Annotated in this window: 48 protein-coding genes and 2 pseudogenes (1 of these 50 running past the window's edge); 19 read left to right on the top strand and 31 right to left on the bottom strand. The window is 33.3% G+C overall.

What is annotated here, in order from left to right:
- From CN925_RS12080 to CN925_RS12075, 3 genes and pseudogenes are all read right to left on the bottom strand, one after another.
- Positions 1-614 carry the 5' portion of an ABC transporter permease gene (locus CN925_RS12080; RefSeq protein ID WP_098846477.1) on the bottom strand. 178 nt of this gene lie to the left of the window's left edge, so only the first 614 of its 792 coding nucleotides appear in the window; it begins with the start codon at positions 612-614; the stop codon falls past the left edge of the window.
- Positions 607-744: pseudogene (locus CN925_RS21765) on the bottom strand (daunorubicin ABC transporter ATP-binding protein); the annotation flags it as partial. The gene CN925_RS12080 and the pseudogene CN925_RS21765, both read right to left, overlap by 8 nt.
- An 86-nt stretch (positions 745-830) precedes the next feature.
- Positions 831-1,620 (bottom strand): annotated as a pseudogene (locus CN925_RS12075) (ABC transporter ATP-binding protein); the annotation flags it as partial.
- Positions 1,621-1,892: 272 nt separating this feature from the next.
- Here CN925_RS12075 and CN925_RS12070 point away from each other — a divergent pair.
- The 3 genes from CN925_RS12070 (at position 1,893) to CN925_RS12055 (ending at position 9,732) form a co-directional block, all read left to right on the top strand.
- Positions 1,893-3,194 (top strand): glutamate-1-semialdehyde 2,1-aminomutase, encoded by a 1,302-nt coding sequence (locus CN925_RS12070; RefSeq protein ID WP_098846475.1) that lies wholly within the window; start codon positions 1,893-1,895, stop codon positions 3,192-3,194.
- Between the two features lie 92 nt (positions 3,195-3,286).
- Positions 3,287-7,678, top strand: a complete 4,392-nt coding sequence (locus CN925_RS12065) for a glutamate synthase-related protein (RefSeq protein ID WP_098846474.1) — start codon at positions 3,287-3,289, stop codon at positions 7,676-7,678.
- Positions 7,679-8,634: 956 nt separating this feature from the next.
- Entirely contained in the window at positions 8,635-9,732 is a 1,098-nt protein-coding gene (locus CN925_RS12055) for an FUSC family protein (RefSeq protein WP_098846472.1), read from the top strand.
- Positions 9,733-9,942: 210 nt separating this feature from the next.
- Here CN925_RS12055 and tnpA read toward each other — a convergent pair whose 3' ends face one another.
- The 5 genes from tnpA to CN925_RS12030 all read right to left on the bottom strand — a co-directional run bounded on the left by tnpA (position 9,943) and on the right by CN925_RS12030 (position 13,777).
- A complete protein-coding gene (gene tnpA, locus CN925_RS12050) occupies positions 9,943-10,425 on the bottom strand; it encodes an IS200/IS605 family transposase (RefSeq protein ID WP_098846471.1) in 483 nt (160 codons plus the stop codon).
- A 71-nt stretch (positions 10,426-10,496) separates the two neighbouring features.
- Complete coding sequence (locus CN925_RS12045; protein WP_098846470.1) at positions 10,497-12,257, bottom strand: ABC transporter ATP-binding protein; 1,761 nt, start codon at positions 12,255-12,257, stop codon at positions 10,497-10,499.
- A gap of 95 nt (positions 12,258-12,352) precedes the next feature.
- Entirely contained in the window at positions 12,353-12,883 is a 531-nt protein-coding gene (ntdP, locus tag CN925_RS12040; RefSeq protein WP_088014823.1) for a nucleoside tri-diphosphate phosphatase, read from the bottom strand.
- A gap of 131 nt (positions 12,884-13,014) precedes the next feature.
- Positions 13,015-13,272 (bottom strand): YgaB family protein, encoded by a 258-nt coding sequence (locus tag CN925_RS12035; protein ID WP_025671838.1) that lies wholly within the window; start codon positions 13,270-13,272, stop codon positions 13,015-13,017.
- 310 nt (positions 13,273-13,582) lie between these two features.
- Entirely contained in the window at positions 13,583-13,777 is a 195-nt protein-coding gene (locus CN925_RS12030) for a gamma-type small acid-soluble spore protein (protein ID WP_098846469.1), read from the bottom strand.
- A 132-nt stretch (positions 13,778-13,909) separates the two neighbouring features.
- Between CN925_RS12030 and CN925_RS12025 the strand changes: the two genes are divergently transcribed.
- Entirely contained in the window at positions 13,910-14,134 is a 225-nt protein-coding gene (locus tag CN925_RS12025) for a hypothetical protein (protein ID WP_098846468.1), read from the top strand.
- A gap of 46 nt (positions 14,135-14,180) precedes the next feature.
- On the opposite strand, the gene mutY is transcribed toward CN925_RS12025, so the two are convergent.
- Positions 14,181-15,278 carry an A/G-specific adenine glycosylase gene (gene mutY / locus CN925_RS12020; protein ID WP_098846467.1) on the bottom strand — a complete coding sequence of 366 codons (1,098 nt, stop codon included), beginning with the start codon at positions 15,276-15,278 and terminating at the stop codon, positions 14,181-14,183.
- An 86-nt stretch (positions 15,279-15,364) separates the two neighbouring features.
- Between mutY and CN925_RS12015 the strand changes: the two genes are divergently transcribed.
- The gene (locus CN925_RS12015) at positions 15,365-16,342 is read left to right on the top strand and encodes a metal-dependent hydrolase (protein WP_098846466.1); all 978 of its coding nucleotides are present in this window, start codon (positions 15,365-15,367) and stop codon (positions 16,340-16,342) included.
- Positions 16,343-16,382: 40 nt separating this feature from the next.
- Here the strand turns inward: CN925_RS12015 and CN925_RS12010 are convergent, their stop codons facing one another.
- Positions 16,383-16,661: a YfhJ family protein gene (locus CN925_RS12010; protein WP_088014818.1), complete on the bottom strand. Its 279-nt coding sequence runs from the start codon at positions 16,659-16,661 to the stop codon at positions 16,383-16,385.
- A 118-nt stretch (positions 16,662-16,779) separates the two neighbouring features.
- Between CN925_RS12010 and sspK the strand changes: the two genes are divergently transcribed.
- On the top strand, positions 16,780-16,935 hold the full coding sequence (gene sspK, locus CN925_RS12005) for a small acid-soluble spore protein K (protein WP_098846465.1): 156 nt from the start codon (positions 16,780-16,782) through the stop codon (positions 16,933-16,935).
- Between the two features lie 17 nt (positions 16,936-16,952).
- On the opposite strand, the gene CN925_RS12000 is transcribed toward sspK, so the two are convergent.
- On the bottom strand, positions 16,953-17,276 hold the full coding sequence (locus tag CN925_RS12000; protein WP_098846464.1) for a YfhH family protein: 324 nt from the start codon (positions 17,274-17,276) through the stop codon (positions 16,953-16,955).
- A 67-nt stretch (positions 17,277-17,343) separates the two neighbouring features.
- On the bottom strand, positions 17,344-18,159 hold the full coding sequence (recX, locus tag CN925_RS11995; RefSeq protein ID WP_098846463.1) for a recombination regulator RecX: 816 nt from the start codon (positions 18,157-18,159) through the stop codon (positions 17,344-17,346).
- Positions 18,160-18,238: 79 nt separating this feature from the next.
- On the opposite strand from recX, the gene CN925_RS11990 reads away from it, so the two are divergent.
- From CN925_RS11990 to CN925_RS11975, 4 genes are all read left to right on the top strand, one after another.
- Positions 18,239-19,135, top strand: coding sequence for a TIGR01777 family oxidoreductase (locus tag CN925_RS11990; protein WP_098846462.1), 897 nt, complete (start codon positions 18,239-18,241; stop codon positions 19,133-19,135).
- 18 nt (positions 19,136-19,153) lie between these two features.
- Positions 19,154-20,284 carry an amidohydrolase gene (locus CN925_RS11985; RefSeq protein ID WP_098846461.1) on the top strand — a complete coding sequence of 377 codons (1,131 nt, stop codon included), beginning with the start codon at positions 19,154-19,156 and terminating at the stop codon, positions 20,282-20,284.
- Positions 20,285-20,590: 306 nt separating this feature from the next.
- Complete coding sequence (locus tag CN925_RS11980; protein ID WP_098846460.1) at positions 20,591-21,151, top strand: GNAT family N-acetyltransferase; 561 nt, start codon at positions 20,591-20,593, stop codon at positions 21,149-21,151.
- A gap of 68 nt (positions 21,152-21,219) precedes the next feature.
- Entirely contained in the window at positions 21,220-21,345 is a 126-nt protein-coding gene (locus tag CN925_RS11975; RefSeq protein ID WP_069035250.1) for a YfhE family protein, read from the top strand.
- A 106-nt stretch (positions 21,346-21,451) separates the two neighbouring features.
- Here CN925_RS11975 and CN925_RS11970 read toward each other — a convergent pair whose 3' ends face one another.
- From CN925_RS11970 to pflB, 3 genes are all read right to left on the bottom strand, one after another.
- Entirely contained in the window at positions 21,452-21,631 is a 180-nt protein-coding gene (locus tag CN925_RS11970; protein WP_098846459.1) for a hypothetical protein, read from the bottom strand.
- 177 nt (positions 21,632-21,808) lie between these two features.
- A complete protein-coding gene (pflA, locus tag CN925_RS11965) occupies positions 21,809-22,558 on the bottom strand; it encodes a pyruvate formate-lyase-activating protein (RefSeq protein ID WP_098846458.1) in 750 nt (249 codons plus the stop codon).
- Between the two features lie 96 nt (positions 22,559-22,654).
- Complete coding sequence (gene pflB, locus CN925_RS11960) at positions 22,655-24,880, bottom strand: formate C-acetyltransferase (RefSeq protein ID WP_098846457.1); 2,226 nt, start codon at positions 24,878-24,880, stop codon at positions 22,655-22,657.
- A gap of 386 nt (positions 24,881-25,266) precedes the next feature.
- Here pflB and CN925_RS11955 point away from each other — a divergent pair, with 386 nt between their 5' ends.
- From CN925_RS11955 to CN925_RS11940, 4 genes are all read left to right on the top strand, one after another.
- Complete coding sequence (locus CN925_RS11955) at positions 25,267-26,160, top strand: ATP-binding protein (protein ID WP_098846456.1); 894 nt, start codon at positions 25,267-25,269, stop codon at positions 26,158-26,160.
- A 19-nt stretch (positions 26,161-26,179) separates the two neighbouring features.
- Entirely contained in the window at positions 26,180-28,057 is a 1,878-nt protein-coding gene (locus CN925_RS11950) for a vWA domain-containing protein (RefSeq protein WP_098846455.1), read from the top strand.
- Positions 28,058-28,278: 221 nt separating this feature from the next.
- On the top strand, positions 28,279-30,204 hold the full coding sequence (locus CN925_RS11945; protein WP_098846454.1) for an LTA synthase family protein: 1,926 nt from the start codon (positions 28,279-28,281) through the stop codon (positions 30,202-30,204).
- Between the two features lie 144 nt (positions 30,205-30,348).
- Positions 30,349-31,500, top strand: a complete 1,152-nt coding sequence (locus CN925_RS11940) for an AI-2E family transporter (RefSeq protein ID WP_142339224.1) — start codon at positions 30,349-30,351, stop codon at positions 31,498-31,500.
- 70 nt (positions 31,501-31,570) lie between these two features.
- On the opposite strand, the gene CN925_RS11935 is transcribed toward CN925_RS11940, so the two are convergent.
- The 7 genes from CN925_RS11935 to CN925_RS11905 form a co-directional block, all read right to left on the bottom strand.
- Positions 31,571-32,053: a methylated-DNA--[protein]-cysteine S-methyltransferase gene (locus CN925_RS11935; RefSeq protein WP_098846452.1), complete on the bottom strand. Its 483-nt coding sequence runs from the start codon at positions 32,051-32,053 to the stop codon at positions 31,571-31,573.
- Positions 32,054-32,069: 16 nt separating this feature from the next.
- Positions 32,070-32,546 (bottom strand): GNAT family N-acetyltransferase, encoded by a 477-nt coding sequence (locus tag CN925_RS11930; RefSeq protein ID WP_098846451.1) that lies wholly within the window; start codon positions 32,544-32,546, stop codon positions 32,070-32,072.
- Positions 32,547-32,556: 10 nt separating this feature from the next.
- Positions 32,557-33,048, bottom strand: a complete 492-nt coding sequence (locus CN925_RS11925) for a DinB family protein (RefSeq protein WP_098846450.1) — start codon at positions 33,046-33,048, stop codon at positions 32,557-32,559.
- A 112-nt stretch (positions 33,049-33,160) separates the two neighbouring features.
- Entirely contained in the window at positions 33,161-33,910 is a 750-nt protein-coding gene (locus CN925_RS11920; RefSeq protein ID WP_098846449.1) for a sulfite exporter TauE/SafE family protein, read from the bottom strand.
- A gap of 213 nt (positions 33,911-34,123) precedes the next feature.
- Entirely contained in the window at positions 34,124-35,077 is a 954-nt protein-coding gene (gene glsA / locus CN925_RS11915; RefSeq protein ID WP_286138334.1) for a glutaminase A, read from the bottom strand.
- A gap of 92 nt (positions 35,078-35,169) precedes the next feature.
- Positions 35,170-36,612 (bottom strand): DEAD/DEAH box helicase, encoded by a 1,443-nt coding sequence (locus CN925_RS11910; protein WP_098846448.1) that lies wholly within the window; start codon positions 36,610-36,612, stop codon positions 35,170-35,172.
- 276 nt (positions 36,613-36,888) lie between these two features.
- Entirely contained in the window at positions 36,889-41,163 is a 4,275-nt protein-coding gene (locus tag CN925_RS11905) for a S8 family serine peptidase (protein ID WP_098846447.1), read from the bottom strand.
- A gap of 219 nt (positions 41,164-41,382) precedes the next feature.
- On the opposite strand from CN925_RS11905, the gene CN925_RS11900 reads away from it, so the two are divergent.
- Entirely contained in the window at positions 41,383-41,742 is a 360-nt protein-coding gene (locus tag CN925_RS11900; protein ID WP_098846446.1) for a VOC family protein, read from the top strand.
- 107 nt (positions 41,743-41,849) lie between these two features.
- On the opposite strand, the gene CN925_RS11895 is transcribed toward CN925_RS11900, so the two are convergent.
- A complete protein-coding gene (locus tag CN925_RS11895; RefSeq protein WP_098846445.1) occupies positions 41,850-42,779 on the bottom strand; it encodes a DMT family transporter in 930 nt (309 codons plus the stop codon).
- A gap of 137 nt (positions 42,780-42,916) precedes the next feature.
- Between CN925_RS11895 and pdxR the strand changes: the two genes are divergently transcribed.
- Together pdxR and CN925_RS11885 are read left to right on the top strand one after the other, a co-directional pair.
- Positions 42,917-44,350, top strand: a complete 1,434-nt coding sequence (pdxR, locus tag CN925_RS11890) for a MocR-like pyridoxine biosynthesis transcription factor PdxR (RefSeq protein ID WP_098846444.1) — start codon at positions 42,917-42,919, stop codon at positions 44,348-44,350.
- A 33-nt stretch (positions 44,351-44,383) separates the two neighbouring features.
- A complete protein-coding gene (locus CN925_RS11885) occupies positions 44,384-45,229 on the top strand; it encodes an FtsW/RodA/SpoVE family cell cycle protein (protein ID WP_142339223.1) in 846 nt (281 codons plus the stop codon).
- 307 nt (positions 45,230-45,536) lie between these two features.
- Here CN925_RS11885 and CN925_RS11880 read toward each other — a convergent pair whose 3' ends face one another.
- Positions 45,537-46,571: a DUF3048 domain-containing protein gene (locus CN925_RS11880; protein ID WP_098846442.1), complete on the bottom strand. Its 1,035-nt coding sequence runs from the start codon at positions 46,569-46,571 to the stop codon at positions 45,537-45,539.
- A gap of 229 nt (positions 46,572-46,800) precedes the next feature.
- On the opposite strand from CN925_RS11880, the gene CN925_RS11875 reads away from it, so the two are divergent.
- Entirely contained in the window at positions 46,801-47,019 is a 219-nt protein-coding gene (locus CN925_RS11875) for a hypothetical protein (RefSeq protein ID WP_098846441.1), read from the top strand.
- A 195-nt stretch (positions 47,020-47,214) separates the two neighbouring features.
- Entirely contained in the window at positions 47,215-47,601 is a 387-nt protein-coding gene (gene gloA2, locus CN925_RS11870; RefSeq protein WP_098846440.1) for an SMU1112c/YaeR family gloxylase I-like metalloprotein, read from the top strand.
- 69 nt (positions 47,602-47,670) lie between these two features.
- Here the strand turns inward: gloA2 and CN925_RS11865 are convergent, their stop codons facing one another.
- The 7 genes from CN925_RS11865 to CN925_RS11835 all read right to left on the bottom strand — a co-directional run bounded on the left by CN925_RS11865 (position 47,671) and on the right by CN925_RS11835 (position 57,273).
- A complete protein-coding gene (locus tag CN925_RS11865; protein WP_098846439.1) occupies positions 47,671-49,887 on the bottom strand; it encodes a glycoside hydrolase family 65 protein in 2,217 nt (738 codons plus the stop codon).
- Positions 49,888-50,032: 145 nt separating this feature from the next.
- Complete coding sequence (locus CN925_RS11860) at positions 50,033-50,431, bottom strand: VOC family protein (RefSeq protein ID WP_098846438.1); 399 nt, start codon at positions 50,429-50,431, stop codon at positions 50,033-50,035.
- Between the two features lie 58 nt (positions 50,432-50,489).
- The gene (locus CN925_RS11855) at positions 50,490-51,581 is read right to left on the bottom strand and encodes a threonine aldolase family protein (RefSeq protein ID WP_286138333.1); all 1,092 of its coding nucleotides are present in this window, start codon (positions 51,579-51,581) and stop codon (positions 50,490-50,492) included.
- 91 nt (positions 51,582-51,672) lie between these two features.
- Positions 51,673-52,281 carry a methyltransferase gene (locus tag CN925_RS11850; protein ID WP_098846436.1) on the bottom strand — a complete coding sequence of 203 codons (609 nt, stop codon included), beginning with the start codon at positions 52,279-52,281 and terminating at the stop codon, positions 51,673-51,675.
- Positions 52,282-52,374: 93 nt separating this feature from the next.
- Positions 52,375-53,439, bottom strand: a complete 1,065-nt coding sequence (locus tag CN925_RS11845) for a DUF871 domain-containing protein (protein WP_098846435.1) — start codon at positions 53,437-53,439, stop codon at positions 52,375-52,377.
- 188 nt (positions 53,440-53,627) lie between these two features.
- A complete protein-coding gene (locus CN925_RS11840) occupies positions 53,628-56,006 on the bottom strand; it encodes an immune inhibitor A domain-containing protein (protein WP_098846434.1) in 2,379 nt (792 codons plus the stop codon).
- Between the two features lie 412 nt (positions 56,007-56,418).
- Positions 56,419-57,273 carry a MurR/RpiR family transcriptional regulator gene (locus CN925_RS11835; protein WP_098846433.1) on the bottom strand — a complete coding sequence of 285 codons (855 nt, stop codon included), beginning with the start codon at positions 57,271-57,273 and terminating at the stop codon, positions 56,419-56,421.
- Positions 57,274-57,671 lie beyond the last annotated feature (398 nt).

Below are 57,671 nucleotides of genomic sequence, written 5' to 3'. Positions count from 1 at the left end.
TTCATTACATCTTGTGCCCAAACCGGAAAGAATGTGATCGGAATCGTTAAACCTGAAAACAAATCAATAATGACACGTTTAGCTTGAATAAATCCCATATTATTTTGAAGGAAGAATGCCATTAACCCTGTTAATAAATTCAATTGTGTATTAATTGCAAAGCTGAAAATCGATGCAAGTAAAAATAAACCTAAAGTTTTTAAATTAAATGAAACATCCAAACGAAAAATTAAAGCAACGATTATAAAGCCTGGAATTGAAAAGAAAAAGAATCTAAAAATCCCCTCACCTAATCCTTGCATCACTTTTGTTAGTAAATAGTTATAAGGTCTAATAAGTTCGATTGCTACTTTACCTTCTACAATTTCTTCAGCAATTTCACGATCAAGATTATTAAAATAAAACGCCCTTGCCATCCAAGCAATCGCTACATAAGTAGTCATCTGGTTAACTGAAACACCTTGAATTGACCCTTGGTGACCATAAATCGCCTTCCATAAAAAGAAATAAGCGCCTATATTGATTGTATAAATAACAATCCCAGTGTAATAATTCGTACGATACGCTAACATCATTAAAAAACGGATTCGAATGATTTCCATATACTTACTCATTACTAATACCTTCTTGGTAGATATTTCGTATAATTTCTTCTGTAGAAATTTCTAACATCTTCATATCTTTAACAGGATTTGATTGAACAACTTTCGCAATAATCATAGAAATAAGCGTTTCATCATTCGGTAATGTAACACTCCAAATATTTTCGCCTTCTTCTTCCTTCCATTTAACATCTGTTCGTCCGATTAATTCATTTAATGAGGTATGATTTACAGGCTTAATAAACTGGAATTGAATTTCTTTCTCTTCTCCCCATTGACCTTTTAACTGTTCAAGTTTTCCATCATAAATGATTTTTCCTTCATCCAACATAACTACTCGTTCACAAAGTGCCTCAATATCAGAAATATCATGGGTCGTTAAAAGAATAGTAGTTCCATATTTTTGGTTTAACTCTTTTAAAAACTCGCGAATTTTTAATTTGACTAATACATCTAGACCAATTGTTGGTTCATCCAAAAATAATAAAGGAGGATTATGAATTAATGCAGCTGCTAATTCACATCTCATTCTTTGACCTAAAGATAACTTTCTTACAGGTTGGTCTAATAAAGGCTCAATATCCAATGTCTTAATGATATACCCCATATGTTCTTCATATTGTTTATCCGGTATTTGATAAACTTTTTTTAGTAATCGAAAAGATTCTTGTACAGCAATATCCCACCATAATTGAGATCTTTGACCGAATACGACGCCTATTGATTTAACAAAACGCTCTCGATCTTTTTGAGGGTGGTAACCATTAACGGTTACATCACCAGAAGTAGGTGTTAGTATTCCCGTCAACATTTTAATAGTAGTCGACTTCCCTGCACCATTCTCTCCTATATAAGCCATCATTTCTCCTTTTTTTACCGAAAAGCTTATATTATTAACGGCTGTTTTTGTTCTATAATTTCTTGTAAACAAATCTCTAAATGCACCTTTTACACCAGAGCGACTCAAGAAAGTTTTAAATTCTTTATGCAAGTTTTGAACTTCAATTATGTTTTCCATAAGACTGCCTCCATTTTTTATTCCGTCGCTTAGTGTATTTGAAATACGAACTAAGTACAATAAAAAAGTACTAGAATGTAGTTTCCAATTTTTTCGGACTATTTTATTGAAAAATCTGGATTCTACAAAATGTTCAAATTTCTTTTCAACTTGTAAAGGCTTACATTTACCACGCGCTAAAATTTCGTGCTAGAATGTAATTTAACCACATAAATAATGTAAAGATGCCGGTTAAATTCTTTCATTTTTTTATCAATAATGGGAGGTACTCCATGAATAATCAAAAGTCAATTGAAATACATAATGAAGCTTTAGAACATATCGTTGGAGGAGTTAACAGTCCTTCAAGATCGTTTAAAGCAGTTGGTGGCGGAGCTCCTGTCACAATGAAGCGTGCAAAAGGCGCATATTTTTGGGATGTTGATGGCAATCAATATATAGATTATTTAGCAGCATATGGTCCTATTATCACTGGCCATGCTCACCCACATATTACAGCTGCAATCACTAAAGCAGCAGAAAATGGTGTTCTTTACGGTACGCCTCATGAACTAGAAGTACAATTCGCCAAAATGCTAAAAGAAGCGATTCCTAGTATGGATAAAGTTAGATTTACAAATTCCGGTACTGAGTCTGTAATGACAACCATTCGTGTAGCAAGAGCATACACCGGTCGTACTAAGATCGTTAAATTTGCTGGATGCTATCACGGCCATTCAGATTTAGTACTTGTTGCTGCAGGCTCTGGACCATCTACTCTAGGTACTCCTGATTCAGCTGGTGTACCACAAAGTATCGCTAATGAAGTTATTACAGTTCCATTTAATGACATTAAAGCATATGCAGAAACAATGGAAAAATGGGGACATGAAGTAGCTGGCGTACTTGTTGAGCCAATTGTTGGGAACTTCGGAATCGTTGAACCAAAAGAAGGATTCCTAGAAGCTGTTAATGAAATTACGCACAATCATGGTGCATTAGTCATTTATGATGAAGTAATTACTGCCTTCAGATTTATGTATGGAGGTGCACAAAACCTATTAGGAATTGAACCTGACTTAACAGCTCTTGGAAAGATTATCGGCGGCGGATTACCGATTGGAGCTTATGGCGGTAAAAAAGAAATTATGGAAACAGTTGCCCCGCTTGGTCCTGCATATCAAGCTGGTACGATGGCCGGTAACCCAGCATCAATCGCAGCTGGTATTGCATGTCTTGAAGTATTACAACAAGAAGGTGTCTACGAAGAATTGGATCGTCTAGGTGCTATTCTTGAAAAAGGTATTCAAGAAAAAGCAGATGAGCACAACATCCATATAAAAATTAACCGCTTAAAAGGTGCTTTAACAGTTTATTTCAATGTTGACGAAGTAACGAATTATGAAGAAGCAAAAGAAGCAGATGGAGAAGTTTTCGGTAGATTTTTCAAACTTCTTTTAGAAGAAGGAATTAATCTAGCACCATCAAAATATGAAGCTTGGTTCTTAACTACAGCTCACACTGAACAAGATGTTCAAAAAACAATTAACGCTGTTGGGAATGCGTTCTTAAAATTATCTACGATTAAACTATGATATATCTGAGGTCACTACAACTTGAAGTGACCTCTATTCATACATAGTTAATTCTGAATAATCAATTTTTTACATTTTTAGGAGGTAGTTAAATGAAATTTCAACCAAAAACAGAATGGTCACCAAGTTTATTTAGAGATTATTACAATCACGAACACGATGCATGTGGGATCGTTGCTTTTATCAATCGTTCGATCACTCCAACAAGAGATACGGTCGATATGGCTGCCGAAAGTTTACGAAAAATGAATCACCGAGCAGGATTTACAAACGGTGAAGGTGATGGTGTAGGCATTCAGACCGACATCCCTACTCTACTTTGGCAAGAAAAACTTACATCAGTAGGAATTAGTCCAGAAGTCGTTTCACACCCTTCATTTACAGTCGGACATTTCTTTTTAGATGAAAAATCAGAATTACAAACTTTGCTTCAAATTTTTGAAGAGAATGGTTTTGAAACTTTATATCATAGTTTTGACCAAACTTGTACATTAGCACTTGGACCGATCGCTAGAGAAGTAGAACCCGAATTCTTACAAGTTGCATTACTTCCAATTAAAAATCGTCAAAACACAAGCCTTTTTGAATTAACAAATATTATTACAAACAAAACTAACACAACTGTCGTATCGCTTAGTCAATCAACTTGCGTTTATAAAGTAATGGGAACAATCGACACGTTATTGTCATACTATTCAGATTTGCAAGACCCTAATTTTCAATCATCAGTAGTAGTTGGACATAACCGATACTCAACAAATACTTCTTCATCGTTTTCAAGAGTTCAGCCATTTAGCATACTTGCACATAATGGAGAAATTAATACAATCGAACAATTAAGAATTGAAGCAAAACAAATTGGCGCAAATATTTTGCATGGAAATAGTGATTCACAAGATGTAAACATAACACTCGAGACGCTAATTCATAAATATAACTACTCTTTGAAAGAAGCAATGGAACTTTTATTCCCGCCTGTACCTGCAGAATATGAATCAGATCCAGAAGTAAACTCCATTTACAATACAATTCGAAGTACATTCGGTCCATATTGTCAAGGTCCAGCGGGTATACTTACAAGAGAAGGAAATGAATTTGTTGCTAGTGTCGACGCTTTAGGTTTACGCCCTGTCTGGTTACTTGAAACAAATGATTATTATGTATTTTCTTCTGAGCAAGGCATCCTTTCTCCAGAATTATTTATAACTGAGCCACATGCCCTTTCACCTGGAGAAAAAGTTGGTATTAATTTATTAAAAGATCGTGCTCAACTATTAACACACCGTGAGTTAACGCATTTCGTTACAAGTAAACTAAACGAAAAATTAACAATGAATCTAGCAAATCAAGAAGCAAATTTAGCTGATTACGTTGAACACTCACCTCCTTCAATTCATCCGTTTGAATATGGAGCATTTGGATGGCAAAAGGAGCAAATTCAATTAGTTGAACAAATGGCAGAAAAAGGCGCAGAACCTATTCGTTCATTAGGGCATGACGCACCACTAGCATGTTTAGATGAAACTCGAAAAAATCTTTCTGACTTTATGAAAGAAACAGTTGCAGTCGTAACGAACCCTGCAATCGATCGTGATCGTGAAACAGAGCATTTCTCTATTTCTATACTATTAGGAAAAAGACCATCCATTGCAAAGAAAGAATCAGGAATTGTTCTACAACTCCCTTCTCCAATAGTAGGTGATGGTTTTGTAGGAAATACACTAAAAGCTAATCGTCAACAAATTTCATATGAAGAAATTCTAAATTTATATCAATTAGAAAATAAACTTTATACCATTCAAAGTACATTTTCTAATTTGCCATTAGAAGAAACATTGTCTCAATATAAATACGAAGCAGTAGAAGCTGTAAAAAATGGTGCAGAATGTATTGTTATAACGGATGAAGAAGCTCATAAGAATAATCAATACTGGATTGATCCAGCTCTTATTGCAGCAATAATCCATAATGGACTTGTGAATGCTAAGTTAAGAAGAAACTGTTCGATTGTCTTAAAGACAGCTGCAGTCCGTAATCTTCACGATTTAATGGTGATGAAAGGTTTAGGCGCAGATGCAATTAATCCTCATTTCCTTTTTGGAACAATTTCCGAATTGGAATCACCAGAGAAAATAGTCAAACTATATGATGTATTAAATAAAGGAATCGAAAAAGTTATTTCAACAATCGGTATGCATGAACTACGAGGTTATGCAAAAATGTTCAGTAGCATTGGTTTACAAGAAGATATCGCTTCGTCATTAGGCGTAATAAATTTCTTCGGTGATCAAACAGTTTCCGGATATAATTTATTAGAGGCTGATTCGAAAAAACGTTCTGAAGATTACAACGCAAATAACGCAGCAATGCCAAAGTCTTTCCACGTATTCCCTCGAATTTGGAAAGCTATAGGAGAAACAGCACAATCGGGTAGTTATGAAACATACCGTCAAAAATTAAATCAAATTGAAGAAGAGCGACCAACTGCAGTACGTCATGCGCTTTCTTTAGTTGAGAGTAGTGACCCAGTTGATTCAAGTCAGGTTTCATTAGAAATAGGAACTCACTCACTACCGTTTATTATCAGTTCAATGTCCTTTGGATCTCAAAATGAAGTTGCTTTTAGAGCATACGCTGAAGGCGCTAATCGATTAAACATGATCAGCTTAAATGGTGAAGGCGGAGAAATCCAAGATATGATTGGAAAATATCCAAATACTCGTGGACAGCAAATTGCTTCAGGGCGATTCGGAGTTAATGCTAATTTACTTCACTCATCTAACTTAATTGAAATTAAGATAGGTCAAGGTGCAAAACCTGGTGAAGGTGGTCATTTACCTGCTTCAAAGGTTACACAAAAAATTGCAGAAACGAGAAATGCAACACTTGGTTCTGATTTAATTTCACCTTCAAATAATCATGATATTTATTCAATTGAGGATTTAGCTCAAATGATTAGCGAAATTAAAGCTGTTAATCCTAAAGCAAAAGTAGCTGTAAAAGTCCCAGTTGTTCCAAACATTGGCACAATTGCTGTCGGTATTGCAAAAGCGGGTGCAAACTTTATTAATATCAGTGGCTTTGATGGAGGGACTGGTGCTGCCCGTGTTCATGCCATTCAAAATGTAGGTTTACCAGTTGAAATAGGTGTTCGTGCAGCACACAATGCACTACTAGAATCTGGTTTACGAAATTCTGTCGAGATTTGGGCAGATGGCGGAATGAAAAGCGTAAATGATGTAGTAAAAATGATGATTATAGGTGCAAACCGAATCGGCTTTGGAACTTTATCTATGATTGCAATCGGTTGTACGACTTGTCGTGGTTGTCATTTAGATACATGCCACGTTGGTATTGCAACACAAATCGAATCAGAAATCGAAGCAATGCGCCACGGTTTAAGAAAATTCACACCTAGACAACTTGAAACAGCTGTAACAAATTTAGTACAATTCTTCACTGCATTCAAAAATGAATTACAAGTGGTTGTTAGTTCACTAGGGGTAAAAAATGCACAAGATCTTGTCGGTAAAACTGAATTCCTAAAACAAACAAGATTTTTAGATACGCTAAGTTTAACAAATTTATTATCTACTAATAAAATTGAGACTAAAGAATATATTCTCTCGAATGGAGAATCTGCTAAAGTACTTCAAAGTAATGACGTTGGAGTTTATGCAAAGGTTGATAATGAATATCGTCATGCCGGTAGCTTATTAATCCATGATCTAGTAGTTAAAAGACAAACACAAGGTGTAACATCCCCTGTCGAGATTAGCTTTGAGGATCAATCTATTCCTGGTAACGGTTTAGGAACCTATACAGTGGAAGATTATTCTGTATTCGTCCAAGGCGGAGCTCAGGATGGTGTCGCGAAAACTGCCTTTGGTGGAACGATTTTTATTAGTAAAGCTTTAGGTGCTAACGGTCAATACTTTGGTGGTTCAGTCGGAAAATGCTTTGCATATGGAGCACAAAAAGGACAATTCTTTATCCAAGGTAATGCAGACTCACGAGCAGGCATTCGATTATCAGGAGCCGATGTAGTAATTGGAGGCCGTAATCAATCTAGTCAACCTATTTCACAGAAAACTCGCCTTGGTGCAAAAGCAAATATAAACGGCTTTGCTTTTGAATATATGACTGGTGGTCGTGCAGTTGTTCTAGGAGATCCAGGTCCATGGATGTGTGCAGGTATGACAGGCGGAGTGATTTACGTGCGAAGCTCACCTGAATTAGGTCTTACTAAGGAAGCTTACCAAAATCGAATTGCAAAAGGTGCAAGTGTGAGTATTGTACCGGTTGATGAAACAGGAAAAAACGATCTAAATGAATTGTTAGAGAAATATATTTCACTTCTAACTCAACATAATCAACATGAAGAAGCTGTATTTGTTCAAAGTTTATTAGACAATATTGAACAAAACTTCTTGCAAATTAAACCTAAAAAAGAACAAGCTGATCCATCTGTTTCAACTGAATGATTTAAAAAAAGAGGCAGTCAAAAAAAGTAGATTTCAGCCTTGAAATTTAAAAAACAAAACGCAAGAATGTTGATTTAACAGCATTCTTGCATTTTTAATTTGTCGGTTTTTTAATCAAACAGGGCTTTTGAGACAGCCTCTTTTTCAGAGTGTTGAAATATATTGTATTCAATATTGAAAAATTAGAATACCATATGAATTTCAAGGAAAAATAGTATTTTTATTGTTTTTATGTCATCTTATTTAATTGAAATATAAATGTTTAAATTAACTCAAAAGTTAAAATATTTTCTCTTTGACAATCAATATTTTAAAGATGTGTAAGTATTATTATTATTATTATTAGTTTCATTTTGATCTTGATGAATAATGTGAAATTCATTCGTTTAATTGACTATTCTATTGTTTTTAAGATTATTCTTTTTCATAAAGAAAATGATTGGAACGAAAGGGTGCCGGGCTCCTATGGGAGATGCGGGAAGGCTGAGACCCCACAGGCGCACGTCGAGGAGGCTAAAGAATCTCGCCCCATGGAAAGCGAGCAACCTGTAGTGGAAATCACTGAGACACAACTTACTTATCAAAATTTAATTGACAATTTTTTTTCAACAGCGTGAAAAAGAAGCGAAAAATTTCGCTTCTTTTTTCATGGTTCTACCACCGTATCGATTGATAAAGCCTTTTCATTTCTAAGTTCGAAATCTTTAAATTTAACTAATAATTTAATCTTTTTTCTCGTTCAAATAATAAACAAAATTTCTTAAAAAATTGTATTGATAATACGAGTAGTTCATTGTATAGTTACATGATGTTACACGAGAAAAAATAAAAGTTACTTTTATTGAAGCAATTTTTAAAAAATCTCGATGTAATAAATAGTAGTTTAGTAGTAATATAGTTAAACGTTCATATTTCATTACAAGCTTTAAGCTAGACAAACAAAAAGGAGTAATACAATGAGATTAGGAGCGCGTGTTCTAAAAACTGGTATAGCTATTACGCTCGCCATTTATAGCGCGATGTTTTTTGATTTAACAACAGCTTCAATTGCAGGTATCTCTGCTATTTCAGCATTAAAATCATCAGTAAACCAATCATATAAATCGTTAATTGAACAACTTCAAGCTAACTTGATTGGTGCGATACTGGCAATTATTGCAGTGATTACTCTAGGAAATAATCCAGTAATTATAGGATTTACATGTATTCTCGTGATTATCATTACATTAAAACTAAAACTCGAAAATACAATTGCTACAACATTAGTTACTGTAGTCGTTATTATGGAAGTAAGTACAAGTACAGAACACTTTGCCATTTTTACATTCGATCGTATTATGGCAGTAACGATTGGGGTTTTAGCCGCTTCATTTGTAAATATTTTCTTAATGCCTCCAAATTATGAAAAAAAATTATCTCGTGGCATGATTTCGATTACTGAACAAACAAATAAATTAATGATGATGGCTCTACACAAAACTGTCAGTCATAATGGATTAAAAGATGAAATTTATCAATTAAAAGATATGATGAGAAATATTACAAAAATATATCGTTTATACAGAGAAGATCGTATCATTCTTGTTGGGCGTAAGAAAAAAGAGCATGAAAAATCTCGTAAAATCGTATTGTTTAGACAAATGCTTGTCACAGCCGATAACGCATTTGATACGTTAAAAGCTTTAAACCGATTAGAATATGAAATTAATGCATCTCCGAAAGAGTTCCAAGATTTAGTAAAAAATGAACTAACATGCTTAATGCAATTTCACGAACATGCTTTAATGAAATTAATCGGTAAAGTAAACTTAGATCATAATGCTCCATTTCATAGAGAAGAAAACATATTAAAAGATAAATTAACAAAGGCATTCTTGGACCACCATGATCTTAATGACGAAGAAAAACAAAAAACATGGTTCCATTTATTCCGAGTCGTTTCTGCCATTTTAGAATATAGTGAAAATGTTCAGCATTTAAATACACTCGTTGATAGCCATCAAACTTATCATAAAGAATACCAAGTTCAAGTTGAACAGGTTGAAACAATGTAAAAGCCTCCACATTATGGAGGCTTTTTATTTTTAAATTGAAAAACGGAAAATTCACTAAGTAAGCATCTTCTTCAAAAAACATAACCACCCGTGATAACGGGTGGTTTGCTCTGCGGCTGAAAGCCTTTGTTACTGACCAAACCCTAAAGGGCTATTGAACGGTTCGCCTGATGTACTACTATTACTGGCCAGACCTCAAAGGCCTTCTGCTTACTTTCTTTTCTTTTTCTGTATCTCTTCACCAGTAAATGGATCTATGTATTCCATCATGCTTAACTGTTCCGCCACTACATCATCTTGTAGTTGATTTCGTATATATTCTTCTATCACCTTCTTGTTTCTTCCAACTGTATCTACATAATATCCCGTGCACCAAAATTTTCGATTTCCGTATCGATATTTCAAATTCGCGTGACGATCAAAAATCATTAAACTACTCTTTCCCTTTAAATATCCTACAAATGCTGACACACTGATCTTTGGTGGGATGCTAACTAACATATGAATGTGATCCTTACACGCTGTCGCTTCAATAATCTCTACACCTTTTCTTTCACATAAAGTTCGAAGTATTTCTCCTATGTCTTTCTTTATTTTCCCGTAAATGACTTGCCTTCTATATTTCGGGGCGAATACGATGTGATACTTACAATTCCATGTTGTATGTGCTAAACTATTACTGTCTTTTGACATAAAAATTCCTCCGTATGCTGCNNTTCGTTTCCACAATAAAAAAGCACAAAGAATTTCTTTGTGCCTATCTTCTATACCGAACTCGAACTAGTTTCTAAATTTTGAATTTCAAACAAATGATAGTAAGCTTCTTTTTTAGCCATTAATTCCTCATGAGAACCAATTTCGACAATATGACCTTGATCAATATAAACGATTTTATCTACATGTGTAATGGTAGATAATCTATGTGCAATAAATATTGTTGTACGGTTCTTTGCTAGTTCATGAATTGCGTCTTGGATATATTTTTCATTTTCTAAATCAAGAGCTGAAGTAGCTTCATCAAATATTAGAATAGAAGGATTTCTTAAAAATACACGAGCAATTGCCACACGTTGTTTTTGACCTCCAGAAAGTTTTACTCCTCTTTCCCCAACAAGCGTGTCATATCCATCTGGTAGACTCATGATAAATTCATGTGCATTGGCTGCTTTGGCGGCTGCAATAATTTCTTCTTCACTAGCATTCGGATTCCCATAATGAATATTCGCTTTAACGGTATCACTAAATAGAAAATTGTCTTGTAAAACGATACCGATTTTTTCCCGCATACTTTTTAAATCATAATCCCTTATGTCGACACCATCAATTTTAATGGATCCTTTTGTTACGTCATAAAAACGTGGTATTAAACTAACTAACGAAGACTTTCCACCACCACTCGATCCAACCAGTGCAATCTTTTGACCAGGTTCAATTTGAAAAGTTACATCTTGTATAACCTCTTCATCAGCGGCATTATATTGAAAAGAAACGTGATTAAAGTGTATTTGCCCATCTAATTTCTTTGCATAAGTTGGATTATCCCGATTAACAATGTCATACTTTTCATCCATTAGTTCAAAGACACGATCCATTGATGCAAACGATTGTGTTAATGATGTTGAAGAATTAGCTAATCTTCTAAGTGGATCATATAAACGATCAATATATCCAACAAATGCTACCATCTCACCAAGTGTTAATTGACCATGAATGACTTGATATGCAGAAAATCCGATAATTAATAATGGTCCAATATCAGTTAATGTATTAATAATTGTAAATGTACTCGCATTCCAGCTTGTATGCTTAAGGGCACGATCTAAAAACTCACCATTTTTTTCTTTAAATAGCCCACTTTCATAATCTTCCAATGCAAAACTTCGTGTTACTTGCATCCCCTGAATTCTTTCAGTTAAAAAGCCCTGTAAAACAGCTAAAGCTTGAGATCTTTGACGTGTCAAAAACCGAAGTCGACCGAAAAAGTACTTTACTGCTATTGTGTAAAATGGCAAAACAATTAATGATACAAGCGTTAACTTTACATCCATTGATAACATGATTGTAACTGTAATTAAGATTGTAATTAAATCTAACCAAACATTCATTAGCCCAGTAATAACAAAGTCTTTAGTCGATTCAACGTCATTTATAACTCGTGAAATAACTTCACCTGTCTTTGCATTAGCATAATACCTTAAGCTTAATTTTTGTAAATGTTTAAATAAATGATCCCTAATGTCAAATAAAATTCGACTACCGATATATTGAGCATAGTACTGTCTGAAATACTCTATTGGTGGTCTTACAATCACAAAAATTCCAAATGCAATTAGCATGATGTAGATAAGATGTGAGCTTTTAGTTGCAATTGGTAAAGATGAATTAATGATGTTATCAACTACATATTTTAATAAAAACGGTAATATCAATGGGATACCAAATTTAACGATTCCGATTGCAATCGTTAAAAATATATGAAATCGATATGGTTTAACAAATTTTAAATAACGTTTAATACTTCCCATATTTTCATCCTTTCAGATCATTCAAAAAGAAACTGTTGAGCAATCTTTTTGAGATGATTGATTCTCAAAAAACTAAGTCCGCTCAACAGTTTCTATTAATCACGATACATTAAGAATCGTTCATACCAATTATCAATAAAATCGGTAGCAAACGGCCCTTTTCTTTGATGAATTAATTCCTTTAAATAACCTAAGTTCTTTTTTAAAATCGGGTCAATAATAGGAGGATAATTCATTATTTGTCGATGATTCTCATATTCATCTTCATCTAACAGCACGTAAGTCATATCTGGAAAAACTTTAATATCTAGATCATAGTCAATATACTTAATGGCACCATCTTCAAAGACGAATGGTGAGCTAATATTACAGTAATAATAAACTCCATCTTCTCTAATCATTCCGATGACATTAAACCAATAATCCATATCAAAGTAACAAATTGCTGGCTCTCGCGTAACCCATGTTCTACCGTCCGATTCAGTTACAAGCGTGCGATCATTTGCGCCAATTACTAACTGCTGCGTCCCTTTTAAAATGGTTGTCTCTTCCCATATACGATGAATATGTCCATTATGTTTGTAACTATGTATTTGTATTTTTTCTCCTGGTTTGGGAACGTTCATTGTTTCTCCCTTCTTTCTAGTGTGGACGCATTTCAACACTTTATTTATACTTTACACTTCTATTATAACTAGTTCTTATCCATTTTTAAACAAAAGGGCGTTTAATTTGGTAAAATGCCCCATTGTTTTTTTTATTTTAATGCAATTTTCCTCTCATCTGAGAAAGATTTAATTATTTGCTGTGTTTGGATTAAAAAGGTGTCTTGGATAGCTTTTAATTCAGATCTCATTATATGTATTTCATCTTGGATAGAAGATAATTTTGACAAATCCTCTAATTCAAATAGTTGGTTTTCAATTTCTTGACATCGTTCAATTTCTTCTTGAATTTTTATTAACTGATCCATTGTTTCAAGCTGACGACTTACCAATTCATCGAATACTTGCATACCATTCACCATCCTTATTTCATTATTACACTATTTCTTGAAAACTAACATAATCCCTTTGACTACATTTGACGATATTTGACTATTGAGAAGAAATTAATCATTCTATGTGGATTTAAAGTGTTGGACATAAATTATTCGTAGGTAAAAGAGCACCCTTCATATAAGGGTGCTCTTTTTGAACGTTCTTTATAACAACTAGACTGCATGATCTCTCATCAGACAGGAAGATGAATTAGCAAAGGTAAGTTTCTTTACTTACTAACTCGTTCATCAACAGCGCACTTCTAGTAATTCCTTTTTTAAGGCATTATTGTTGGTTTTGTTGTCCAAAGTTACCAGAAGAAGCTTTTTGTGCAGATTTTGCATTTGCTTCTCTTACTGCTTGAACATCAGTTTCACTTGAAAACTCTTGTCCAAAACTTTGGTTTTGTTGTTTAACTTTTCCAATGTTAGTTCCAGATGCTGTTTTTCCAGCGTTGAATTGATTGTTTTTGTTGTTCATGATTTATCACCTCCACGAATAATATGATGTCCATTAGTCGGGGTAATATGTAAAAAACTTTACTTTTAATTTTTTTGTTTAATGAACTCATCGAGTGGAAAACTACGAGAAGAAAATAGAAGGAGGCTTATTATGTACGTTGGCAGAGATCTTTCAGAATTATCAATGACTCCAAAAACTGAGTGGAAAGATAGTGAATTGGAATACTATCATCATTCATTACAACAAATTACTGGCTATTTAAATATTGAAGGTAACACAATGCAAAAAGAAATCATAAAAGAAATTGAATCACGTGGTGGTCTTCATAGAAATGAGGCAGATTGGACTAGTGGTACTCGCCCTACTATAGACTAATTAAATGATAAAGTACCCCCTAACTATTTGTTAGGGGGTTATTTCATTACAGAAGCTTTTCGATTTGCTGATAAATTTTTTGATGCACGACCGGAAATGGCAACTCTTTACACTCATCCAAAGTTACCCATTTCTGATTACTTGATAAACTACCTTCATTTACGGCATTTCCGATATATACATCCATTTTCCATACAAGATGTGAAAAAACATGCTCAATATTAAATTGGTAAGATAACTCTTCTACTTCTAATTGCAATTCTTGATTTAAGAAAAATCGGAGCGTGTCAGTTTTAGATAAAATTGTTGATTGTAATTCAGCAGTTGGAAACTCCCACATATTAGCAAGTAATCCACTAGAAGGTCTTTGTTGAATTAAATATTGATTATTTCTATTTTTAATGACACCAACTGCTAAATTAATTGGTTTTGGTGCCTTCTTTTTACTTTTTATAGGTAATTCATTCACAACTCCAGTTTCAAAAGCTTTACATTGTTCTCTCACGGGACAAAGTAAACATGCAGGATTTGTTGGTGTACAAATTAAAGCACCAAGCTCCATTAAACCTTGATTAAAAGCTGACGGATCTTCATAACTAATTAAAGCTCTTACAGCTTGTTCAAAAATTTTTCGGTTTTTAGGGATACCTATATCTTCCCAAATTGTTAAGATTCTAGATAATACCCTCATTACATTCCCATCAACCGCTGGCTCTGGTTTACCGTACGCAATACTAAGGATCGCTCCAGCAGTATATGGTCCTACGCCTTTTAATTTGCTTATTAATTCCGGCGTATCTGGTACTTTTCCAGCATACTCTACATGGACTTCACGTACAGCTGATTGCAAATTTCTAGCTCTAGAATAATAACCAAGTCCTTCCCATGCTTTTAGTACTTTTTCTTCCTCGGCATTGGCCAAGTCAGCAATAGTAGGGAAATTTTGCATAAACTTATTATAAAAAGGAATTACTGTATCTACACGTGTTTGTTGAAGCATTATTTCTGAAACCCATACTCGATATGGGTCTTTATTCTTTCTCCACGGCAAATCTCTCTGTTCTGCTAAAAACCAATCAACTAAATTATTTTTAAAGTCATTTTTGGGGAAAACTTCTAATGTCTTATTTAAATCATTATTCATAACTTATACCTTTCTCTAACATCTATATGTTTTTGTTAATAGTCCATACTATAAAAATTAAAAGGGTAAGTAAAGGGAGGAACTAAATGGATACTGGTACTCATCTTGTAATGGGATTTACACTTGGCGGATTAGCAACCCTGAGTCCAATTGTCCTACATGACCCACATTTGACAAACTCACTCTTATTAACAACAATCATCGGATCACAATTACCTGACAGTGACACGATATTAAAATTAAGAAATAACGCAAAATATTTAAAACATCATCGTGGAATTACGCATTCAATACCAGCAGTCATTTTATGGACATTATCACTTTCTGCACTTATGACATTATTTAACCATAACGAACATTTTGGACTCTATTTATTCTGGTCATTCCTGGCAGTAAGTGTGCACGTATTCGTTGATTTATTTAATGCCTACGGAACCCAGGCATTAAGGCCATTTTCAAAACGTTGGATTGCTTTTGGCATCATCAACACTTTCGATCCAATAATTTTTGCGATCCATTTAGCTGGAGTTCCTTTTGTCATTTTTCATTTCAGAGCTGGTCCGATCTGTGTCATGCTTTATTTCATTATGATTTTTTACTATGCATTTAGATATCGACAAAAACAAATCGTGATTCAAACAGTCACAAAAAAATTACCAGATGTAAAACGTGTCTATGTTTCACCTTCTATAAAATACACTCATTATCATATTGTAGCAAGTACAGATACTCATCATTACGTTGGCAAAATAAAGAAAAGAATCTTTAAAATCCATGACGTATTTAAAAGAATCCCGTTACCAGTAATTGAAGACGTAAAAGCAGCCTTTAAGGATGAAAACGTCAAATCATTTCTGGCATTTTCACCAGTTTACATTTGGGAATTGATTGGGCATGACGACCATAAAGAATTAAGACTAATCGATCTAAGGTACAGGACCGAAACATACTACCCATTTGTTGCAGTTGTTAAATTTGATTATGAACATCATATTATCAGTTCATTCACGGGCTGGATCTTTAGTGAGAAAAAATTACAGAAAAAATTAAAAGTGGAAACTTGAAAAAAATAACCCTTAGCAATTTTTTGCTAAGGGTTTCTAATTAATGAAGAAGATTATCCTTCTCTTTCGTTTCAATAATTTCTAAACCTGGTGGCTTTGCAATTTTTATATCAGTTTCATGTAAATATTTTCCATATTGGAAAATAAATTGTTGAACAACCTTTTTAGACATTTGTTCTCCATGATATTCTCCAGCTTTAGCATAAGTAGCTTCAAAATCTTCCCATAACCATTCAACCCAAATTTTTGCTTGTGAGTATGTTAAATGACTATTTTCTTTAAGCAATAGCTCAGTTAATTGCTCTAAATATTTCTCCATATAATTACACCTTCCAATTTTTAAACATTTATTCTCTTCATATCTTAATTCAAAATGGTCATCATATTGATGATGGTTCATTTCATCAATTAGTACTAATCACTAGGGGGTAATTAGAATGACAACAAAAAGTGAACGTTTTTCAAAACAAAAGCATGATATGGCTATTGATGGTAATATAGATTACAAATCACAAAATGCTTCTAAACGTCCAAATGGGAGCATTAATACAAATCCACGGGACCGTATGGCAAAAAGTAATCGTGATGAGTAGAAATATAACCAGGGTTTTTACTTCCCTGGTTTGTTTAATAATGCGATTGGGATTCCTATTTCTTCTTCACTAGTGCTTTTATGGCCCCAAGCAAAAATACCATTCATATAGGTGATCATAAATAATACACCAGGTTCTTCAATTAATTCATACTGCTCACCAGGAATAAATTGACTTGCGTCTAATAAATATGATTGAGCCATTGTTTTTTTACGAAGTATTACTTCAAGTTCATTAATCATATCCATTTGTTCAGCTTTTCTAGCTTGATGATTCAAATTGCTAATTTCTTGAACTAATTCATCTTTCGTTAAGTCACTATATCGTTTTGGAATTTCCATTTTAAGTCTCCTCTAAATCATTTAGATATTTTTATTATATCAAGCTAATAACAGACAACCAATTTATTTAATATTCTTCCTCTTCTAATATTAAAATCGCTTTTTCAATTAGTTCGATTGGGAACCCTTTTCGAAATAGGACTGTTTTCATTTTTTGAGTATATTCCCAGCCACTTAATTTTTCATATTTCTTTTTTGCTTTTCTAGCGTGTATAAGTAGAGCTTGTAATTCATCATCTTCTTCACTTTCATAGTGTGTTTCTTCAAGTGCAATCGAAGTAATATTAGCGGAGTATCCTTTTCTTCTCAGCAATTCTTCAAGTTTTGCCTTTTTTTGATTTGTTGAGTACTTCGAAAGTGCAGAAACCTTTTTTTGACAAAGTGAAGTAGCATGTTGAATCTGCTTTTCTTTTGAAAATAAAGATAAGCTTTTCTCGATTACTGTATTGTGAATCCCTTTTGCTAGTAATTCATTCTTAATGATTGTTGGTCCTTTTAAGGTCGTATTAATAGACGTACGGACATAACTTTCAGCGTATTTTTCTTCATTAATATACCCTTCTTCTACAAGTCGGATAATTGTAGTTTGTATTGTATCAATTAAGAATTCTTGCTTCGTTAAATATTGTTCGATTTCTTTTTTTGTTCTCATCATTCTAGATAAATAAACAATGCTAGAAAGATATGCTTTTCTAAGTTGATCAGCATTTAATATTTCTTCTAGTTCAAATGGCTCAAAAGATTGACCCTTTTTTATGTTAAATTTAACAAGAGTATCAGCGTCCACACTAAACGCATACTCTTCACCATTACCACTATCTGTGTAAATATTAAATCGTTCTTTATTTAATTTTTGAACTTGAATTTTCGTAATAATAGACATAATTTACCTCAAAATAAATTTTGTTTTTATATACACATAAAAATAATAATATCATATTATGTATTAAGGAGATGCGTGGATGAAGATTCTTCTTACAGGCGGTACAGGGTTTATTGGATCTCAATTAATAAATGAATTTATCCAACATGAATATCAATGTTATATTGTCACAAGAAATATAAGAACATCTTCTAATCCATTTATTACTTATGTTAATTGGGATCAATTAACCTCGAATTCTTTTAGAGAGTCCATTGACATAGTCATTAACTTAGCTGGTGAATCAATAAACAGCGGTAGGTGGACGAAACAATTAAAAGACAAAATTCTACAAAGTAGATTAACTTCAACAAATATTCTAATTACATGGTTTGAAAGACAAGCCCATCGTCCAAACCTTTTTATTAATGCCAGTGCAATTGGGTATTATGGAACCTCTGAATCATTATCTTTTAATGAACATGACAAGCCTATTTCAAATGATTTTTTAGCATCAACTGTAAGAGAATGGGAAACTGTTGCTAAAAAAGCTAAAGAACTAGGAATTCGGACCATTCTTGCTAGATTTGGTCTTGTTTTAGGGTTAAACGGTGGAGCACTTCCAAAAATGATTTTGCCTTTTAAATTGTTTATTGGTGGTCCAATCGGAAAAGGTACCCAGTGGATATCTTGGATTCATGAGAAAGATGTTGTTGGCCTAATACTACATTCAATAAAAAATACCGAAATTAGTGGGCCAATCAATTTAGTGGCACCTAATCCAGTAACAATGAACGAGTTTAGCAGGTCCCTTTCAGCAGCTTTACATCGACCAAATAAATTGAAAGTTCCAAATTTTACCCTTCAATTATTACTAGGTGAAATGAGTATGCTAGTTTTAGAAGGTCAAAGAGTTATGCCTTCTAAAGCCATTCAAACTAATTATAACTTTCAATTTCCATCTTTAAAAGAAGCTTTACTGTTTACTTTAAATTAGTATTTGAAAGGATTTATCATGAATTTATTATTTAAAAATGCAACCATTTTCCCTATTACATCTCAAGTTTTATATAACCATGATTTGTTAATTGAGAATGGGAAAATTAAAGAAATTGCACCTGAGATTTTTTCGGTTGAAGATCAAACAATTGTCATAGAATGTGCCGGAAAACCACTATTCCCAGGTTTTATTGATGTCCACACTCACTTAGGACTATATGACGAAGGTACTGGTTGGGCTGGAAACGATGCGAATGAAACAATTGAAGCTTTAACTCCACATATTCGATCAATGGATGGAATATTGCCACTTGATGTTGCTTTTTCTGATGCAATCCAACATGGAATTACAACAGCTCATATTATGCCTGGTAGTGGGAATGTAATTGGTGGAACAACTTGTACAATTAAAACATATGGTAAAAGTGTCGATAAAATGATCATTCAAGAACCGTCTGGATTAAAAATCGCTTTTGGCGAAAATCCAAAAAGAACTCACAGTAATGGGAATAAAGAATCAATTACAAGAATGGGTATTATGGGAATGCTTCGTGAAGCATTCTATGAAGCTCAAAACTCGCATAACCCAGAAGACTTTCGAATTTTACCAATTATTAAAGCTTTAAATAGAGAGATACCAGTACGAATTCATGCTCATCGTGCAGATGATATTTTATCAGCTATACGTTTTGGCGAAGAATTTAACTTAGATATACGAATTGAACATTGTACTGAAGGTCATTTAATTATTGACCATCTAAAGGATCGAAACCTTCAAGTATCTGTTGGTCCTACATTAACTAGACGTTCAAAAGTCGAATTAAAAAATAAAACCTGGACTACATACAAAGCTCTTACTGATAACGGGGTAAGTGTTTCAATTACAACTGATCATCCTTATACCCCAATTCAGTATTTGAATGTATGTGCAGCTATAGCAGTTCGAGAGGGTTTACCTGAGCTCGAGGCTTTAAAAGCAATTACAATTAATCCAGCAAAAAACCTTAATTTATCTCATAGAATTGGTAGCTTAGAAATTGGTAAAGATGGTGATGTAGTATTATGGTCCCATCATCCATTTCATTATATGGCTAAACCATTACTTACTGTCATAGACGGTAGAATTGTGTATAAAAATATCGAATAATTTTAGTTTGCAATTTGAAAAAAATCGTTTATTATAGTATAGTAAGAACGTTTGCGGTAAATTAAATAGAAAGTGTGAAAACACTTTTCTTATATAGTATTTTAACGGGAAAGGCAAATGGTGAGCCACCAGTAAATCGCTGGTCCTAGTGGGTTCGATTCCCACCCCGAAATTTTAGGGTGCATTAAAAAATTATTCATAGTTAATGCACTTCACAGGACTTTAAATTTTATTGTTTAGTCCTCACAAAAATTTCGCGGGTGGCGTAACCTTCTTTCGCTACCCTTATTATGAGGAGGAGTAGAGATGCTGAAACAGCGAGATTTACAAGATTGTTCTGTACTTTTTGAACTTATGGTGCATCCTGATGTCTTTCCCTTTGTGCGTCACAAAGCAAATTCGTACGAAGAATTTCTATTTATCACAAAGCAAGCAATCGAACTAGAAGAACAAGGGAAAATGATATCAAGAACAATTTTAGATGAGTGGGGTAACCCTATTGGTAACATTTCTTTACATGATATTGAAGATGGATATGGCTTTTTAGGGACATGGTTAGGCAAACCATATCACGGAATGGGTTATAACAAACCAGCAAAAGACGCTTTCTTCCATGAGTTATTTCACGATTTAGGAATAAACTCTATTTTTATGCGAATTCGTAAAGTTAATAAACGCTCTTTTTATGCTGCAAGTAAACTACCATACGCATCATTAGCAAATGAATCACGTAAAAGTTTATATGATGAAATTAATCAAAATGAGGAAATATACGATTTATTTGAAATCACCAAAGATAATTATTTATTGCATACAATGCGTGAAGATTACCAACAACATGAAGTTTCACATTTAAAAGAAGCATAATTTAGTATACTAGCCACAAAAATTGGAGAAACTTACTAAGGATTTTATAACTTAGCGAGGTGTTTTTTGTGGATAAACGAAAAGATAAAACGAGACGTAATTTAAGTTCTACCCAAGAAGTATTATATGCAAAAGAATTTAAAAGAGCTGATCGTGCTGCAGGTTATACTAATTTTAATGGCATAGGCAAATAATTCTATTCAAAAAGGCTTTCTTAGGAAGCCTTTTTTGTTTTTCTAGAATAACTTTAACATTAGTAAAAAACATTATAAATATCTTTCAAAATTTACAATATCATATTTAAATTTCACTTGATTCAATAATATAAATCGAAGAGGGTCTAACATAATATTCTTTACTAAGTTTTTCTTTTATTCGATGCATTTCATCTTCAATTTTTTCTCCTCGAACAAAAGATCCCCCTTCGATAGCATTTTGATCATCTAGTAAAACATACCACGAAAACCGAAACTCCTTCATAAAAATTCACCCTTTAAACTAAGAAACTATAAATAACTATTTTTCATTATATTCACTAACCTCAAATTTATTTTAGTCAATCGTCTAAATAATCATAAAAAGCTTATAAAATAAACTGTCCTTTAAATGTTAGACGCCTACTAACATTTAAAGGACAGTTCAATTTAATTAGTTTTATTAACAAGTTTGCAATTCCTTCATTTGAGTTAATAGTTGATAAGCATGATGAACACTTTCATTAGATGGTGGCTGAATATCTTTTAGGGGATATTTTAATCCTAATGCTTCCCATTTATAGACTCCTAATTGATGATATGGTAAAACTTCTACTTTTTCCACATTGCTTAATTTGCTTATAAAGTCACCTAGTTTAATTAGATTATCTTCTGAGTCGGTGATTCCAGGAACTAGGACATGTCTAATCCAAACCGGGATATTTTTCTTATCCAAGTACTTTGCAAAATTTTTAATCTGCTCATTTGATTTCCCCGTAAGTTTTATATGTCTTTTCTCGTCAAAATGCTTTAAGTCCAATAATACTAAATCAGTGTATTCTAATACTTCGTCTAATTTTAAAAGAAAGTTTGGATCAGTACTGAAACATCCACCAGATGTATCAATTGTTGTATGGATCCCCTTTTTTCTGCAAGATTTAAACAGTTCTAATAAAAAGTCTAATTGTAATAATGGTTCTCCTCCACTAACCGTAACCCCCCCCCCAGATGATCTCATAAATGGAATATATGTCTTGATATCCTTCATTAATTGATCAACTGACATTTCTTTACCTGCTCCAATTTTCCACGTATCTGCGTTATGACAATATTGACATCTTAATAAACAACCTTGCGTAAAAATGACATATCTAAGACCTGGTCCATCGACAGTTCCACAAGTTTCAATTGAATGTATATTTCCTGAAATCATTGTCATTCTCCTTTGAACAATTTATTCCTTATTTAGTAAAAACAATAAAAGCCTAGTGAAGCATGTCCCCCACTAGGCTTGGAACACGAGAGATTTTTACATAGAACCGTGGAAAGTTCTATTTATTACGTCAATTTGTTGTTCCCTAGTTAATTTTATAAAGTTAACTGCATAACCCGAGACTCGAATTGTTAATTGTGGATATTCTTCAGGATGTTCCATCGCATCCATTAATGTTTCTCGATTAAATACATTTACGTTTAAGTGATGACCACCTTTTTCTGTATATCCATCTAACATTGCTACTAAGTTTAATATTTGTGTACTCTCGTCCTTGCCTAAAGCTTTTGGAACAATTGAGAAAGTATTTGAAATTCCATCTTGTGCATCTTCATAAGGTAATTTTGCTACTGAATTTAATGACGCTAGCGCTCCATGTGTATCGCGTCCATGTAACGGATTAGCACCAGGAGCAAATGGTTCACCTGCTTTTCTTCCGTCTGGTGTGTTACCTGTCTTTTTACCATATACAACATTAGAGGTAATTGTTAGCACTGATGTTGTATGAATTGAATTACGATATGTTTTATGCTTTCTTACTTTTGCAATAAAGCTTTCAACAAGTTCTACAGCAATATCATCTACATCATCATTGTTGTTCCCGTATTTTGGATATTCTCCCTCAATTTCAAAATCAACAACAATTCCATTCTCATCGCGAATTGTTTTAACTTTTGCATGCTTTATAGCTGATAATGAATCGGCACATACTGAAAGTCCTGCAATCCCCGTTGCCATAGTACGTTTTATATTTGCATCATGTAACGCCATTTCAATTCGTTCATAACTATATTTATCATGCATATAGTGGATACAATTTAATGTATTCACATATAAGCCGGCTAACCAATCTAATAAAACATCGAACTTAACTTTTACTTCTTCATAGTCAAGATATTCAGATGTAATCGGAGCATACATAGGTGCTACTTGAGCTTTTGACTTTTCGTCTTTACCGCCGTTAATTGCGTATAATAATGCTTTAGCAAGATTTGCACGAGCACCAAAGAATTGCATTTGTTTACCAATTGTCATAGCTGATACACAACATGCAATACCATAATCATCACCATATTCCGGGCGCATGATATCATCATTTTCATATTGAATTGAGCTAGTTTTAATTGACATTTTAGCGCAATATTGTTTAAATCCATCAGGCAGTTTTGCTGACCAAAGGACAGTTAAATTAGGTTCTGGTGCTGGTCCTAGGTTATCTAAAGTATTTAAAAAGCGAAATGAGTTCTTCGTTACAAGCGGACGACCATCTATTCCTATTCCACCGATTGACTCTGTTACCCAAGTAGGATCGCCAGAAAATAACTCATTATAATCAGGAGTACGAGCAAACTTGACTAATCTCAATTTCATTACAAAATGATCGACTAATTCTTGTGCTTCTTGCTCAGTTAAAGTACCTTCTTCTAAATCACGTTCAATATAAATATCTAAAAATGTTGAAACTCGTCCTAAACTCATAGCGGCTCCATTTTGCTCTTTAATTGCAGCTAAATAGCCAAAATATAGCCATTGAAACGCTTCTTTTGCGTTTGTTGCAGGTCTAGAAATATCAAACCCATGTTTATTTGCCATTTGTTTTAATTCATTTAAAGCACGTATTTGTTCATTTAGTTCTTCACGATCTCTTATTACTTCTTCTGACATAACACTTGTTGTTCTATTTAATGTTTCAATCTTATCTTTAATAAGTTGATCTACCCCATATAATGCTACTCTTCTATAGTCACCTATAATTCTTCCACGACCGTATGCATCAGGTAGACCTGTAATAACACCAGAACGTCTTGCAGCTTTCATTTCTGATGTATAGGCATCAAATACACCTTGATTATGTGTTTTTCTATATTCTGTAAAGATCTTGCTTATTTCATCATCAACTTTATATCCGTAAGACTCGCATGATGCTTCAGCCATTCGAATACCACCAAACGGTTGTAATGATCTTTTGAAAGGTTTATCTGTTTGGAATCCAACAATTTGTTCTAATTCTTTCTCTAAGTATCCTGGTTCATGTGAAGTAATCGTAGATACAATTTTCGTATCCATATCTAAAACTCCACCATTTTGACGTTCTTCTTTAGATAGTTTAAGTACGATATCCCATAGTTTGTTAGTTGCATCCGTTGGACCTGAAAGAAAAGAGTCATCCCCAACATAAGATTTAACGTTTTTTTGTATAAAGTCCCTTACATCAATCTTTTTTTCCCATCGCCCAGTTTCAAATTGTCTCCATTGTTCCATCGTATTACTCCTCCTCTTTTTGCATATAATACAGAAAGTTTTTTAAGTATATAACAGATTACGTAACTAATTTATCATAGGATGAACTGAAACAATCGTTTATAATATGAACAAATTGTGAAATGTTGAACAAAGTGACAGAAATGTTAACTCACATTAACCTTTTATTCTTTCCACTAAATTACAGTTGCTTCATATATCTAGTAATTCACTCAGAAAACTTTCTTGTTAAACAACAAACTGTTATACTCAATAGATAGTAACTGTATTAGCAAATTTATGAAAATTTGTGGACAAGACATTCACAATCCAAATATGCGATAATACTATGGTTAATACAAAAATGAACAATCCATTTGAACAATGTTTATATAAAGGAGCAATTTATGAATACACAACTTAATCTTTCTAGTTCGATAAATGAAAAATTAAATTTAATATATAATGAACAAATTCAAAAAGTTCTAAATGAAGAGCAATTATTAATTGGAACGAAACAATATGTTTCGCAAGATAAAACGATTTTAGAAGATGCAATTACTGCCCTTCTACTTGGTAAAAATATATTATTAAAAGGGCCTACAGGTAGTGGTAAAACGGTTTTAGCTGAGACCTTATCAAAATTACTCTATCAACCGATGCATAGCATAAACTGTTCTGTCGATTTAGATTTAGAAGGAATTGTTGGATATAATACAATTGCTTCTAATACAAATGGATCGGAAGTAGTTTTCGTCGATGGGCCTTTAATGAAAGCAATGAAGAAAGGTCATATTTTATATATCGATGAAATTAACATGGCAAAACCAGAAACATTACCATTACTACATGGTGCACTTGATTATCGAAAAATGATTACCAATCCATTTACTCAAGAAGTAGTAAAAGGTGACGAAAACTTTAGAGTAATTGCAGCTATAAATGAAGGTTATGTAGGAACAAGCGAATTAAATGAAGCTTTAAAAAATCGCTTCATTATTATAGATGTTCCATATATTAATGGAGAATCATTACTTCAGTTATTAAAAGATGAATCTGAACTAAAAGATGAAGAACTACTGAAGAAATTCACAAGCTTTTCAAGCGATTTAATTCCATTAGCAAGTGAAGGCAGAATTAGTGAAGATGCAGCAAGTATTCGTGGTGTTCTTGACGCATGTGATTTATCTGTTCATATACCAGTACTTCGAGCAATTGAACGCACGATTATCGCTAAATTATCTGATGACATTGAGCGTGAGACTGTTAGAGAACTAGCTGAAAGTTATTTTCTTTCTTGAAATGAGTGATGATTAATATATGAAACAAATCATTTTTAACAATAAAAAAATCGACGCTTCCACTTTTCTTCAAATGGAAAATTTATCGATTTCTCTTTCGAAAGATCGTAATTCATTTTTAGAATTTGATTTCCAAGCGTATTACGATGATGAAGAACAAAAATTTACTGTCAGTCACTTTTGGGATACACAAGAGCATCGTACCCAGTTACAAGGTTTGAAATCAGATGTTTATTTAAAAGCTTTAGGTAATAAACATTATTCAGATTTTAGTGAGTTCAAAGATACACTAAAGGAACTACAAGAAACTCATTTAAAAAGTTTTTTTACACAGTTGTTTGTCCTTTTAGAAGATATCCGACTTGAAGAACTGATTATTTTGCAAAGACCAGGTACAAGACAATTATTTTCTACGAGAAAAAAGATATATAGACATTATTTTCAATCACAATTCAAAGCAAATGAAATGCGTAATTTTCATTTAGATCAATTATTTTGTTTAATTTATCTCTCACTTACTTCTACTCAATTAACTTATCAAACGAATGAACAACTCGAGGATATTTTACCTATCCTCTTTCAAACGTTTGAAGCTAAGAAAACAAGTGATATTTCTTCTATTGTATTTAGTGTGCAGCAAAGATTACTCTCACAGTATAGGGAAGATATGATTCACACATACTTTGGCTATTTACCACTAAATAAAAATAACGAATTAGCATCATGTAATAGTAAGGTAAAAAAACTTCAAAATGACGACCAGCAAGAGGGTCTTGATGAAAGAAATAGCGAAGATGAAAGATTATCAACTTGGCATAGAGAAAGTAAAAATAATGAAACAGATGATAATTTTTTACGATTTGAAGTTGAAAGTGGAACAAAAACTTCTATAAAAGCCAATTTTGCACGAGAAGAAGAGGCTGGCGATCAGGCAATTGCAAATGCATTCGGTTCATCCAAACAAGGCGAGAATAAAAAGTCAAAACAAACTGATTCCCATGAGGCTTCGAATTCATCCTCTTCACAGCAAAATCCATTTGGTAAATACAATAGTAATGTATCTATTCAATATAAAGAAGCAACTGGGCAAACAGTTACTGAAAAGAAACAATATTCTACATTGTCGCAAATGGTATCTAAAGATGTTAAAGAACTAAGAAAAACGATTGAAAAATCCTTAGAAAATAAGCAAAATGCACCGACTGATAAATATTATGGTAGATTAAATAAAAAATGGATTCGACTTTTCACAGAAGAAAATCCTAAAATGTTTTATAAAAAACAAACTGAATCAAAAGAATTGGATGCTGTTTTTTACTTATTAGTCGATTGCTCCGGATCAATGTTTAATAAAATGGATGAAGTGAAAAAAAGCGTTATTCTGTTTCATGAAACATTAAAACAGTTAAAAATCTCTCATAGCATTAGTGGCTTTTGGGAGGATGCTTCAAACGCTACAAAAGAAAATAAACCAAATATTTTACATCAAGTCATTCCATTTTCAAGCTCTTTATCACCTTCAGTTGGCCCAAATATAATGCAACTTCAAGAAGAAGAGGACAATCGTGACGGCTTAATGATTCGAATTGTTTCAGAGGAACTCGCTAAGCGTCCAGAAAAGCATAAATTTTTGCTCGTGTTTACAGATGGTGAACCTTCAGCATTAGATTATTTCCAGGATGGAATTATCGATACGCATGAAGCAGTTAAACAAGCTAGAAAACTTGGAATTGAGGTAATCGGTACTTTCATAGAAGAAGAGGAACACCAAGAAGAAACCTCACAATTAATGAAAAATATTTATCAGCACCATTACTTAATTGCTTCAAATGCAGAGGATTTAAGACTTCAATTAAAACCAATGCTAAAAAAATTATTATTAAGAAGCATAGAATAAGATAGTTGTCCATAAAATGAAAAGAAATAAGCTTACGTAAGCCTATTTCTTTTTTTTTAGAGTATTTTGTCGAACAGATTTACATAATGAATTCGTATTTCCTATTGATTTTTAAAATCAATAGGAGTACGATAAATTTTGACGACTTAGAGAGATGCAGATTTAAAGAAAAGCTAGTGATTGATTACTAGTTTGTTTTGTATTTAAGGGGGATTAGGACTATGCCTACTTCATTTAAAGCAACATTCTCACGTGTACAATTCGTATTACTGGTTGCATTAGTAGTCTGGCTAAAAACGTATATTGTTACTCTGTTTGGATTCGATTTAAAGATCGATACTGTCTTTCAAAATGTAATATTATTTATAAGCCCTTTGGCATCCTCATTATTCCTTGTAGGGTTCGCACTTTTTTTCAAAGGGAATAAACGTAACACAATAGCACTCTTGATTAATTTCATTTTAACTTTGCTATTATGTGGAAACGTTTTATTTTACGGATTCTTTAATGACTTCATAACACTACCAGTGCTGTTCCAAACTAGTAATATGGGTGATTTAGGATCAAGTGTAAAAGAACTAGCAAGCTTTAAAATACTATTCATGTTTATTGATATCCCTATCCTATATTTGATCTCAAAAAAATTTCCTAAATTTTCAAACACAAATCGAGTTCCTTCTTTTATGAAGTCAACTTATTATTTAATTACGATTGCCATTGCAGTTTTAAACTTAGGTTTAGCTGAAATGGAAAGACCTGAGTTGCTTACTCGATCTTTTGATCGTGAAATGCTAGTAAAAAATCTTGGACTTTATGTTTATCAAGGCTATGACTTATCACTTCAAACAAAGACTTCAACACAAAAAGCCTTTGCGGATAGTAGTAAATTAACTGAAATTGAAAACTATGTAAATGGTAACGACGTAAAAGCAAACGCAAAGCTTTTCGGTAAATATAAAGGTAAAAATGTTATTGTTATCTCTTTAGAATCAATGCAAACTTTTACAATTGGTGCAAAGGTTAATGGTAAAGAAATAACTCCATTTTTAAATAAATACATTAAAGAAGAAAGTTATTATTTTGACCACTTCTATCACCAAACTGGTCAAGGAAAAACCTCTGATGCTGAGTTCATTATTGATAACTCTTTATATCCACTAGATCGTGGTGCTGTTTATTTTACACATGCAAATAACGAATATATGGCTACACCTGAAATATTAAAAGATCAAGGATATTATTCAGCTGTTTTCCATGCAAATAATAAAAGCTTTTGGAATCGAAATGTAATGTACCCTTCATTAGGTTACGATCGTTACTTTAATGAAGTAGATTATACTATTACCGATGAAAACTCGGTAAACTGGGGGTTAAAGGATGAAGATTTCTTCAAGCAATCCATACCTCTCTTATCTCAAGTGAAACAACCGTTTTATACTAGATTTTTAACATTATCAAACCATTATCCTTTCTTACTTGATCCCGGGGATCAATTCATTGATCAATATAATTCTGGTGACGAGACACTTGATCGTTATGTAACGACAGTACGATATATGGATGAATCAATTAAACACTTTATTGAAGGATTAAAAAAATCAGGTCTATATGATAATACAATTATTGTAATGTATGGAGATCATTACGGTATTTCTGAAAATCACAATCGTGCAATGGCTCAGTTCTTAGGAAAAGACGAGATTAATTCATATGACCATATGGATTTACAACGTACGCCATTCATTATTCATTTACCTAAACAAAACCAAGGTAAAACAATATCAAAGGTTGCTGGTCAAATAGACGTAAAACCTACGATTCTACATCTATTAGGTGTTGATACAAAAAATGATATCGAGTTTGGTAAAGATTTATTTAGCCCAGATTATTCAGAATTCATTGTTTTCCGTGATGGAAGCTTCGTTACAAGTAAATATTATTATGTAGCGGGCTCGAATGAATTTTATAATCGTTTAACTGCCGAAAAAGTCGAAGTACCAGATCAAGAAGCGAAACAATTGATTGATAAAGCAAAAAAAGAGCTAACACTTTCAGATAATATTGTTTACGGTGATTTATTCCGTTTCTACAGCAACAATAAGCATAAAACAGGTACAATGCAAACAATTACTGAACCAAATCAGTAAGAGGTATTTCAATAGAACCTTATTGTCTGATAAATAAATTTTTAGTTTTATACACCGAGAGATGCTTTTACAAGCATCTCTTTTTGTTATAATATGGTATTTATACATAATCTTTTTAATTAAAATATAGTGGGAGGATATTCATTGTATAAAAACTCTAAGTTATTATTTTGGACGATCGAACTACTATTATTATTTTTAGTTTTATTCGTTGGAACAAAAATATCATTCTTATTTCAACCAATTGCTATTTTAATAAGTACATTATTCGCTCCAATTCTAGTCTCAGTCTTTCTCTATTTCCTGTTCGCACCAATCGTTGATTTTTTAGAGCGAAAGAAAGTGCCCCGTTCAATAGGCATTCTTCTTCTCTATCTCGGATTAATCTTAATTGCTGTCGTATCTATCATCAATGTATTCCCAACCTTAACTGAACAATTTAAAGATTTAGTAAATAATATGCCAACAATTGTAAATGAAGCAACAAATAAGATTGGCTTATTAGAGAAGTGGTTAGGAAGTCAAAATTACGTTGAAATTAAAGATTTAGAAAAGAAAGTTGCGGACTATGCTCTAGTATTTCTAGGTGGTATTACAGGTGGAATTGGTGCGTTTTTCAATATTTTAAGTAATGTAACGTTAATCATCGTTACAGTTCCATTTATACTGTTTTATATGTTTAAAGACGGTCATAAATTTCCAGCTGCACTGTCTCGTTTTTTACCACAAAGCTTAAGGAATGAAGCAATTCATATAGCTAATGAAACAGGCGAAACATTGGCTTCTTACATTCAAGGTCAAACAATTGTTTGTATTTTTGTTGGAATTGGAACATTTATTGGATATAGTATTATCGGAATACCTAATGCATTAATTTTAGCGTTAGTAGCTGCTATTACAAATATTATCCCTTACTTTGGTCCGTTTATTGGTGGAGCTCCTGCAGTGATCGTTGCAGCTTTAATTTCTCCAAAATTAGCTTTATTCGTTGTACTAATCATTGTTATTGTTCAACAAATTGATTCAAACTTAATTTCGCCATACATCATGGGGAAAAAGTTAAATATTCATCCTTTGACGATTATTTTATTATTATTATTCGCTGGTAACTTTGCTGGTGTACTTGGTATGGTTTTAGCTGTACCAACATATGCAATTTGTAAAGTAGTGATTGTTAATATCTCTAGGATTATCAATTTAAAGAAAAAGGCGAAATTCGCAGATAAGATTATTGATGATGATACTGAAACAAATATCGAAATAAACATTAACAACGATAACGAACCAAAAGAATAAATAAGAGCAAGAATAATGAAGTTGGAGTGACATTCACTCTTAACACTTCCATTATTCTTGCTCTTTCTTTTTACAATTTAAGCGTCTCTCTTCCCTGCTCTCTATTTAAGAGCCATTCCTTTCTCCACAGTCCGCCAGCATAACCCGTTAGCTTACCGTTTGATCCAATAATCCGATGGCATGGAACGATGATACTTAATGGATTTCTTGCATTTGCATTCGCAACTGCTCTTACAGCCTTTGGTTTCCCAATTCGATTAGCAATATCTGCATATGAAGCAGTTTCTCCATATTTAATTTTAACTAGTTCCCTCCACACACTTTCTTGAAAAGGAGTTCCTTTTGCAATTGATTGAATACTAAATTCTTTCCTAGTTCCATTGAAATATTCAATCAACTCATTCCCTGCCTCTTTCAAAGAAGGTGGCACAATTTTTTGAATTTCGTCATTCTCTTCTTTGACAAAATCAATAAATGCTACTCCTTTTTCATTTCCAACAATCCTTAATATGCCTAAAGGAGTGTCTATATAAGCTGTATCTAATTGATCCATAAATCATTCTCCTAGATTATTTATCAAAATTTGGAAAATACTCCATCGCTTCACTACATCGATTATAACCGTACCGTTTATAAAAATTAACTCCTTGCTCGCTCGGCCAAACAATAACAAACTCGAAGTTCATTTCACATACCCAGTTATTTACTTGGGAGATTAATATTCCGCCAATCCCCTGCCCCCGATAATCCTTTAATGTATATACATTCGTCATGAAAGCAAAAGGATTAGTCACTCTACCAGGTCGAGGTACTTTTTGAATAAGCTCAATATAAATATGGGAAGCAATTGTACCTTCTATTTCAGCAACCCATATATACCACTGTTTACTGTTCAATGCCTTTAGTAAAAAATCACGACATTCATTGTAAAAGTCATTGTATTCGCTCGCTTTAATTCTTCCAGTCTCGTAATCTTCCAAAGTAAAGTCCCATCTCATCTTAATTAACTGATCAATATCTTTTATTTCTGCCAGTCTGACCTTCATTTTTCCTCCCTTAATCCTCTGTACCTAAAACATCAGTATTAGGTGGAATATACCCCATCAGTCGAGCCATCGCGACGATTTGTCCTTTATGATGATATTCATGTGTAATCGTATGTACGAGCAATTTCATCGGTGTGAGGGATATTTCTTCATTCTGATCTCTCCATGGAATCTTTTGAACAATTGGTCGATTCAAGCGGTCCACTGTCATATCCAATAATTCATTAACGTATTGATTAGCTTGTTCAAATCTTGATTTAATATCATCAAGACTAATATTCACAATATTTTCCTTTGGTGTAATTGGCTTTTTTGTTTTTAATAATATAAAAGATCCTATCCATGCGATATAACAATCAGCAATATGTAATAGCGTTTCTCTAACACTTTGGAAACCGAACCCGTCCAATTTTCGAGTAAAATCCTCTTGCTTTAATTCACCACAAAAGTTTAGCAATGCTTCTCGATTTTCTTTTACCCATTGATATTCTTTCAAACTCACTACAGTCACCTCTTTCAGTATTATTTAGTTATGCTATTCTACCAAGTGGTATAAACTACCTTCTTAGTAAACTAAAAAAGGGTCTGTGTTTTATATACAGACCTTGATTCCTTTATACAAATAACTTCAGGCTTACTTGAACAATTAATAAAACAGAAACAGAAATTAATAGAATTCTAGCTAACTTCATTGGTACAAATTCTGCAAATCTTAACCCAACTTGATTACCAACAATTGAAGCAGCAGCCATTGTCAGAGCAATTTTCCACTGGAAGTGACCTGTCATATAAAATATAATAAATGCTGATAAACAACTCCCAAAATTTAATACTCTAGCCAACTGAACTGCATTAACATACGTAAACCCTTTTTTAATAAAATACAAGATTGCAAATGTAGAAGACCCTGGACCAAAGCCCCCATCATAAACACCAATCCCCGTTAAGATGCCCCGATCTAGCAATGTTTGCTTTTCAACACCACTTTTATTCATAGTTTCATAGTTCCACTTTTTACTTGCAAATGTTAACCATAATGAGCCAGCTAATAAAACTAATGCGACAATATTCATCACATGTTCATCTAACATACTTGTTACAAATGCACCAATTCCGCCACCAATGAACGAAACAATTATAAATTGAATAATGACTGAAGCTTTAAAATCTTTCTTTTTAATTGTATAAAGAATACTACTAAACGACCCCAAGCCTGAGGCAAACTTATTTGTGGCAATACCCGTTTGAATAGGAATGCCAAGAAAAATCATCATTGGGAGTGTAATTAATCCCCCGCCACCTGCTAATGTTCCTACTAATGCTGCACCAATTCCTAAAATAAAAAGTAATAATAGTGAGTCCATTTTCCTATCTCCCTTTTTTGCGTCTCTCATTACTATACACAAAATATTCGAAAAAGGGGAAACTAAAGACCTCATTATTTATGGCTGATGATGGAATAGGCAAATAAACAGCCAACTGCAATTTAAATCCATAAGAATCGGTGATGGCCTACTTCAACATAAAAAGGACTTGCCCATTCGTCAATTAACATGACTTATGGACAGCCCCTATTTTTAAAAAATACTCAAATTATATCGTGAAGCTAGTAACTCTAATAATTTTATACCGGCTATACTGTTTCCTTTTTCATCAAGTGACGGTCCATAAACACCAATACCAAATCGACGAGGTACCGCACCCATAACACCGCCAGAAACACCACTTTTAGCAGGAATACCAACTTTAATTGCAAACTCACCCGATGCATTATACATTCCACAAGTAACCATAAAAGTGTTACAAATCTTTGCTATTTTTTCAGGTATTAATTGCTTTTTAGATATCGGATCCCAACCATCAAGTGCAAAAACAAGTCCAATCCTTGCCAATTCTAAACAGTTTACTTCGATTGAACATTGTTTCGTATATAAATCTAATAACAACTCAACATCTTCAGTAATGATTCCATGTTCTTTCATAAAGTAACAAAGCGATCTGTTCAAGTGTGCCGTTTCAAATTCTGATGTAGCAACCTCTTTCGAATATGAAAGATCTTTATTATCTGTTAAGTCCCTCATAAAGTTTAATAGTCGATTAAAGCGATCATTTATACTATGACCTTTAATCATACTTGTAACTGCCAAAGCCCCTGCATTAATCATTGGATTTAACGGCTTTCCTGCAGACCTAACTTCTAATTTTGCAATCGAATTAAACGGATCACCTGTAGGCTCCATCCCTACTCGTTCAAATACATAATCTTCTCCACGATCCATTAGGACTAAAGCAAGCGAAATTACCTTCGAAATACTTTGCAAAGTAAAACGAATGCTCGTATTACCAGCTTCAAAATGTCGTCCATCAGGCAAAAACACTGCCAACGATAAATCCTTTTTATTTGCCTTTGCAAGAGCAGGAATATAATTGGCTACTTTGCCATACGGAATAAACTCTTTTGCATCTTCAATAAGGACTTTCAATTCCTCCATCTGTTGAACTTCTTTTTCCTCTCGAAATCCATTCTGCATCATAAAAATCACCTGTTTATTTCATTTTTAAGGGAAAAGGCACTCCCAAAACCACTTAAAATAGTATACCTACCTAAAGTTCCCACTTTTTCCTATCTACTTCTCCTACCAGATCTTCCCGCATTTCTTGTTCTTCCAACACTTTCTGTTCTTTCGCCTCTTCTTGTATTTCCTGTTCTTTCCGCTCTACCTGCATTTCTTGATCGATCTGCCCTGTTTGAACTTCCGGCTCTTTCCGCTCTGCCTGTGCTTCCCGATCTTTCTGCTCTACCTGAACTTCCTGTTCTTTCCGCTCTACCTGTATTTCCCGTTCTTTCGGATCTGCCTGCACTTCTCGTTTTTTCTTTTCTACTTGCATTCCTAGATTTTTGTACTCTACCCGCATTTTCTGTTCGATCAGCTCGATAAGCTCGATCTGAACTTTCTCCTCTTTCCATTTCGATTCTCTTAATTGAAAGATTAAGCTCTTTTTCAATTATTCTCATATCTTGAAAATCTTTTGGAGTTGCAAATGTAATCGCGATACCAGTATCTCCTGCACGTCCCGTTCTTCCAATTCGATGTACATAGCTTTCTGTATCCAACGGTATATCGTAGTTGAATACGTGAGTAACACCTTCGACATCAATACCCCTAGCTGCTACATCTGTCGCTACAAGATATTGTATTTTAGCTTCGCGGAATAATTTCATAACTTTTTCGCGCTTGCCTTGGGTTAAATCTCCGTGAAGTTCTTCAGATAAAAGACCTTTTCCTTTTAGCTGTTCATTTAGTTTATTCGCTCTTCTTTTTGTTCTACAAAAAATGATTGCTAGAAACGGCTCTGATTCTTTGATTTGATTTAATAAGGCATTAAATTTTCCGCGATCTGTTGTTTCAATAATTAATTGTTCAATTTCATCTAGCGTAATTCTTTTCGCTTTTACTTTAATAATTTCCGGCTTTTTCATGTATCGCTTCGCAAGTGATTGGATTTGATCTGGCATTGTAGCTGAAAATAATAAGGTTTGTCTCGATATAGGAGTTTGATTGATAATATCTTCTACCTCGTGTAAAAATCCAATATGTAACATTTGGTCTGCTTCATCGAGCACTAGAAAATCAACTTTATCTAGATTGATTGTACCTCGTCTTAAATGGTCTAAAAGTCTACCCGGTGTTGCAATGATTAAATGTGCACCGCTTTTTAGTTTACGAGCTTGTTGTTCAACATCTTGTCCGCCGTACACAGCAAGTACTCCAAAATCTTCACTCACAATTCTTTTAGCCTCAGCAGTAATTTGAAGAGCCAACTCTCTTGTTGGAGCAACGACTAATGCTTGTGTATGTGGTAATTCTAAATTTATTCTTTCAAGAATTGGAAATAAGAATGCAAATGTTTTACCAGTCCCTGTTTGTGCTTGCCCTATTAAATCCTTTCCTTCAAATACGATTGGAATTGCCTTCTCTTGAATTGGAGTAGGCTCAGTTATTCCTAATTCAGTTAAATACTCCGTTAACTCCTCACTTAAACCTAAACTAGAAAATTTATTCATTTTAATTACCTTACTTTCTATTTTCTATCATTATAAATAATAATGGTTGATTCATATAAATACTCAAAAAAAACGACTAATCCATTGTATCACAACGTTTATTAATCTTTTAAAATAATTCTTATTTAACTGTGTCAGAGAAATCGGTCATTTTTCTACTGCATCAAGTTATTTTTTACAATTCCTTCGTAAAATAATCACCTTAGTTTATTTAAAATTGACTTTTTTCAATAACATAAAAAAACGGTAACCGTTCGATGGTTACCGTTTGATAAATTACTCTAATCCTAGTGCTTGTAAAACATCATCTAATGTTTTGCCCTTATACTTTGTCGCTGCCTTTGGTGAATTGTCATTCCATGGATTTTGCATTTTGAAGTTATTAATGACATACTGCATATCCTTTGCATCAACAGCACCATCATAGTTAATGTCAGCATCACGCTTATTTGTATTCCAATAAGTTTGGATATAGATAGCGTCTTTTACGTCAATGACATTATCTTTATTTACATCTCCACCAGGAATATAGTCATAATTGACTGGTTTAGATCCTGCCGTCGTTTTTCCATTTTCTTTAACACCGATTGTAAAATCTTTCGAGAATGTAAAATGACCTGGTACGTCAATTTTTAATGTAAAGTCATCGTCTGTTATTGGTAATTTCGTTCGAAAAGCAAATGGGAATGACTGAGAATATCCTAACTCATCAGATACACCATATTCTTTTCCATTTTCATCTTTCACGCTAATGTTTGTACCTGCTTTAATATAATCAACTTGTTTCATTTCAGGCTCTAAACCTCCAAACATCATTAATCCTTCTGCCTGAACTTGACCTCTCATTAATGAATATGTTGGTTTAATATAGAAATACGGTTGAATCCCCTGTGTCGTTACAGTCGTATTATCCACATTTGTATAAACTGCGTTAAAGAATCGACTTGACCCAGTTGCATTATAGAAGGTCATTGCACCTTTGTAATATAAGTCTTTCGCTTTTAATGTTAGGTCTACCAACGACACGTCACCAGCGATTCCAGTGTTAGCTAAGTCCCCTGTTGCAGTTGCGGTAACTGTCATTTTAGTTAACGAATTATTGAAAGGAGCAGTATTATATTGAACATCTAGTTTTCCTTTAAATGAAGCATTCGGCTGTACATTAATTAAATCAAGGTACTGACTTGGATAAAGGAAAGTGAATTCAGCTTTCTTCAAGTTTGTATTCACATTTTTTGTTGAAAACGTTACAGTTGTTGATTCACCCATGTCTATCCGTTGTTTATTAGAGATCGCTGTTGTATAGGCTGTTCCTTTTCTAACAAAATATGCATCAATTAAACTACCGTAGTTTCTAACACTTGATTTGCTATAATCCGAGAAGTCATACTCTGTAATTGCATTTACAATTGGACCAGATGTACTTAACGGTATCTCAGCGTTAAAATTACCTTGTGAATCTAGTGGTATACTTTTCTCTTGAGAGTTATTAGGATTATAATAAGTAAAATTATTATCACCTTGTGAAGCAGTAATGCCTGCTGCTTTCATCTCGTCTATTTCCTTATCAAACACATTACCTGAGACAGTAACTTTCGTGTCAGTTGGATTAGCAGTCTCGTAAATGCCTCCAGCTGTCATATTGTTCATTGTTACTTTTGCTTCTTTCACCCCATAGTAAACCGGTGCATCGGCAGTGAAAGTTTCACCTTTATCATTAGTTCCTACCATTCTAATTTTCCATAACCCTGGATCAACTTCTTTAAAATCATATGCAATCGGATTTTCCGAATCACCAGTTAAAGGATAATATTGACCGTTACTTAGAACTCCTCTGAAATAATACTCAATATTCTCATCTGCTCCCATTCCATCAGCTGAGCCCAAGAACCCGATTTCTTTGTCTGTTTTTGGATCCACAAGGAAGAAGTCAAAATTACGCATATGAGAATTTAATTTAAAGTTAACCCCAATTGACCATCTTGTCGCATTACTTGCCGCTTCATAAGGTACTGTGAAAGCTTGTGGATTACCAGTAAGATAGTCTATCCCTTCTTTCACCGTATGAATCGCAAACGGGATTTTATATGTTTCATTCGGATCCTTTTGGTTTGTATATACAACATAACCTTCATAAGTTCCAAGTTTCGCATCTTTAGGAACATTGATTGTAGCATCCATATTGGCACTGCTATATCGTTTTACTTTTAGAGAAGATTTAACATCTAATGTAACTCCATTTGCAGCAGCATCTTGGTCTTTTCTAGAGTCATTTGTGAATCGCCCGTCCAATGTTTGGAATTGAACTTTTACATCATATGTTTTATCTACAGAGCTTTTATTAAATAAAGTAATAGAACGTTGATCTGTCAGATCTTTACCAGAAACAGCTTGTTCTCCAAAGCTTAAAGCACCAGTAATGTTTTTAATTTGTTTAATTCCCTTACTAGCAAGAGTAGTTGCCCCATTATTACTTGCATTGTCTTTTATAGTTGAAGTTTTATCTTTTACTTGAATTTCCGTCTGAGCATGAACAGCATCATAAGGATTTACACGTCCAGCACCGACTTCATATACACTGTATTTTTCAGATAACGGATCTGCTGTATTCATAAGTGTTGATTTAATATCTGAAGGAGACATTTCTGGGTGAGCTTGTTTTAATAATGCTGCTACTCCAACAACGTTTGGAGTTGCCATTGATGTTCCAGATAAGCGCTCATATGCGTATTGATAGTTTCCAATTTGATCGGCTCCATGCATATAAGAAGGAACAGTAGAGAAAACAGATACACCAGGTGCTGTTACTTCAGGCTTAATATCGTATAGTACACGAGATGGACCACGTGAGCTAAATGGTGCTAATTTATCACCTATAGTTACTATTTGTTTCATATTACTAAATGTAAAGTCTAGCGATGTACCTATAGATGCACCTGTAACAGGTAATTTAGCAGCTAAAGCTTTTCCTTGGGCGTTACTCAGTAAAAATGTCGGAAGTAAGCCGTAACCATCTCCAAGATACACATCCCCTAATGGAACATCTGCATCATATAATACTACAGCTTTTGCCCCATGTGATTTAGCTGTCGCTATGATCTGAGTAATTCCAAAGCTACCCCGTTGCACAAGAACAACTTTTCCCTTTACATCGATTGGCAAATAACTACCATCTTCTTGACGCTTCTGGTAACTAGGTTCACCACCATATGATACATTTACCATTTGCAAAGTTTGCCCATCAAAGTCAGCTACATTATCAGTTAACCCTTGAGCAGCTAGCTTTAAATCCACCGGTATATCGCCTGTTGAAGGATGCAATACACCTGAAAAACTTGGAATTGTAACAGACGTGTCACTTGCACCTACTGTAATTGCTAAAGGAGCATTACCAGGAGCACCAAGTGAATACATTCTGTCCCCTGAGTTTCCTGCTGCGACAATCGCTGTTACGCCTGCAAGGACAGCATTGTTTACAGCAATACTCGTAGGATATAATGGATCATTGTAATTAGCTCCAAGAGACAGATTAATGATATCCATTCCATCAGATACTGCTTTATCGATACCTGCCAAAATAGCCGATGTAGAACCTGATCCATAAGGTCCTAGAACACGATAAGCATAAAGATCAGCATCAGGTGCAACACCTTCTACAGCAAAATCTGCGCTGTTTTTTGCTTGTCCAGCAATAATACCAGCTACATGTGTTCCATGTTCAGTATAGTACGCTTCACCGCTTGAACCTAATTCAGGTTTGCCTGACTTCTTCCAATCAGCATATGAGGTTTCCATCGGGTCATTGTCATTATCGACGAAATCATAACCACCTTTAAAGGCATCTTTTAAATCAGGATGATTGTAATCAATCCCTGTATCAAGAATTCCGACTTTTACACCTTTTCCTGTAAAGCCTTCTTGGTGAAGTTTTTCAACTCCTGGAAATGTAACCATCGTATGAGTTGCAGTTTGCTTAGTTGTTGTTTCTTTAATTGAAGGTGGCTCTACTTGAACCTGCAGATCACTCCAAACAGCTTTTACAGCGCTAGATTTAAGTAGCGACTTTACTTTGTTAGCTGGTAGAGTTATAGAAACCCCATTAAATGCCTTCTTATATGATCGTTTAATTGAATATGGATTTTTCTTTGATTTTAATTCACTGCTAAAAATTGTTTTTAAGTCTTTCTGGAATGTTTCGTGTGAAGCAGCCACCTTCTCTTTTGCTGCATCAGCTGTTAGCGTTACGCCATCAGACTCTGCTTCTAAAACTGCAGTTTGCTCTGGCTTGTCCTTAAATTCGACAATGACCGACGTAAGCTTATCACTTGTTTGATCAACATTAGGTAACAATTGAAGTCCCTCTTTGTCACTTAATTTCAATTGCTTAATTGCCTCGCGCTGTTGTGGTGTCAGTTGTGTTAATACTTGTTCAATCTTTGTTGTTGCTTGCGCATGTACTTGTTGTGAAAAAGAACCTGGTGTCATTGTAGTACTGATTAGTCCTGTTGTTAATGCTAATGTTGTAACATTTCTAAACATATTTCTTTTCAACTACGATCCCTACTTTCTTTCCTTGATAAATTAAGTATAAAGAAAATTGACACAATTTTATTTCCTGAAAATTGTGTCAAATCGTATTTTTTTTATTTAATTTATCTATTAACTCTCTTTTTCCCCCCATTAGAACAGTACTTTTTAAATGATAATAAAGGTAAGCTTATGCTCTGCAAAGAATAGTTTAATAACAATAAATTTAAAGGAGCTGATTAAATGAATGGAGTTTTAGATATTGTTATTTTTTGTAAAGACACAGATTCTTCTAAAAAATGGTATGAAAAGGTTGGATTTGACTATTTAAGGGGTCACGATGGTATGTATTGGTTTAAAGCTGGGAATGGCGAGCTAATGCTCCATCCTACAGATTCTAAGTCCCATACTGATGCAGTCTTTCAATTAGTCGTAAATGAAGTCGATCCACTATTTGAAAGTATAATAGAAAAAGAATTAACACCATTAGATTTCTCAAATGGAGAAAAAATCATCACAGAGCCTACTATCCAACCATGGGGCTATAAGGAATTTTGCTTAAGAGATCCAGACGGTTACATATGGGCATTTATTCAAAAATAAAGTAGCTTTAAAAAAAGAAAAATCCACATGATAATTCATTATCAATGTGGATTTATTTTACGTTCAACTACCGCTCCGTTAAACTAAAAGCCGTACAATTTATGATATTACTTTGAAACATTCACTTCCTTTTTTAATAGCCTCCCTTGCTTCCTATACATAGAAAATGTTGACCAATTTGAAATGAATACTCCAGATAATATTAGTATGCCACCAATCGCCATAATTGGTTTGATTGGTTCGTCCATTACAAAATAACCAAGGACACTTGCTATTAATGGGGATACATAAAGCCATGTTGAAGGGAAGAATGGGTTCGTTTTAGATATTAACCAACTGTATAATCCGTGTCCCCCTATTGATCCTATTAATACAAGATACAATATTGGCCACGCAGCGTCCCAGGAACTTAAACTTTCAATTTTCGGTTTTTCTAATAAAAACGAAACGAATAGTAGAAATATTCCACCATATAACATTTGAAAAGCATTGATTAAAAATGGTGATACAGTGCTGTGTTCTGTAAATATCTCTTTTGAGGTAATCGATCCTAATGTATAAAAAGCTTCTCCTAATAAGACTGCCATACAAGCAACGACCCATAAGTAAGAGACATGCTGACTTATTCCAGGTAAACAGACAAAAGTTACACCTGTAAAAGCCATTAATAACGCGATTAGTTGTTTACGCTCAATTCCCTTATTATTTTTCCTTAATTGGAAAAGTAATATCATCATTGGACCAGTAGCAGACAAAACTGCGGCTAACCCCGATGTAATATATTGTTCAGCCCAATATAATGTTGAAAATGTCATAAAAGTTAAGCAAAATCCAATATACATAATTCGTTTTGAAAAAATAAATTTCTTCACATTTACTCCTTTAAGAAGGAAATAGAAAATGACAATCAGTCCAGCTAATGTAAATCGAATGCCGGCTGAAAATAAAGGCGAAACTCCCGACTCAATTCCAAATTTTATTGCTAGAAAAGTTGTACCGAAAATCAAGCAAATAAGAAGATAATTAATAATGATCATTTCATCACCCCTTTGATAAAAGTATTATATTAAAGTCGGAGTATAACAGTATAATAGAGCATATAACAGTTCACTCTTTTTCCATTGACGATTTATCTTTTTTTAATTAATTTATAACTAAAAACAAGTGGTGATCTATGAAAATTCAAATCCATCAAAAATCAACAGTTCCGATTTACCTCCAATTAAGTACTCAAATTGCAGGTAGCATTCAAAGTGGTCTACTTTTGCCTAACGAAAAATTACCATCTTTACGCAAATTAGCAGAAGAACTTTCAATAAGCATTTTAACTGTTAGAAAGGCTTATAAATACTTAGAGAAAAACGGCTATGTCACGGTAGAGCCAGGTAAAGGAGTATTTATTAGTAAGAAAGTTCAAAAAACAACACAACTGAGTCCAAGTAATAACTGGCAACAGACTTTAGGAATCAATATTGTAAGATCCCAATATTTAATAAATAGAGAACAGTTAAAATATGATTTTTCAAAAGCAGTCGTATATCCACGTCTGCTTCCTAATAAATTTTTAGCGGATGAAATGCAAAAATTATTAAGAGATGATGCCTCTATATTAACAACTTATGGCCCTGTTCAAGGAGATATCGAATTAAGATCGGAAATTGTTAAACATATATATGAATTTCAAAAAATACAATCTAAAACTGAAAATCTAATTATTACAAGCGGCGTTCAGCAAGGAATTGACTTAGTAGCCCAGGCACTATTAAAACCTGGGGATTCAATTATAGTCGAAAGTCCATGCTATGGTGGTGCACTTGATATTTTTATAAATAAGGGGATTCATATAATACCTGTCGAGATGGATGAAGAGGGAATTCGCTCAGACTTAATTGAAGATTTGTGCATTAAATTTACACCAAAATTAATTTATGTTAACCCAACCTTTCAAAATCCAACTGGAATCTCAATGAGTAATGGTCGTAGAAAAGAATTAATTCAACTAGCACAACAGTTTCAATTTTTTATTCTTGAAGACGATTCGTTTAGTGATATTTATTTCGAAAAAGCATTTCAATATTACCCAATTAAATATTATGATCAATCAGAACACGTTATCTACATAAAAGGATTTAGTAAAACTTTAGCTCCTGGAGTTAGAATTGCTGCAATGCTGGCAAATGGACCGGTTTTAGAATGGCTGCTTGCAGTTAAAGCTTCAATGGATGTGGGTAGCCCTTTACTAACACAAAAAGCGATTTTACCATTTCTACGAACCGACCGAATGCGAAGTCATGTGGAAAAACTACGGATCGCTCTACAAATTCGTCGTGATACAAGTGTTGAAATACTTTCATCTCTAACTGATCAATTATATTTCCAGATACCTGATGGAGGCTTTAATTTGTGGCTTACATTTCATGAATCCAATTTAGATGTTTTTAACTTATTAAGAAAAGCTAATCATGAAAATATCTCATTCTTACCTGGTGTAGCTTGCTTTAACAACAATACAGATATTTCTTCATTTAGGATTAGTTACTCACTAGTTAGCGAAAATGATTTAGTCAAAGGGCTAGAGAAACTACGCAAGCTAATTAAACAAATATAAAACTATTGTAAAGGTAGGTTAATGTAGAACAAGATGCTTAATTTTAAGAAAATAAACTTATTACCACTCGCCATAACGATGCCAGCAATGATCGTCGGAGTACTAGCTATGATCAATAACCAAGTACCCCCGTCCATTTACGGTCAAAATATTTTAATTGCGATTGTAGGAGGAATCATCTCCTTTTTCGTACTGTTTAGAGATCAGAAATCCACAAAGAAAAAGACAAATATCATTGTCATAACATGCATACTCATCTTATTTTTACTTACCTTTTTGGACAAAGGATTAGACGGTGTACATCGCTGGATCGCAATTGGTCCATTAAGATTTAATATCGCCCTAGTTTTAGTTCCATTAATACTCATTAAACTATCAAGCTTAATAAAATCGAAACCAATTTGGGTTACTTTTGGGTTTGCGTTATTCTTTGCATTGTTATTACTTTTTCAACCAGATGCATCTCAACTAACAGCTTTTACAATCTCTATTTCAATTTTATTCCTAACTATAAAAAAGAATAAAAACATTCAAATACTCCTATTAATTGTTTTTATTCTTTTAATGATCTTAAGCTGGTCGCACTTAGATCAACTTGCCCCAGTTTCTTATGTTGAGGACATTTTAAGTTTAGTAAAGGAAATGGGAATCGGATGGCTAATCATTGGGCTAATCTCCCTTTTTATTTTACCAATGCCGTTTTTCCTATCTCCTCCAACCAATGCAAAACCATTATCATTTAGTCTAGGGACCTATTTTTTGATTTGTATTCTTTCTAGCTTTTTTGGAAATTTTCCAGTACCGATTATGGGTTATGGAACATCGCCTTTTATCGGTTACTTAATTGCAATTACTTGGTATGTTTATCATAAAAAATAAACCAGTAAAATGGTTCATTATTAGACAGTTGTATATGCGTTTGGGCTGTTTTGACTTCCTCATGGGCCTGTTATGAGGAAGTTTTTTTCATTTTTTTGCTGGTTTCCTTCCTCATGAACCCTTCATTTGGATGTTCTTTTTCAACTGCCTGCGATTTTATCCATAACAAAATCAGCAGATGCAGTTAAAGGTAATGCACACAGCCTATCTATAAATGAATAATAATTTTTATCGTAACATCGTAAGTTTCATTCCTTAGCAATAAAAAAAGCAAATAATTAAATAAAATTATCTGCTTTAATATATTTTATTTAATTGATACATCTTTTAAAAATGGAACAAAATTAATCCAAGTTTGACCTGGTGAAAGTTTTATTTCAGTTCCATCTAATGTAAATGGAATGATTCGACCATCTACATTTTTCCATTGTATATTCACATACTTACCATCAACTATATAATATCCTTTTCCACCATGTTCGGTATCAATTGAACGACGACCATAGCTATCAATAATTTGATGGGTCGCTTCTACAACTAAAATATTTTTAATTTGAAGCTGCTTTTCATTCAAGGCATCCTTTGCTACTATTCCATTTTGAACTCGTTGAAATTGTTTCGTTGAATTCGAATACTTGTAAGTCACATTATTTCTTGCATCATGAGAGTATTTTATAAATACTTCTGTAGCAGTTTGCCAAGAGTTATCAAATACTAGGTCCTTCTGCGTAAAATCTAGTGGAATAACTTTTTCGGAATAAGAGTAATGTCTTTGAGCAACTCCTTTTTCAATCCCCTCTTTCAGAATATAAGAATTATGTGGTGCTTTTCTCGTTTTATCTCTTTTAAATAACGTACCGTCGTAGATCAGTCCGTTTAATGCATCAATCATTCCTGAATCCATCATTTGTTTCGCTTTCGGACTATTTCCGTGACAGATAAATAAGGCATGATAACCATTTGCCAAATCAATGTAATAATCTCTGGCACTTCTTACAGGTCCTATCTTCTCAGGTATATTGCTTTGAAAAATGGCTAGAAATCTTGTAATATCTCCTTCTGCTAAAATTTCATAAACAACATCAGCATTGCTCAGACCACTTTGAGGTCTAGCCAAATAATAATTATTCACCATTACTGCAACAGGTCTTTGTTCGCTAACTTGACTTATTGGTAATCCATTTAAAGGAGCGTAAATCGTATCGATTTCTCCTTTATCAATTACATGTTCATTTGAAGGATTTTCATTCTCATTTTTAACTGTTTTTACAGACTTTTCGCCATGCTTACATCCTACTAAAAGCATACTGATCACTATTATTGATAAAATTTTCTTATGCATCGGCTCCCTCACAATCTGTTATTTTGTTAAATTGTATTAAAGAACGGTTTAAATAGAAAGGATTTGTTAGAATTTTTAAAAAAATAATATCATCTGCTAATATATAGAAGTTATTGCTTAATATATGAATTTGTAATGTAAAATAATCAGCTTAAAGTTGTTCTTATTTTATTTGATCTTAAATATTGTATTGTATAAAGATAAGAATGATTAGAGGAGTTGAAGCTAGATGATTGTAGTTCATTATATTGAGAAAAACGTAGAACTATTAAACCAACTACTCAAAAATATACCCTCTGAAGGAGATACTATTCGCATTAAAGGACGAAAAGGTAAAGTATTAAGCGTTAATCATATAAATGATAAACATGTACATGTCATAGTAGAACTAGAAGTTATTAAGAAAGTACAGGTTTTAGCAAAAGATGATAAAAAAAGAAGAAGATAAATTTCAAAATTTAATGGGATATTATTCCCATTATTTTTTTTGAAGTTTAGCCTAGTTTTACAGTTCACCATTCAATTTTTCCACTTAAAACTCTGAACTATACTGCCCAAATGAAAAGTATTTCTTTTTCAAACATGTACGAATCATGATAAACTAAAAAAGTTTGAGTAAATCAAAGTAAAAAGGAGTTTTAATATGGAAATTAAGAGGATCCATCATGTCGCTATTATTTGTTCTAATTATGAAATGTCTAAGCATTTTTACATAAATTTATTAGGTTGTAAGGTAATGAAGGAAACCTATCGAAAGGATCGCGACTCTTATAAATTGGACTTAAGTATCGGAGAAAATGGACAAATTGAGTTATTTTCATTTCCAAATCCACCGAAGCGACTAACAAATCCTGAAGCAGCTGGGTTACGTCATTTAGCATTTACTGTAACGAATATAGAAGAAAGTATTCAATACTTAAAACAAAATGCTGTCTTTGTTGAACCAGTTCGAATTGACGAGTTAACAAATAAAAGATTTACATTTTTCCAGGATCCTGATGGTTCACCGTTGGAATTATATGAAGCATAGAAAAACACCCCCCAATCTTAGTGATAGATTGGGGGGTGTTTGTTTCTTTTAACCTTCTCTTCTCACCACTTAAAGAGAAACCTTTATCCTTTCGGTTAAATTATATGTTTCACCGTTAATTTCTAATGAAACTGGTGGACCATAATCCTTTGTAATTGTTATGTTTTTTTGGGTAATTGTAAATTCTAGTTTTGCCCCTTGCCATTGGAAAGGAAAGGTCATTTTATTCCAATTTGAAGGTAATTTAGGATCAATTTTTAAACGATTGATGTCCATAGAGATATTTGCAAAGCCAAAGATTGCTACTAGCCAATTTGCTCCCATAGGCGCAGCATGAATTCCGTCATCTGATGATTTTGGATTCGGTCCTAAATCGATTAAACATCCTTCTTGAAATAATTGGTAAGACTCTTCCACGTAGTCACATCTTGCAGCAACAATTGCGTGAATTGCTTTACTTATTGGAGAGTCATGAACAGTACGCTCTTCGTAGTATTCTAAATTCTTTTTAACGATTTCCGTTTTGAACAAATCAGGGAAAAGATAAAGCAACATGACGACATCAGCTTGTTTTAAAACTTGAAGTTCATATAGCTCTTGTATAGAATAATCTAATAAAATTTCTCGACTTGCAATAGATTGTCTATATTCCGTTAAGTCAATCTCAGGTTTACTTAAAAATGTATCGTCTTGTGGAATAATATTCTCATCATTTTCGTTTGGTAAATATAATCGTTTTAAAAAATCAGTGCAATTTTGCTTTAACTCTGCATCAGGGTCATTGTATTTCACCATAAAATTTAACGCATTCTGTACATTATAAAAAGCCATATAATTCGTATAAGCATTATTATTTACTTGATCTGTATATTCGTCTGGACCGATGACATTCTTAATAATTAAATCGCCGTTTGAATCAGTTGTCCTACTCACCCAAAAGCGCGCAGTTTCTTTGAGTAGTTCAAGTCCATCACTAGACATAAAGCTTTCATCTAATGTATTTTCATAATATTGTACGACCGAAAATGCAATGTCAGCTACTATATGATGACTTGATTTTTCTAAATTTGAGCTAATCTCTTGTGTTGTATTATTCCCTGAACTTTTCTGTGTTTCTTCTTTTCCGGAAAAAGCACTTGCCCATGGAAATAAAGCACCCTCATAACCTAATTGGTAAGCCTTTATTTTTGCTTCTTTAATATGTTGATATCGATATCTTAGTAATCTTTTTGCAATCTCTGGTTCAGTAAATAAGTGAAACGGTGCAATAAATAGTTCAGTATCCCAAAATATTAAACCATTATTACCCTCGCCTGTTAATCCCCTTGCGCCTATGCTCAATCGATCATCATGCGCCGGAGTCATTGCTTCTATGTGGTACATAGAGAAATCCAAAGCTAACTGATCCGCTTGATCCTTTGATGTGATAACGACTCTTTTTTGCTTCCAAAAATCCTGCCATTTAATTGCTGTACTATTTCTCAAATTATCATAACCCTCTGATAAAAATTTCTGTACAGTATTAACACAAGCTGCAGAAGGATCTTCCCGTAACATGTCATTAGATGTATAAACTGAGCTAATTTTTGAAAACTCAACAGCTCGCTCGACAACGAGATCTTGTGTAATGGAGGCTAGAAGTCGATTATTTAACGTAAAATATGAAACCTCGCTCTCATCAGGAATTACACAACATGTTGCGATTGCAATTTTATGTTTAGTCTCAGTCGTTTGATAAACACCATGCATAATTTGATTATCCATTATTCTTACTAATTCTTCTGTAAGTTCATTCTTTTGTTGACCGACACACTCCGCGTTAATACCTGTTTTTATTTTAATCTTTGCATTACAATCTAAAGCTGTGACAGTAACTTTTGAAGCAAGTAAATGTAAATCATCCTTTGAAACAAAACGCTGAAACTTAAAGTGGAATCGCTTTCCATCTTTATTCTTCCAAATTACCTCTCTTAAAAGTTCGCCGGTCAGCATATTTAATTTCCGATCATAAAATGTAAATTGACCAGTTGCATTTGAAAAAATATCACCATTGATTTCAATTTCCATTCCAATTAGATCTGGAAGATTTACAAGCTTTGTCGTTTGACTTGGAGATAGCTGATTATAGATACCCGATATATACATCCCTCTTTTTTGTCCTTCATAGTCTTCTTCATGACAAGACCGTAAACCTAAGTAACCATTACCTAATGCCATTAAACTTGCATATTTATTAATTAATTGTTCGTCAAACTCTTTTTCAGTAATTAAATTTACTTCACTCATATAGTTAAACTCTCACCTTTATAAAAATTCATATAATAAAAGTTTGCAATAAATCATCTTATTTTAAACTTGAAATGATAAAAATATTCGGCAATAAAAAAATCGCGTCTTTGTTTCCGACACGATTTTTCCTTACAGTTCTTTATTATTTTTTTTCGAGAGTTAATTGCCAAGATACACCATATTGATCATTCACCCATACAAACTTTTCACTGAATGGATATGACTGCAAAGGCATTAGTACTTCTCCACCTTGACTTAATTGTTTGTATGCATTTTCAATTTCTTCATCTGTTTCACAAGTTACATATAATGAAACGGCAGGTGTAAACGTAAATTTATGTTTAACGGTACTATCAATGCACATAAATTGTTGGCCGTTTAATGTGAAAGTAGCATGTATTACTTTCCCTTCAAACTCACCCATATCTGCTCCATAACGCGAAATATTCACAACCTCTGAATCTTTAAATAGCGACATATAAAAATTCATCGCTTCTTCTGCTTGTCCTTCAAACATTAAAAACGTTGTAATTTTTTGCATTTAAGTCGACTCCCTTTTTCATATAGATTAAACATTCATTGTGTCCATAATATTGGATTTATATTGACTTCATTTCCTCATCTAATTTGTTAAAAATACAATGAAGCTCCTCTTTAGAGATTGTTGAATATAAGTCTCCAATACTAATCTCGCAATAACAAACTTCCTTATTAACTGGCCTTAAGTTACCTGTCATACCAATTTTTGTTTCTTCATGAATTGATTGAAGTATGTTTTTAATCTTTTCAATTGGCGCATTAAAATGAACATGAAACATATTAGAAACTGGAATAGTTGGTATAGTATTGATTGATTGGCAACTATTAAAGAAATTGGCTAACTCAACTGCATTTTCATAGTATTGCTCCATTTTATTTGCTCTTTGATCAAAGTAATAATTTGCACTTATTATGTATGGATAAAGACTAATTAAATCTCCTCCATGTCTTCTTTTCCAAACTTTTGATTCGTTGATAAAAACTCGGTCACCAGCAAGAATTGCTCCTGCTACTCCCCCAATTCCCTTATAAAATGACATATAAACACTATCAAATAAGCTACATAATTCAGAAGCTGTCTTCTTATAGTATGGGAGAATTTCCATTAATCTAGCACCGTCTAAATGCAATTTTATTCCCTTTTCACGGCAGTATGAAGAAATTGATTCTAGTGATTCATATGATGGTAGTTGTCCACCAATTTCCCGCTGTGGTAATTCTAATAATAAACAAGAGATTTCCTCATCCATTGCTAAAACATCCTCTAACTCAATAACACGACTTTTATCTGCTAATAAAATAGGCTGTATATTATGCAACTTCTTCAAGCCATCTTCTTCATGAATTTCTAAATGTGATAAAGGATGATAAGCAACTTTATTAATTCCTTTTTCATCACACCAGATTCTTAAAGCGATTTGCTGAGCCATCGTACCACTTGGGAAAAACACCGCAGATTCCTTACCTAAAAAATCTGCCATTTTCACTTGAAAATCGTCAATAAAATTCCCAGCTCCATAAAGATCGCTTTCTTCACTACCGTCGAAGTCTTTTAGTGCATCCTTTAATACTTGAATATTTCTAAATCCATTTCCCGCCAATTGTTTGTTTGTATTTTTAAATGATTTTATAAAAGGGTCAATATTACTCAAATTGAACTCTTCCTTCCGATTATTTAATTTACTATTCTCCCACTTAAAAAAATTCTCCATAAAAGCGAATAAATCCTTGAATCTGATAAAATTAGTAAGTTAACCTGTAGACTAAAAATCTTTCATTTGGATTTTTCATATAAGCATCTGCTAATAAGATCTCTTGTTTTAATTCAAAGGCGGTCTGATTTTCTAAAAAAAATATATAATCATCAGAACTATAATACAAAATGATTTCAACATCTCTTTTTGATTGTTCAACTGAAATTAATATGTTATTTATGATATTCATAAAAATTTGGATTGAAAAAGGATTAAAAAAATAGAAACAATTATCTAATGGATTAATTTGATAATCTTCAGCCAAGCAGCAATAAAACTGTATTTTATCTTCACTTGTCCTTGTTTTTTTTATGTAATTTTTTTTATTTTCAACAGCTTCATTATAATATTTTTCATTCATTTCAATTCCAACGACTGTAGCATGAAATAAGCTATTTAAATAGAAATTTAATCTTCCTTTACCACATCCGAAGTCGACTATTCGATCATCGCTTGAAAGTATGTATTGTTTAAATAGTTGTTGTAGTGCGCTATATGGTGTTGGCTCATACCGATGATAATGAAAAGATTCATTAAATCCTTTTTGCTCTCCTTCTGTCTTTATATTCAGTAGGGTATCATAATACTTATCGTCCATTTTTCCACGACCATTCGAACTAATATTTTGTATGTATCCTTATCATACCGTTTCTAAATAGTTCAGTCTAACCTAAAAAAAGAAGCGTGTTATTTAAACACGCTTTAACTTAAATTTCTTACCCGATCCAATATATTTTAATAATGATAGATCATCTTCAATAATCATTCCTATTACATTTACTTTCTCATCGCTTGGTAGATTCGTATGCATAATTTGTAACTCACCTTTATATCTGCCATATAATTCATTATCGATTGTAATAGAACCTATGTTTCTTATGATTGTATTTGCTGGTTTTAGACTATTCTCGCCAAAGCTACCGTATAATCTAGATTCCATTGAACGAATACAATCTCGTGCAGGATCTTCGCGATTGGTGTGAATCTTCTCCACTATGGCAAGGGTTTCTTCATCTTGTACATACGGTCTATATCTTAATTCAATAAAATCCTTTGTTTTTGATAGAGCCTCCATCGTTTCTATTTTTATACTAATATCACCAACTAAAACTTTATCAATGTAACAGTTTTGAGTTAGGTCTAAGTAAGCTAGCAGGGGGTTAATTCCACGGTGTTTTTCTAATGTTGGTAGTCCTTTAAATAGTGGTCCTCTCATTTCATCATCACCAGGAATAAATGCCATTGTTGAAATTCCAAAGCTTTTTAACCATTTGTTTTTTTCGATTAAATAAGTTGTAGCTAAGCCAGTTTCTGGACGAGGATAAAAGTTATGCCAAGCTTCCACGTTTTTAGTTTGTAATCCGCATTTAAGTAATTCGTCTAAAAATGCAGGCGTAAGTGTACTAGCATTAAGTGCAATCTTCATTTTTTTAGAAAGATCTGCTATTTGGTTTTCATTTAATCCGTAATCTACTCGTAATCCAGTAACTCCCCAATTTTGTAATTCGCCTACGTTTGAGTAATCTAACCCTAAATGTGTAAGTGATTTTGCTGAAATATCTGCCATAAGCTCCATTTCATTTTCCATTGCCCATGACCCAAGTTGTTGAAGAAGTTTTTTATAAGTTGAAGGGTCATCTTCTGGTATGTGTAGTGATGTAAAGATTGAATGAAATCCATTTTGTTTTGCTAGTTCGATATACTTTTTATTCTTATCATTATTTTTTTCAGATAAATAGATTGATATACCTAGCATAGTCTCTTTCCTTCCCTACTATTAGATTTATACTATTTGGTTTTCATTTTAACCCCATGAAACAAAAAGTCAATTAAACAATTTAAATATATGAAATTATATTTTATTATAAAATAATATATGTTCCTATTAAACAATTAAAAACAAAAAAGAAAGACAACAATAAGTTGCCTTTCTTCAGTTCATTATTATTTATATACTACGATTGATCCAACTGATTTGTCTTTCGATTGACCATTAACTCGAACTTTTAAACCAAAGTGTCCGATGTTACGACCAGCATCTGGTAAGAATGTATTATTATAGTCTTTGCTATCATTAAATAAAGAGACAGCTTCTTGACCTGGAGATTTTAATACTTCTCCTGTTGGATAAGTAATGTTATAACCTGATGTTGAATTTAATCCGAATGCCGCATCCGCTACATGGAAACGTGAACTTGCTTGAGCGCCATAGTTCCATAATAAATTAGTATCGTCGTGAGCATCAACAACACCTAAGAAACCATCACCTGGGTGAATACCTGACCAGTTTTCTGTGAAGCTATCATCAACATACCATACTACTAAACCACCATCATAGCTTAATAGAGAGCCTCCACGATTAATATGAGCTAACCCTTCGTCAGCGCCTTTATGGTTACGCCATTCTAGTAAGTAGTAATGATCTGAATATTTGTTACCATCAGACTTAGAAAATCCTTTTAAAGTAAATGGAGAAGTTGCTTTTTCTCCACCATCTTCAACAATTGTAGCGCCATCTGCTACTACTTTAATATTATCTGCAAAGAATCCAACATTTGAAGTACCCCAGTCAGTTGCTGAACGTAAACGAAGCTGAATTTTTTGGCCTTTATATGCTGATAAATCAAAGCTTTGTGCTTGCCATCCATTTGAGTTCCCAGTGAAACCAGGCATTGAATTTATGATTGTTGGGTATCCTTCAGATACAACGTCACTTCTTGTGTTATTGTTACCTAATGATTTCCAAGTTGCTCCATTGTCAGTTGAAACTTGAACAAATGCGAAATCCCATTGTTCTTCGATATCATACCAAGCGTCAAAAGTTAATGTTGCTGAAGATTTTCCTGTTAAATCTACAGAAGTAACCATGCTATTATCCATTTCATCTGCTTGTCCACCCCAATACTCATAAGTGCCAGCAGCTGGTGTATTAATAGATGTTACTTTTTTCGGTAAATTCACCTGAATAGCTTGGTTGTTTTGACCAAGTGGTGAATTTGCTTGATCTAATAAGAATTGAGTACCTTTTGTAGATACATCTTCCCAATTTACAACAGTTGGGTTCGTCCATTTTCCACCTAAAGTAGATTGGAAATATGATTTTGCCCAAGGAGAGAATCCTGTTGGCTCTGTTCCAGGGATTTTACCTGCCCAAGAACCAGCTGACATGATTGACCAATATTCAACAGCTTCACCAGCACCAGAGTAAATTGTATCGTACTCATCTGGTAAGCCTAAATCATGACCATATTCATGTGCGAATACGCCAGTTGCACCATCTTCAGGCATCATTGTGTAGTCATAGAAGCCTGGTAAGCCTAAACCAAGACCATCTGGATCTACGAATTTAGCAGAACGGTGTGACCAAATTGCATTGTCTCCTTGTGCTCCACCGCCAGCTTCTTGTCCCATACCTGAGTGAATGATTTGAAGATGATCAACTAAACCATCTGGCTCCCAGAGGTTTCCGTCTCCATCTAAATCATGTGGATCTTCTAAATCGTAATCTTGTAAAGGAACTCCTGCAGCTTTTGCAGCAGCATATGCATCAATTACTAATTGTTTTGATCCACCTGGTGTTACGTTATCATGTCCAGTTTTAGAATCTGCTCCGTAATATTCAGCCGTACCTGGTACCTTTAACCAGCCATATGCTTTACCTTCAACTGTATAAGTTCCACCAGATTGTTGTTCATAATATTGTTTTTGGGAAAGGAAATTTTCTCCGTTTGGACCTTTTACTCCATTTTCACCAAAAATCATATCTTCAAAGTGTTGTTGATTATAATCTTTGTACCAGTTGTCTGTTTCTTCCTTCTTAATTGTGTTATGAGGAAGATCAGAATACTCAACCATTAATGTTAAAAGTTTCCCCTTCTTTTGAATACCAGGAGAAGCTGATTCTTTAACTGGATCAGGAGTACCTTTTAATTGACCATTTTTCTTACCGTTTCCGTGTAATAGGCCATTATTAAAATCTTTAAATTTACCATGTTTTGCAGCTTCTGCTTTTTTCGCTTTGCTAGCAATTGGATCTTTTCCTGTTACTAGATCTGCTTGACCTTTAACCTCTAAATATTTTTGTAATGCAGCTTGTTTCTGTGCTTTAGAAGCATTTGCAGAAATCACACCACGTTTAACCAGTGCAGCTAATAACTTTTCGTCATTAACTAACGATAAATCTAAAGTACTTTTTGAATGCTTCGCTAATGTACTATGTACTTTACTCAAGCTTTCAGATGATGCAGTTTTTAATGGAATCCCAGAAAATAACGTTCCGGCAACCATCACTGATGCAAAACTAGTTACGACAAACTTGTTCAAAATAAGCCCCCCTTAATAATTTTCGAAGTACATTTTAATAATATTCTAAAAATTCTAGAAATCACAGAGGGTTTTATTCACCAAATAGTTACAAAATTCTAAATAATATGACAGAAAACTCACTATTTTTCATAAATAAATGACGAAACACGTCAGTTTTTATAACTTGCTTTTTCCAAATTTCGTTCTTTAGTCTTATATTATTCTTTTAGTCTAGTTTTTGAAATTAGCACTTTAGCATTATTAAAATTAGATTAAAAATAAAATTGAAAATGTAAAATATGTAATTATAACTAGATCAAAAAATTCTCTCTTCAAATTTTGACATTTTTTTCCTTATTTATATAACAAAAAAAGAAGATAAATCAAAAATTATTTTTGCCTATCTTCCTTGAGTAGTTATTTAATTAGATTACCTTCTTAATTTACCTGCTTCTTCACTATACTCATGCAGTTTACTCGATACTTTGTTTCCGATTCGGTTAAAGCATATAACATATAATGAATCGATTATGTTTTGCTGTGCCATTTTTGAAGCGATACTTCCTATTCGATTATCTTGTTCCATGTCAGGTGTGCAAAGCTTGATATCAGCTTCCTTAAATAACGGAGACTTGCCAAGCTTAGTAATCGCTATGATGGTTGCTCCCTTTTTCTTAGCAAAACGAGCAAGCTCTAATACATCCTTTGTTTTCCCTGAATTAGAAACAGCAACAAAAATATCGCCTTCTTCCATATGACCTACTAAAGTGATTACCATATGGAAATCAGGAGACATAATGGCATGGTAACCAATTTTCCCAAATTTATATGCTCCGTCCATAGCTGATACAGCTGAACCGCCTACTCCATAAAATATAATCTTCTTAGCCTTTACAATTTCATCTGTTGCTTTTTCTAATTCTCTTTTATCTAAAGTAGATACCGTAGCTTCAATAGCTGCTTTATTTACATAAGTGACTTTATTAAATAAATCATACGGTGTGTCTTTCTTATCCATAACTGAAAAATCATTAATATTCATTTCAGCAACAGTTAAGTCTCTCACTAATGCTATTTTAAAGGCTTTAAAACTACCGATTCCAATTGTTTTACAAAATCTAACAACACTCGCTTCACTAGCTCCTGTATTGTTAGAAATATCTTTAGTCGTTAAATTTGGTACAATTTCAGCATGATCCATTATATAAACTGCTATTTTCTTTTCGGCTTGCGTAAATCGATCCATATAATTTTCAATTTTCGATAAGATTGTTAAATGTTTCATTTACTAAACACCTTTCTGCTAAAAACAAGCAAAATACTATTATTCTCTATTATGAACCAAATGATAAGAAAATCATATTAATAACCAAATTAAAGATATTTTTTAGTTCTTTCTACATAAATTTTGAAAGATATCAAGGTTTGGAAAGTATTCTTACAGTCCTTCCGCTAACACTTGAAACCCTATGCACTATTGTTCAAGTTATTTTTCAACACTCTGAAAAGTGTAGGAAAAAATATTCCCTACACTTTTCAGAGTGTTGAATAATGAGCTTGTCAACTACGCTAACTTTTGATTGATTTCCACTAAAACCTGTTATGAGGAAGTATCTTTTATTTTTCTCTAGTTTAATTCCTCATGAACCTGTTATGAGGCAGTATATTTCTATTTTTAGCTGG

It is taken from the genome of Bacillus sp. AFS055030 (genome assembly GCF_002574545.1).
Classification (GTDB): Bacteria; Bacillota; Bacilli; order Bacillales; family Bacillaceae_G; genus Gottfriedia.
Note: the sequence above shows the minus strand (reverse complement) of the source record. Positions and strands in the feature narration are given on the sequence as shown.

Coding starts and splice junctions, on each gene's coding strand:
- CN925_RS11895 (WP_098846445.1), bottom strand. CDS start 42,779: ATGATCATTATTAATTATCTTCTTATTTGCTTGATTTTCGGTACAACT.
- CN925_RS12000 (WP_098846464.1), bottom strand. CDS start 17,276: ATGGAAATTCCAAAACGATATAGTGACTTAACGAAAGATGAATTAGTT.
- ntdP (WP_088014823.1), bottom strand. CDS start 12,883: ATGAACGTTCCCAAACCAGGAGAAAAAATACAAATACATAGTTACAAA.
- CN925_RS12045 (WP_098846470.1), bottom strand. CDS start 12,257: ATGGGAAGTATTAAACGTTATTTAAAATTTGTTAAACCATATCGATTT.
- CN925_RS11985 (WP_098846461.1), top strand. CDS start 19,154: ATGAATTTATTATTTAAAAATGCAACCATTTTCCCTATTACATCTCAA.
- CN925_RS11955 (WP_098846456.1), top strand. CDS start 25,267: ATGAATACACAACTTAATCTTTCTAGTTCGATAAATGAAAAATTAAAT.
- gloA2 (WP_098846440.1), top strand. CDS start 47,215: ATGGAAATTAAGAGGATCCATCATGTCGCTATTATTTGTTCTAATTAT.
- CN925_RS12035 (WP_025671838.1), bottom strand. CDS start 13,272: ATGCAAGTATTCGATGAATTGGTAAGTCGTCAGCTTGAAACAATGGAT.
- CN925_RS11900 (WP_098846446.1), top strand. CDS start 41,383: ATGAATGGAGTTTTAGATATTGTTATTTTTTGTAAAGACACAGATTCT.
- CN925_RS11845 (WP_098846435.1), bottom strand. CDS start 53,439: ATGCTAGGTATATCAATCTATTTATCTGAAAAAAATAATGATAAGAAT.
- CN925_RS11980 (WP_098846460.1), top strand. CDS start 20,591: ATGCTGAAACAGCGAGATTTACAAGATTGTTCTGTACTTTTTGAACTT.
- pdxR (WP_098846444.1), top strand. CDS start 42,917: ATGAAAATTCAAATCCATCAAAAATCAACAGTTCCGATTTACCTCCAA.
- CN925_RS11850 (WP_098846436.1), bottom strand. CDS start 52,281: ATGGACGATAAGTATTATGATACCCTACTGAATATAAAGACAGAAGGA.
- CN925_RS11910 (WP_098846448.1), bottom strand. CDS start 36,612: ATGAATAAATTTTCTAGTTTAGGTTTAAGTGAGGAGTTAACGGAGTAT.
- CN925_RS11860 (WP_098846438.1), bottom strand. CDS start 50,431: ATGCAAAAAATTACAACGTTTTTAATGTTTGAAGGACAAGCAGAAGAA.
- pflA (WP_098846458.1), bottom strand. CDS start 22,558: ATGATTTCAGGAAATATACATTCAATTGAAACTTGTGGAACTGTCGAT.
- CN925_RS11970 (WP_098846459.1), bottom strand. CDS start 21,631: ATGAAGGAGTTTCGGTTTTCGTGGTATGTTTTACTAGATGATCAAAAT.
- CN925_RS11930 (WP_098846451.1), bottom strand. CDS start 32,546: ATGAAGGTCAGACTGGCAGAAATAAAAGATATTGATCAGTTAATTAAG.
- CN925_RS11950 (WP_098846455.1), top strand. CDS start 26,180: ATGAAACAAATCATTTTTAACAATAAAAAAATCGACGCTTCCACTTTT.
- CN925_RS11880 (WP_098846442.1), bottom strand. CDS start 46,571: ATGCATAAGAAAATTTTATCAATAATAGTGATCAGTATGCTTTTAGTA.
- CN925_RS12030 (WP_098846469.1), bottom strand. CDS start 13,777: ATGAACAACAAAAACAATCAATTCAACGCTGGAAAAACAGCATCTGGA.
- CN925_RS11990 (WP_098846462.1), top strand. CDS start 18,239: ATGAAGATTCTTCTTACAGGCGGTACAGGGTTTATTGGATCTCAATTA.
- glsA (WP_286138334.1), bottom strand. CDS start 35,077: ATGCAGAATGGATTTCGAGAGGAAAAAGAAGTTCAACAGATGGAGGAA.
- CN925_RS11885 (WP_142339223.1), top strand. CDS start 44,384: ATGCTTAATTTTAAGAAAATAAACTTATTACCACTCGCCATAACGATG.
- CN925_RS11875 (WP_098846441.1), top strand. CDS start 46,801: ATGATTGTAGTTCATTATATTGAGAAAAACGTAGAACTATTAAACCAA.
- CN925_RS12010 (WP_088014818.1), bottom strand. CDS start 16,661: ATGGAGAAATATTTAGAGCAATTAACTGAGCTATTGCTTAAAGAAAAT.
- CN925_RS12070 (WP_098846475.1), top strand. CDS start 1,893: ATGAATAATCAAAAGTCAATTGAAATACATAATGAAGCTTTAGAACAT.
- mutY (WP_098846467.1), bottom strand. CDS start 15,278: ATGAATAATGATTTAAATAAGACATTAGAAGTTTTCCCCAAAAATGAC.
- CN925_RS11935 (WP_098846452.1), bottom strand. CDS start 32,053: ATGGATCAATTAGATACAGCTTATATAGACACTCCTTTAGGCATATTA.
- CN925_RS12055 (WP_098846472.1), top strand. CDS start 8,635: ATGAGATTAGGAGCGCGTGTTCTAAAAACTGGTATAGCTATTACGCTC.
- CN925_RS12015 (WP_098846466.1), top strand. CDS start 15,365: ATGGATACTGGTACTCATCTTGTAATGGGATTTACACTTGGCGGATTA.
- sspK (WP_098846465.1), top strand. CDS start 16,780: ATGACAACAAAAAGTGAACGTTTTTCAAAACAAAAGCATGATATGGCT.
- CN925_RS11945 (WP_098846454.1), top strand. CDS start 28,279: ATGCCTACTTCATTTAAAGCAACATTCTCACGTGTACAATTCGTATTA.
- CN925_RS12025 (WP_098846468.1), top strand. CDS start 13,910: ATGTACGTTGGCAGAGATCTTTCAGAATTATCAATGACTCCAAAAACT.
- tnpA (WP_098846471.1), bottom strand. CDS start 10,425: ATGTCAAAAGACAGTAATAGTTTAGCACATACAACATGGAATTGTAAG.
- CN925_RS11920 (WP_098846449.1), bottom strand. CDS start 33,910: ATGGACTCACTATTATTACTTTTTATTTTAGGAATTGGTGCAGCATTA.
- CN925_RS11865 (WP_098846439.1), bottom strand. CDS start 49,887: ATGAGTGAAGTAAATTTAATTACTGAAAAAGAGTTTGACGAACAATTA.
- CN925_RS12065 (WP_098846474.1), top strand. CDS start 3,287: ATGAAATTTCAACCAAAAACAGAATGGTCACCAAGTTTATTTAGAGAT.
- CN925_RS11835 (WP_098846433.1), bottom strand. CDS start 57,273: ATGAAACATTTAACAATCTTATCGAAAATTGAAAATTATATGGATCGA.
- recX (WP_098846463.1), bottom strand. CDS start 18,159: ATGTCTATTATTACGAAAATTCAAGTTCAAAAATTAAATAAAGAACGA.
- pflB (WP_098846457.1), bottom strand. CDS start 24,880: ATGGAACAATGGAGACAATTTGAAACTGGGCGATGGGAAAAAAAGATT.